General features: G+C 67.1%; 57 protein-coding genes, 1 tRNA gene and 1 riboswitch (1 of these 59 running past the window's edge). Of the genes, 19 read left to right on the forward strand and 39 right to left on the reverse strand.

Annotation, left to right across the window (positions count from 1 at the left end):
• The 4 genes from BLS66_RS18465 to BLS66_RS18480 all read right to left on the reverse strand — a co-directional run.
• On the reverse strand, window positions 1–110 hold the beginning of the coding sequence (locus tag BLS66_RS18465; RefSeq protein WP_053461932.1) for a M28 family metallopeptidase. 1,543 nt of this gene lie to the left of the window's left edge; only the first 110 of its 1,653 coding nucleotides appear in the window; its start codon is at window positions 108–110; its stop codon lies beyond the left edge, outside the window.
• 105 nt (window positions 111–215) lie between these two features.
• Complete coding sequence (locus BLS66_RS18470; RefSeq protein WP_074726498.1) at window positions 216–1,148, reverse strand: MBL fold metallo-hydrolase; 933 nt, start codon at window positions 1,146–1,148, stop codon at window positions 216–218.
• Window positions 1,149–1,297: 149 nt separating this feature from the next.
• Window positions 1,298–1,594, reverse strand: coding sequence for a hypothetical protein (locus BLS66_RS18475; protein ID WP_074726499.1), 297 nt, complete (start codon window positions 1,592–1,594; stop codon window positions 1,298–1,300).
• 166 nt (window positions 1,595–1,760) lie between these two features.
• Entirely contained in the window at window positions 1,761–3,053 is a 1,293-nt protein-coding gene (locus BLS66_RS18480; RefSeq protein ID WP_074726500.1) for a tryptophan--tRNA ligase, read from the reverse strand.
• A 108-nt stretch (window positions 3,054–3,161) separates the two neighbouring features.
• On the opposite strand from BLS66_RS18480, the gene BLS66_RS18485 reads away from it, so the two are divergent.
• Window positions 3,162–3,959, forward strand: coding sequence for a hypothetical protein (locus tag BLS66_RS18485; RefSeq protein WP_074726501.1), 798 nt, complete (start codon window positions 3,162–3,164; stop codon window positions 3,957–3,959).
• 75 nt (window positions 3,960–4,034) lie between these two features.
• Here BLS66_RS18485 and BLS66_RS18490 read toward each other — a convergent pair whose 3' ends face one another.
• The 3 genes from BLS66_RS18490 to rocF form a co-directional block, all read right to left on the reverse strand.
• A complete protein-coding gene (locus BLS66_RS18490) occupies window positions 4,035–4,256 on the reverse strand; it encodes a CsbD family protein (RefSeq protein WP_004153772.1) in 222 nt (73 codons plus the stop codon).
• Window positions 4,257–4,459: 203 nt separating this feature from the next.
• Window positions 4,460–4,597, reverse strand: coding sequence for an entericidin A/B family lipoprotein (locus tag BLS66_RS18495; RefSeq protein WP_014035659.1), 138 nt, complete (start codon window positions 4,595–4,597; stop codon window positions 4,460–4,462).
• Between the two features lie 160 nt (window positions 4,598–4,757).
• Window positions 4,758–5,678, reverse strand: a complete 921-nt coding sequence (gene rocF, locus BLS66_RS18500) for an arginase (protein ID WP_053461927.1) — start codon at window positions 5,676–5,678, stop codon at window positions 4,758–4,760.
• A 275-nt stretch (window positions 5,679–5,953) separates the two neighbouring features.
• Between rocF and BLS66_RS18505 the strand changes: the two genes are divergently transcribed.
• Complete coding sequence (locus BLS66_RS18505; protein WP_057494455.1) at window positions 5,954–6,403, forward strand: hypothetical protein; 450 nt, start codon at window positions 5,954–5,956, stop codon at window positions 6,401–6,403.
• 71 nt (window positions 6,404–6,474) lie between these two features.
• Here BLS66_RS18505 and BLS66_RS18510 read toward each other — a convergent pair whose 3' ends face one another.
• Window positions 6,475–7,245 (reverse strand): DUF3011 domain-containing protein, encoded by a 771-nt coding sequence (locus BLS66_RS18510; RefSeq protein WP_074726502.1) that lies wholly within the window; start codon window positions 7,243–7,245, stop codon window positions 6,475–6,477.
• A 597-nt stretch (window positions 7,246–7,842) separates the two neighbouring features.
• On the opposite strand from BLS66_RS18510, the gene BLS66_RS18515 reads away from it, so the two are divergent.
• Both BLS66_RS18515 and BLS66_RS18520 read left to right on the forward strand, forming a co-directional pair.
• The gene (locus BLS66_RS18515; protein ID WP_074726503.1) at window positions 7,843–8,250 is read left to right on the forward strand and encodes a hypothetical protein; all 408 of its coding nucleotides are present in this window, start codon (window positions 7,843–7,845) and stop codon (window positions 8,248–8,250) included.
• A gap of 80 nt (window positions 8,251–8,330) precedes the next feature.
• Window positions 8,331–8,654, forward strand: a complete 324-nt coding sequence (locus BLS66_RS18520; RefSeq protein ID WP_074726504.1) for a hypothetical protein — start codon at window positions 8,331–8,333, stop codon at window positions 8,652–8,654.
• 57 nt (window positions 8,655–8,711) lie between these two features.
• On the opposite strand, the gene BLS66_RS18525 is transcribed toward BLS66_RS18520, so the two are convergent.
• Both BLS66_RS18525 and BLS66_RS18530 read right to left on the reverse strand, forming a co-directional pair.
• Window positions 8,712–9,014, reverse strand: a complete 303-nt coding sequence (locus BLS66_RS18525) for an addiction module antidote protein (RefSeq protein ID WP_064237476.1) — start codon at window positions 9,012–9,014, stop codon at window positions 8,712–8,714.
• Window positions 9,015–9,072: 58 nt separating this feature from the next.
• Complete coding sequence (locus BLS66_RS18530) at window positions 9,073–9,360, reverse strand: type II toxin-antitoxin system RelE/ParE family toxin (RefSeq protein WP_012478870.1); 288 nt, start codon at window positions 9,358–9,360, stop codon at window positions 9,073–9,075.
• Window positions 9,361–9,591: 231 nt separating this feature from the next.
• Between BLS66_RS18530 and BLS66_RS20665 the strand changes: the two genes are divergently transcribed.
• Both BLS66_RS20665 and BLS66_RS18540 read left to right on the forward strand, forming a co-directional pair.
• Window positions 9,592–10,191 carry a hypothetical protein gene (locus tag BLS66_RS20665; protein WP_143025194.1) on the forward strand — a complete coding sequence of 200 codons (600 nt, stop codon included), beginning with the start codon at window positions 9,592–9,594 and terminating at the stop codon, window positions 10,189–10,191.
• Between the two features lie 104 nt (window positions 10,192–10,295).
• On the forward strand, window positions 10,296–11,339 hold the full coding sequence (locus BLS66_RS18540) for an XVIPCD domain-containing protein (RefSeq protein WP_244153014.1): 1,044 nt from the start codon (window positions 10,296–10,298) through the stop codon (window positions 11,337–11,339).
• Between the two features lie 84 nt (window positions 11,340–11,423).
• Here the strand turns inward: BLS66_RS18540 and BLS66_RS18545 are convergent.
• From BLS66_RS18545 to birA, 4 genes are all read right to left on the reverse strand, one after another.
• Window positions 11,424–11,499: transfer RNA gene (locus tag BLS66_RS18545), tRNA-Thr, on the reverse strand.
• Between the two features lie 40 nt (window positions 11,500–11,539).
• Window positions 11,540–12,394 carry an SPOR domain-containing protein gene (locus tag BLS66_RS18550; RefSeq protein WP_074726506.1) on the reverse strand — a complete coding sequence of 285 codons (855 nt, stop codon included), beginning with the start codon at window positions 12,392–12,394 and terminating at the stop codon, window positions 11,540–11,542.
• Between the two features lie 9 nt (window positions 12,395–12,403).
• Window positions 12,404–13,135, reverse strand: a complete 732-nt coding sequence (locus tag BLS66_RS18555; protein ID WP_074726507.1) for a type III pantothenate kinase — start codon at window positions 13,133–13,135, stop codon at window positions 12,404–12,406.
• Window positions 13,132–14,097 carry a bifunctional biotin--[acetyl-CoA-carboxylase] ligase/biotin operon repressor BirA gene (birA, locus tag BLS66_RS18560; protein WP_074726508.1) on the reverse strand — a complete coding sequence of 322 codons (966 nt, stop codon included), beginning with the start codon at window positions 14,095–14,097 and terminating at the stop codon, window positions 13,132–13,134. Before birA ends, BLS66_RS18555 begins: the two co-directional genes overlap by 4 nt.
• A 144-nt stretch (window positions 14,098–14,241) precedes the next feature.
• On the opposite strand from birA, the gene BLS66_RS18565 reads away from it, so the two are divergent.
• Complete coding sequence (locus BLS66_RS18565) at window positions 14,242–14,526, forward strand: hypothetical protein (RefSeq protein WP_014645622.1); 285 nt, start codon at window positions 14,242–14,244, stop codon at window positions 14,524–14,526.
• Window positions 14,493–15,284 (forward strand): M90 family metallopeptidase, encoded by a 792-nt coding sequence (locus BLS66_RS18570; RefSeq protein ID WP_167357717.1) that lies wholly within the window; start codon window positions 14,493–14,495, stop codon window positions 15,282–15,284. The genes BLS66_RS18565 and BLS66_RS18570 overlap by 34 nt, the downstream gene beginning before the upstream one ends.
• Window positions 15,285–15,369: 85 nt before the next feature.
• Here the strand turns inward: BLS66_RS18570 and BLS66_RS18575 are convergent, their stop codons facing one another.
• The 6 genes from BLS66_RS18575 to BLS66_RS20975 form a co-directional block, all read right to left on the reverse strand.
• Window positions 15,370–16,794: an ATP-binding protein gene (locus BLS66_RS18575; RefSeq protein WP_049466224.1), complete on the reverse strand. Its 1,425-nt coding sequence runs from the start codon at window positions 16,792–16,794 to the stop codon at window positions 15,370–15,372.
• 25 nt (window positions 16,795–16,819) lie between these two features.
• Entirely contained in the window at window positions 16,820–17,503 is a 684-nt protein-coding gene (locus BLS66_RS18580) for a response regulator transcription factor (protein WP_004136763.1), read from the reverse strand.
• A gap of 73 nt (window positions 17,504–17,576) precedes the next feature.
• On the reverse strand, window positions 17,577–17,951 hold the full coding sequence (locus BLS66_RS18585) for a hypothetical protein (protein WP_053504938.1): 375 nt from the start codon (window positions 17,949–17,951) through the stop codon (window positions 17,577–17,579).
• A gap of 213 nt (window positions 17,952–18,164) precedes the next feature.
• Window positions 18,165–19,196, reverse strand: a complete 1,032-nt coding sequence (dusA, locus tag BLS66_RS18590) for a tRNA dihydrouridine(20/20a) synthase DusA (RefSeq protein ID WP_074726510.1) — start codon at window positions 19,194–19,196, stop codon at window positions 18,165–18,167.
• Window positions 19,197–19,285: 89 nt separating this feature from the next.
• Entirely contained in the window at window positions 19,286–21,682 is a 2,397-nt protein-coding gene (locus tag BLS66_RS18595) for a peptidoglycan-binding domain-containing protein (RefSeq protein WP_074726511.1), read from the reverse strand.
• A gap of 25 nt (window positions 21,683–21,707) precedes the next feature.
• The gene (locus BLS66_RS20975; protein ID WP_244153015.1) at window positions 21,708–22,064 is read right to left on the reverse strand and encodes a lysozyme inhibitor LprI family protein; all 357 of its coding nucleotides are present in this window, start codon (window positions 22,062–22,064) and stop codon (window positions 21,708–21,710) included.
• 425 nt (window positions 22,065–22,489) lie between these two features.
• On the opposite strand from BLS66_RS20975, the gene BLS66_RS18605 reads away from it, so the two are divergent.
• Both BLS66_RS18605 and BLS66_RS18610 read left to right on the forward strand, forming a co-directional pair.
• On the forward strand, window positions 22,490–23,446 hold the full coding sequence (locus BLS66_RS18605) for a cation diffusion facilitator family transporter (RefSeq protein ID WP_074726513.1): 957 nt from the start codon (window positions 22,490–22,492) through the stop codon (window positions 23,444–23,446).
• Between the two features lie 111 nt (window positions 23,447–23,557).
• Window positions 23,558–23,983, forward strand: a complete 426-nt coding sequence (locus BLS66_RS18610) for an organic hydroperoxide resistance protein (RefSeq protein WP_004153735.1) — start codon at window positions 23,558–23,560, stop codon at window positions 23,981–23,983.
• A gap of 166 nt (window positions 23,984–24,149) precedes the next feature.
• On the opposite strand, the gene mmsB is transcribed toward BLS66_RS18610, so the two are convergent.
• Genes mmsB through BLS66_RS18635 form a run of 5 tightly spaced genes read right to left on the reverse strand, consistent with a single transcriptional unit; the run spans window position 24,150 to window position 29,689 of the window.
• Window positions 24,150–25,040 (reverse strand): 3-hydroxyisobutyrate dehydrogenase, encoded by an 891-nt coding sequence (mmsB, locus tag BLS66_RS18615; RefSeq protein WP_049449384.1) that lies wholly within the window; start codon window positions 25,038–25,040, stop codon window positions 24,150–24,152.
• On the reverse strand, window positions 25,037–26,212 hold the full coding sequence (locus BLS66_RS18620) for an enoyl-CoA hydratase/isomerase family protein (RefSeq protein WP_074726514.1): 1,176 nt from the start codon (window positions 26,210–26,212) through the stop codon (window positions 25,037–25,039). Before BLS66_RS18620 ends, mmsB begins: the two co-directional genes overlap by 4 nt.
• Entirely contained in the window at window positions 26,209–27,006 is a 798-nt protein-coding gene (locus BLS66_RS18625) for an enoyl-CoA hydratase (RefSeq protein ID WP_049466243.1), read from the reverse strand. The genes BLS66_RS18620 and BLS66_RS18625 overlap by 4 nt, the downstream gene beginning before the upstream one ends.
• Entirely contained in the window at window positions 27,003–28,169 is a 1,167-nt protein-coding gene (locus tag BLS66_RS18630; protein ID WP_074726515.1) for an acyl-CoA dehydrogenase family protein, read from the reverse strand. The genes BLS66_RS18625 and BLS66_RS18630 overlap by 4 nt, the downstream gene beginning before the upstream one ends.
• Before the next feature lie 14 nt (window positions 28,170–28,183).
• Window positions 28,184–29,689: a CoA-acylating methylmalonate-semialdehyde dehydrogenase gene (locus tag BLS66_RS18635; RefSeq protein ID WP_053461878.1), complete on the reverse strand. Its 1,506-nt coding sequence runs from the start codon at window positions 29,687–29,689 to the stop codon at window positions 28,184–28,186.
• An 88-nt stretch (window positions 29,690–29,777) separates the two neighbouring features.
• Between BLS66_RS18635 and BLS66_RS18640 the strand changes: the two genes are divergently transcribed.
• Complete coding sequence (locus tag BLS66_RS18640) at window positions 29,778–31,172, forward strand: helix-turn-helix domain-containing protein (protein WP_208596530.1); 1,395 nt, start codon at window positions 29,778–29,780, stop codon at window positions 31,170–31,172.
• Between the two features lie 158 nt (window positions 31,173–31,330).
• On the opposite strand, the gene BLS66_RS20850 is transcribed toward BLS66_RS18640, so the two are convergent.
• From BLS66_RS20850 to BLS66_RS18650, 3 genes are read right to left on the reverse strand one after another with little or no spacing between them, the layout of a single operon-like run.
• Entirely contained in the window at window positions 31,331–31,480 is a 150-nt protein-coding gene (locus BLS66_RS20850; protein WP_208596531.1) for a hypothetical protein, read from the reverse strand.
• Complete coding sequence (locus BLS66_RS18645) at window positions 31,474–31,767, reverse strand: hypothetical protein (RefSeq protein WP_208596532.1); 294 nt, start codon at window positions 31,765–31,767, stop codon at window positions 31,474–31,476. Before BLS66_RS18645 ends, BLS66_RS20850 begins: the two co-directional genes overlap by 7 nt.
• A gap of 43 nt (window positions 31,768–31,810) precedes the next feature.
• A complete protein-coding gene (locus BLS66_RS18650) occupies window positions 31,811–33,703 on the reverse strand; it encodes a patatin-like phospholipase family protein (RefSeq protein WP_074726516.1) in 1,893 nt (630 codons plus the stop codon).
• Between the two features lie 193 nt (window positions 33,704–33,896).
• Between BLS66_RS18650 and BLS66_RS18655 the strand changes: the two genes are divergently transcribed.
• The 5 genes from BLS66_RS18655 to BLS66_RS18675 all read left to right on the forward strand — a co-directional run bounded on the left by BLS66_RS18655 (window position 33,897) and on the right by BLS66_RS18675 (window position 39,111).
• A complete protein-coding gene (locus BLS66_RS18655) occupies window positions 33,897–34,946 on the forward strand; it encodes a bifunctional nicotinamide-nucleotide adenylyltransferase/Nudix hydroxylase (RefSeq protein WP_049465432.1) in 1,050 nt (349 codons plus the stop codon).
• Window positions 34,947–35,010: 64 nt separating this feature from the next.
• Window positions 35,011–36,420 (forward strand): nicotinate phosphoribosyltransferase, encoded by a 1,410-nt coding sequence (locus BLS66_RS18660; RefSeq protein WP_074726517.1) that lies wholly within the window; start codon window positions 35,011–35,013, stop codon window positions 36,418–36,420.
• Window positions 36,421–36,498: 78 nt separating this feature from the next.
• Window positions 36,499–36,726: riboswitch (cobalamin riboswitch) on the forward strand.
• A 139-nt stretch (window positions 36,727–36,865) separates the two neighbouring features.
• Complete coding sequence (locus BLS66_RS18665; RefSeq protein ID WP_074726518.1) at window positions 36,866–37,537, forward strand: epoxyqueuosine reductase QueH; 672 nt, start codon at window positions 36,866–36,868, stop codon at window positions 37,535–37,537.
• A 55-nt stretch (window positions 37,538–37,592) separates the two neighbouring features.
• Entirely contained in the window at window positions 37,593–38,219 is a 627-nt protein-coding gene (gene pncA, locus BLS66_RS18670; RefSeq protein ID WP_057494536.1) for a bifunctional nicotinamidase/pyrazinamidase, read from the forward strand.
• 160 nt (window positions 38,220–38,379) lie between these two features.
• Window positions 38,380–39,111, forward strand: a complete 732-nt coding sequence (locus BLS66_RS18675) for an NYN domain-containing protein (protein WP_210241094.1) — start codon at window positions 38,380–38,382, stop codon at window positions 39,109–39,111.
• Here the strand turns inward: BLS66_RS18675 and purU are convergent.
• Window positions 39,108–39,959: a formyltetrahydrofolate deformylase gene (gene purU, locus BLS66_RS18680; RefSeq protein WP_026347242.1), complete on the reverse strand. Its 852-nt coding sequence runs from the start codon at window positions 39,957–39,959 to the stop codon at window positions 39,108–39,110. The genes BLS66_RS18675 and purU overlap by 4 nt on opposite strands.
• 114 nt (window positions 39,960–40,073) lie before the next feature.
• Between purU and BLS66_RS18685 the strand changes: the two genes are divergently transcribed.
• Window positions 40,074–40,985 (forward strand): LysR family transcriptional regulator, encoded by a 912-nt coding sequence (locus tag BLS66_RS18685; protein ID WP_053462614.1) that lies wholly within the window; start codon window positions 40,074–40,076, stop codon window positions 40,983–40,985.
• Window positions 40,986–40,988: 3 nt separating this feature from the next.
• Here BLS66_RS18685 and BLS66_RS18690 read toward each other — a convergent pair whose 3' ends face one another.
• The 3 genes from BLS66_RS18690 to BLS66_RS18700 form a co-directional block, all read right to left on the reverse strand.
• Window positions 40,989–42,089, reverse strand: coding sequence for an NADH:flavin oxidoreductase/NADH oxidase (locus tag BLS66_RS18690; protein WP_074726519.1), 1,101 nt, complete (start codon window positions 42,087–42,089; stop codon window positions 40,989–40,991).
• 121 nt (window positions 42,090–42,210) lie between these two features.
• Window positions 42,211–43,026: an NAD-dependent protein deacetylase gene (locus BLS66_RS18695; protein WP_074726520.1), complete on the reverse strand. Its 816-nt coding sequence runs from the start codon at window positions 43,024–43,026 to the stop codon at window positions 42,211–42,213.
• Between the two features lie 56 nt (window positions 43,027–43,082).
• On the reverse strand, window positions 43,083–43,484 hold the full coding sequence (locus tag BLS66_RS18700; protein WP_004153688.1) for an acyl-CoA thioesterase: 402 nt from the start codon (window positions 43,482–43,484) through the stop codon (window positions 43,083–43,085).
• 90 nt (window positions 43,485–43,574) lie between these two features.
• Between BLS66_RS18700 and BLS66_RS18705 the strand changes: the two genes are divergently transcribed.
• Window positions 43,575–44,210: a LysE family translocator gene (locus BLS66_RS18705; protein ID WP_049465444.1), complete on the forward strand. Its 636-nt coding sequence runs from the start codon at window positions 43,575–43,577 to the stop codon at window positions 44,208–44,210.
• A gap of 132 nt (window positions 44,211–44,342) precedes the next feature.
• On the opposite strand, the gene BLS66_RS18710 is transcribed toward BLS66_RS18705, so the two are convergent.
• The 4 genes from BLS66_RS18710 to BLS66_RS18725 form a co-directional block, all read right to left on the reverse strand.
• Window positions 44,343–45,362 carry a ribonucleotide-diphosphate reductase subunit beta gene (locus BLS66_RS18710; protein WP_014035600.1) on the reverse strand — a complete coding sequence of 340 codons (1,020 nt, stop codon included), beginning with the start codon at window positions 45,360–45,362 and terminating at the stop codon, window positions 44,343–44,345.
• Window positions 45,363–45,480: 118 nt separating this feature from the next.
• The gene (locus tag BLS66_RS18715) at window positions 45,481–47,883 is read right to left on the reverse strand and encodes a ribonucleoside-diphosphate reductase subunit alpha (RefSeq protein WP_057494534.1); all 2,403 of its coding nucleotides are present in this window, start codon (window positions 47,881–47,883) and stop codon (window positions 45,481–45,483) included.
• Window positions 47,884–48,517: 634 nt separating this feature from the next.
• Window positions 48,518–49,618 (reverse strand): cell division protein ZapE, encoded by a 1,101-nt coding sequence (zapE, locus tag BLS66_RS18720; protein ID WP_053504951.1) that lies wholly within the window; start codon window positions 49,616–49,618, stop codon window positions 48,518–48,520.
• The gene (locus BLS66_RS18725) at window positions 49,615–50,286 is read right to left on the reverse strand and encodes an alpha/beta hydrolase (protein ID WP_057494533.1); all 672 of its coding nucleotides are present in this window, start codon (window positions 50,284–50,286) and stop codon (window positions 49,615–49,617) included. Before BLS66_RS18725 ends, zapE begins: the two co-directional genes overlap by 4 nt.
• A 43-nt stretch (window positions 50,287–50,329) precedes the next feature.
• Between BLS66_RS18725 and BLS66_RS18730 the strand changes: the two genes are divergently transcribed.
• Window positions 50,330–51,187: an EamA family transporter gene (locus tag BLS66_RS18730; RefSeq protein WP_057494532.1), complete on the forward strand. Its 858-nt coding sequence runs from the start codon at window positions 50,330–50,332 to the stop codon at window positions 51,185–51,187.
• 301 nt (window positions 51,188–51,488) lie between these two features.
• On the opposite strand, the gene BLS66_RS18735 is transcribed toward BLS66_RS18730, so the two are convergent.
• The 3 genes from BLS66_RS18735 to BLS66_RS18745 form a co-directional block, all read right to left on the reverse strand.
• The gene (locus tag BLS66_RS18735; RefSeq protein ID WP_057494531.1) at window positions 51,489–52,934 is read right to left on the reverse strand and encodes an ExeM/NucH family extracellular endonuclease; all 1,446 of its coding nucleotides are present in this window, start codon (window positions 52,932–52,934) and stop codon (window positions 51,489–51,491) included.
• Window positions 52,935–53,280: 346 nt separating this feature from the next.
• A complete protein-coding gene (locus BLS66_RS18740; protein ID WP_049467966.1) occupies window positions 53,281–53,799 on the reverse strand; it encodes a c-type cytochrome in 519 nt (172 codons plus the stop codon).
• A gap of 196 nt (window positions 53,800–53,995) precedes the next feature.
• The gene (locus BLS66_RS18745) at window positions 53,996–54,613 is read right to left on the reverse strand and encodes a TetR/AcrR family transcriptional regulator (RefSeq protein WP_049467968.1); all 618 of its coding nucleotides are present in this window, start codon (window positions 54,611–54,613) and stop codon (window positions 53,996–53,998) included.
• Between the last annotated feature and the right edge of the window lie 76 nt (window positions 54,614–54,689).

Below are 54,689 nucleotides of genomic sequence, written 5' to 3' on the forward strand. Positions count from 1 at the left end.
TGCACATGGCGAGACAGCGCCTGCGGATCGATGCCGCCACCTGGCAGGTCATTGGCCGCATGGGCCAGGCCACCGACAAACAGGCAGGACGACAGCAGCAACACGCGCATCGGATTCACGGCAATACCACGGCTAGCTTGGAAGTCACCAGAGTGTAACGTGGACGTGACATCACGGCGCAGCGTTGGTCCCCCTCATCCACGCATGGCGGGGCTTTACGGGCGGATGCGGTCCAGCCAGCAGGCCAGGCCCTGCGCGTTGAGTTCGATGTCCATCGCCAGCACCGCAGTCACCGCCGCATCGTCCAGCGCACAGCCATGCAGCTGTGCACGTTCCAGGTACAGTGCCTGCAACGCCGCCAGCAGGCAGCGGTGGCGGTCAGGCCGGCCGTCGCACTGGCGGCCGATGGCCGCCATCGCATCGATCTGTTCAAACAGGTCGTCGGCCAGTTTCTCCACCTGTCCCACGCGCCCATAGTGGGTCAGGTACATCGCCTGCGGCGCGTAGCCCAACATGCGCCGGATCGAGACCTTCATCGCCTCCGGGTCGAACTGCACCGGCGAGGAGGTGGGGAAGATGAAAGCGCCCTGCGCGCTGTCCAGCTCGCGGTAGGAGATGCCGAACGTATCGCCGGTGAACCAGCTGCGGCTGCGCGCATCCCACACGCAATAGTGGTGCAGCGCATGGCCCGGCGTGTGCAGCAGCACCAGCTCGCGACCGGCCAGGTCGATGCGGTGGCCATCTTCAGCCACCACGACGCGCTGCGCGGGAATCGGTTCGATGCGGCCATAGCTGCGCGCGATTTCCTCGGCGCCGTACACCGCCGTGGCACCGGCAATCAGCCGGGTCGGGTCGATCATGTGCGGTGCACCGCGCGGGTGCAGCACCGCTTTCGCGTTCGGCAGCTGCTGCATCAGCAGGCCCGCACCGCCGGCGTGGTCCAGGTGCACGTGCGTGAGCAGCAGCCAGTCCACCGCATCCACGCCCAGGCCGGCGTCGGCCAGCGCCTGCAGCATGGCCGGCACTGACAGCCCGGTGCCGCAGTCAACGAACGCGGCGCGGCCGTTTTCAACGATCAGGTAGGCCGCGTCGAAGTCGGGGCGCTGGAAGCCGGTATCGATGGTGTGGATGCTGGGGTCGGCGGTCATCGGCACGCACCTGGCAGGATCGGGAACAGACACCCATGGTAGGCGCGCGGGCGGCCCGGGTTCGATGCGGCTTTGGTCGGGTAGTGCCGGCCGCTGGCCGGCAACCTCGGGGCAGCCCGTTGAATGCCGTTGCCGGCCAGCGGCCGGCACTACCGGTGCAGCCAGCGTGGCCACAGCAGCAGGGCCAGCACCAGCACCGCCAGGAATGCGCCGTAGGCGTACAGCACCGCCAGCACCTGCGGCCAGATCGGGCCGGCACCGGGTTGCACCACGCCGATACGGTAGCCCCACAGCATCGACACGATGCTCAGCGCGAAAGCCAGTACCAAGGTAGTACCGTCGAACAGGCGCCGCCGCACGCTGCGCGGCTGGCGCGGGAACAGCCAGTACAGGCCGCCCAGCAGCAGGAACCAAGGCAGGAACAGCAGCAGCGACAACCAGGCCATCGCAGACTCCATGTCATCGCGCCGGCGGCGCGCGGACATCATGCCATGACCTTCGTTGGCGGGTCGTGCCGGCCGCTGGCCGGCGTTCCCTATGCAAATACCGTGGTAGTGCCGGCCGCTGGCCGGCGTTTCCCATGCAAATGCCGGCCAGCGGCCGGCACGACCTTTAGTCTTCGCGCAGCAAGGCCAGCGCGGCCAGCACCGCGTCCACCTCGGCGTCCAGCTTGAACAGCTCGCTCTGCAGCTGGTCGCCCTGCTCGGCCTGCTTGATCACGGCAATCAGCTGGCCGGCATCACGCGGCGAATCGAAGCCTTCGCTCTGGATCAGCAGCGTGCCGTCACCGGCGGTCAGCTTGAAGTAGAACCGGCCGTCCTTCTCACGGTACTGCTTGAACTGCGGCGGCGCCACGCGGGCCACGCCGGCATCTTCGCTGGCGATGTCGCCTGCCGTGGACAGGTCGCGCAGGCCCACGGCGTGGCGCAGTTCTTCCAGCAGCGGCGCCGCCAGCTGCTCGCGCAGCTGCTGGCCACGGCGCTTGAGCAGCGCTTCGATCTTCTCCGGCTCGGCCATAAGCGCGTTGTAGCGCTCGCGCAGCGGCGACAGTTCGCTGTCGATGCGCTCGAACAGCTGCTGCTTGGCGTCGCCCCAGCTGATGCCGGCGGCGAACGCCTTGGCGAACGCTGCGGTCTGTTCCGGCGTGGCGAACGCCTGGTACATCTGGAACAGCGCCGAGCCTTCGGTGTCCTTCGGCTCACCCGGCGCGCGCGAGTCGGTCAGGATCGAGAACACCAGCTTCTTCAGCTCCTCGCGCGGCACGAACAGCGGAATAGTGTTGTGGTAGCTCTTGCTCATCTTGCGGCCATCCAGGCCGGCCAGCGTCGCCACCTGCTCGTCGATCACCACGTCCGGCAGCGGGAAGTACTCCTTGCCATACACGTGGTTGAAGCGCTGGGCGAAATCGCGCGCCATCTCGATGTGCTGGATCTGGTCACGGCCCACCGGTACCTGGTTGGCCTTGAAGATCAGGATGTCGGCGGCCATCAGCACCGGGTACATGAACAAGCCGGCGCTGACGCCTGCGTCCTCGTCCAGGCCTTCCTCGCGGTTCTTGTCCACCGCTGCCTTGTAGGCATGCGCGCGGTTGAGGATGCCCTTGCTGGCGATGGCGGTCAGGAACCACATCAGCTCGGTGGTCTCGCGGATGTCGCTCTGGCGGTAGAACCACACGTGTTCCGGGTCCAGGCCACAGGCCAGCCAGCTGGCTGCGATCTCCAGGGTCGCGCGCTGGGTGCGCTGCGGGTCCTGCGACTTGATCAGGCTGTGCAGGTCGGCCAGGAAGAAGAAGCTCTCGATCCCCGGCGCGCGGCTGGCCGCGATGGCCGGACGGATGGCGCCAACGTAGTTGCCCAGGTGGGGCGTGCCGGAGGGGGTGATGCCGGTAAGGACTCGGGTCGTCATGACTGCGTGGGGAAACCTTCGATGAACGGGGCCAGTTTACCGTGCCGGCGGCCAACCCCGTCAGGGCCGGCGGCGCGTTCATTCACCCAACCCCGCTGGAGACGCCCGATGAAACGCCTGCTGCCCCTGCTGCTGATCCTGCCCCTGGCCGGCTTCCGCCCGGCACCGCCGCCGCCGGCCTACGAGGGCGGCCCGGTGCGCATGACCCTGGTCGACCGCGACCGCGGCACCGAACTGCGCAGCTACCCCGCCGACGGCCAGCGCTGGGTAGCCGGCGAGCGCGGCCACCGCTACGCCGTGCGGCTGTACAACGACAGCCCGCGCCGGGTGCTGGTGGTGCTGTCGGTGGACGGCATCAACGCCATCTCCGGCGAGGATGCCGATCCCTCGCAGACCGGCTACGTGCTCAATCCCGGCCAGCGCGCCGACATCACCGGCTGGCGCAAGAGCCAGGACGAAGTTGCGCAGTTCGTGTTCAGCAGCCCCAGCGGCAGCTATGCCAGCCGCACCGGCCGCCCGGACAACATCGGCGTGGTCGGCGTGGCGGTGTTCGAAGAGGCCCGTCGCTGGCGCCCCGAGCCCATCCTGCGCCGTGGCCTGCCATTGCCGGCGCCGGCCGCTCAGGCCGAAGCGGCCGCCGATGCCAGTGCCAGCCGCATCGACGGCCATGCCAGCAGATCGCAGGCCCCGGCGCTGGGTACCGGCCACGGTGCGCGCGAACAGTCCTCGGTGCGCGACACCGACTTCGAGCGCGCCAGCCGCAGCCCGGCCCAGGTGCTGCAGCTGCGCTACGACAGCGCCCGCAACCTGCGTGCGCGCGGCATCCTGGTGGACTCGCCCTCGCGCCTGCCGCGCGAACCGCAGGCCTTCCCCAACCGCTATGTCCCGGACCCGCCGGCGCGCTGATCGCCCGGCCCAGACAGCACAACGCCCGCAACCTGATGGTGCGGGCGTCGTGCTGTGGGGGTAAGCGGTCAGCGCTTACTTGTAGTCCGGATAGTCCTTGCTCACTGCGTCCTGGAACTCACGGACTTCCTTCTCAGCGCGGTCCTTGGCCCAGCCATAACGTTCCTGCAGGCGGCCGGCCAGATACTCGGCATTGCCTTCGGCCACGTCGAAGTCGTCGTTGGTCAGATCGCCCCACTTGGCCTGCGCCTTGCCCTTCAGCTGCGACCACTTGCCGGAAATGATGTCTTTGTTCATTGCTGGGAGTCCTTGGTTGCAACGGCGTTCTTACCGTGGTTGCAGCTTCCCGCAGCGGCTGTTGAGCAGCGGTCAACCCGCAATGAAATGCATGCTCACCTGCTTGAATGGTTCACTCCGCTTCGACACCCATGCAGTGGACGTCGCGCAGAAAAAAGGCCGGGGAGATCCCCGGCCTTTTCGTTTTCCAACCCGCGCCGGGCTCACTTGCCCTTGGCGGCGTCCTCAACCTTTTCACCGGCCTTCTGCACGTCCTTGCCGGCACCGGCAACGGTATTGCAACCGGCCAGCAGGGCCACCGAGAACATCGACAACAGCATCAGGGCAACTACGCGCTTCATGGGCTTCTCCTTGGGTTCGCCGCTACACCGCTTCATTCGCGGATGGGGTTCTGTCGCTCGGCGGGAGGGCGCACTGCCACCACCGCCGCGTGACGTGCAATCTGGCGGCAGCGGCGTGGAGCGGGTGTGAACGGATCAGCGATCCGTTCAGGCCAGGCCCTCAGTCGCGCATCAGGGTGGACTTGCCGAACAGGCTTTCGACCAGGTCCACGGCCAGTTCGGCGGTGGCATTCTGCTTGTCCAGCAAGGGGTTGAGCTCGACGATGTCCAGCGATCCCATCCGCCCGGTGTCGGCGATCATCTCCATCACCAGCTGCGCCTCGCGGTAGTTCACCCCGCCCGGCACCGTGGTGCCCACGCCCGGTGCGATGCTGGGGTCGAGGAAGTCGACGTCGAAGCTGACATGCAGGTGGGTGTTCTCATCGATGCCGGCCAGCGCCGCTTCCACCGCGCGCTTCATGCCGTTTTCGTCGATGTAGCGCATGTCGTACACATCGACCTTGTGGGTCTTGATCAGGCGCTTTTCCTCCGGGTCCACCGAGCGGATGCCGATCTGGTGCATCTGCGCCGGGGTGATCGCCGGGGCGCTGCCGCCCAGGTGGGTCAGCGCCTCCGGGCCGAGCCCGCACAGGCAGGCCACCGGCATGCCGTGGATGTTGCCCGACGGGGTGACATCGCTGGTATTGAAGTCCGAATGCGCATCCAGCCACAGCACGCGCAGATTCTTCCCCTGCTCGCGGCACCACCGCGCGACGGCGGTGATCGAACCGATGCCCAGGCAGTGGTCGCCGCCGAGCATGATGGGCATGCGGCCGGCCTGCAGTTCGGCGTAGCTGGCTTCCATCAATGCGTGGTTCCAGGCCACCACCTCATCAAGGTGGCGGTAGCCTTGCACCGGCGCAGTCCACGGGTTGCGCGGGCCATCCAGGTTGCCCACGTCACGAACGTCCACACCGCGCGCTTCCAGTGCCTCCGGCAGGCCCGCCACGCGCAGCGCCTCCGGCCCCAGCCGTGCACCGCGATGGCCCGCACCGACATCGGTGGGAACGCCAATCAGGGATACGGAAATGGGATGGGCCATGGGTGCCTCCTGCGGTGCGGAAAAAGAAGCACAGTCTAGCCAGAGCTGTGTGACACCACTCGCGGCGGTGCAGCAGGGCATGGGCCAGATCGCCGCAGCCTGGCAGCCGTATCCGGTCAGGCATTCCAGCGCTGGGTCGTCAGGAATTGGACCTTCCGCGATCCACCTCACATCCCGGTCGGATTCGCCTCTTACGCTAGGCTGCCGTTGTCTCCACCCTGCGCAGGCACCCTGAAGGTGCCGCCTCACTTCCTCGATCATGGAGCACCACGCGCATGAAGCATGCACTCAATGGACTTGCGGTACTGGCAATTGCCCTGGGCGGACTGATTCCGGCAGCGGCCAGTGCCTCCTCGCAACGCATCACGCATACGGTGACCACCGACGCGTATCCCATGCAGACGGCGAGCGCACGCCAGGTGCTCGACTGGGTGGCGCAACGGGTAAAGCCGTCGTTCGCCCCGCAGGGCTACGGCAACGTGCAGGTGGAACGGCGTGCATTCTCGGTGGGGCGCGCGTCTGCACGCGCGGATGAATCGATTCCGGGAAAGCTGCCGGAGCAGGGCATTCCCGGTGAGATCTACCGGGTGGAGAACCTGCTTCCCGATGGCTCCATCCAGACGTGGGAATTCACCTGGGTGGAACCCTCATCCGGCCATGGCGGCGGCTGGGATGTCACCGGGTACTCCTACAAGAAGGGCAATGACCCGGTGAATCAGCAATAGCGGGACAGGGGCAATGCGTGCTGCGTTGCCCCGTTCCGGACATACGCCAAGGCCGAATGTGCCGCTGCGCTTCAACCACCGCGGCGGCGAACCGGCGTCAGGCTCTGCACCTGGCCGCTGTTGCGCATCATGCACAGGAAACGGCCATCGGGATAATCGATGATCAGTTCCTGGTAATCGCTGCCCACCGGCATCTGGGTGACCAGTGCGCCCTGAGCGCCCTTGCGCATGTTGCACGCGCCCAACGCGGTATCGCCCGCCGGCGCCGGGGTGGTCACCGAAGACACGTTGCGGAACACCGCGCGGCATCCACCATTGACCCACACCGAGTGCCGCGACAGGCCCCAGTTCTTGCCTTCCTCGCAGCGGGTGCGGCTGAGCTGGCGCACGATTTCCACATTGCCGCGGGTATTCAGATCGCACGACACCTGCTGCTCGTCAGTGGATTCGCAGGTAACTTCGCGCGGTAGCGCGGCATCGCCACCGGCGGCGGCGTGAGATTGCGCGCCACTTGCGGCGGGCGCGGGTGTGCCGCGAGCACTGACCTGGCAGATGCCATTGGCGCCGCCACGGCCGGTATAGCTGATCTGCGGCGTGCCGTCATCGCTGCGGCTGATCGACAGGGTGATGCCGCTGTTGGCATCGCGTGCTTCGAAATAGAGGTCGTTGAAGCGCTTGAGCGCCGCCTCGCGGCCCTGCACGTAGACCGGGCCGCCTTCGTCGGCGTGCACGTCGATGCCGCCCGGGCAGCTGGCGTTGAAGAACGGCACGGCAGCCATGGCCGGGGCCACGAAAGCGGTGGACAACAGTAAGGCGGCGAGCGGCAGGGCGTGGCGACGCATGATCGGATCCCTAAGGGGCCCGGGGTGGGCCTGTGGCGGCAGTATGCGATGGGCAGTGGCGGACTTTCCGTGAGGGATAGCAAGAACCGGTGGCGCGCGTGGGGATTCAGGTCTGCTAGGGTGTCCTTGGAGGCCTGCCGGGGCGGTTAAGCCAGCTTTACGTCGTGAGCCGCGATGGGCGGTGCGACAGCGATGGCACAGCCGGATGTATCGTGGGCTGCGGCACCGCACGAACTGTCGTTTCTGGCTTTGCACTGCTCGAAACAGGCCAAACGCGATAATTCATTTTTCCTTTCAGATCGCCCGATGCCATCGAAACAAACGACTGGCAGGCGGGGATTTCGCCTGCGCATGATGAATCGCCGCCTTCAGCGAGGTGGCCGGGATTTCCAACCCGAAGACTGAAAGCTGTATACGCTTGCCAGCCGGCGTCGTCCTTCCCAGGTGCGACGCCGGCTGGCAATCCGTTCGCCGATCGACGGCGGGCGGTGCGTGGGGGCCTCGTGCCCACCGGCTCATTCAGTCCCGGGATTGGAAACCACGTATCGCCCGCCACCCTATCATGGCGGCACCTCTGTTCCTGACGAGGATGCCCGCATGTCCAGAACCAACCACCCCTACCTGACCGCCACCCTCGGCGAGGCGGCTCTGCGCCTGCCACCTGAACTGGCGCAGCCATTGGAAGCCGCTTTCGCCGCTGCGAACGAAGCGCCTGCGTCCATCAACCTGCCCAGCTGCCTGCAGCGCATCCGCGCCGGTGATGCCGCCGATGGACAGCCGTGGACGGGGCCCGCCAGCACACCCGGCCAGGCCGTGGCCGCCGCACGCCGGGACCGCGCTGCGGTGGGTTTGGTGTCGCTGTTGGAGCTGTACCACGCCGCCGAGCGCGTGCGCGTGGACGGGGAAGAGAAAGACGACATCGGCGACGGCACGCGCGAAGGACTGATGCTGGCCTGCCGGGGGCTGGCGGAGTATGTGGCGTTGCAGGTGGGCGGGGCTCAATAATGCGCAACGTTGGCATCCCCAACGCACAGGTTCAACACGTCGCAACCCCGGCCAACGAATCAGGCAGACCCGCTGCTGGGATGAGCACACCCTACCCAAACCTGAAACCTGTCCTCGTTGAACTGCGGCTGGACGAAGTGGATTCGCGCGGCGGCGCTGTTGCCGAGATGATCGCCTCCACCGCACGCCCCATGGCGCTCTCGATAAGCCCTGAACTCATGTGGTACAGCTTCGCCTTGAATGACAGAGCCATCACCCGCATCACGCCTGGAACGAGGGCACACTGCACGATCTCCTTCATCAACCATGACGGTGCGAAAGAGGCATTTCCTTGTGGCACGGTGGCTGCCTTCGGAGACGGATCGTCAACAAGAGGGTTGATCCGCATCATTCGGATTGATTGAGGCTGATCGCACCGGACTTCTTGGAGCGACGGAAGTGGAGCTCAGCGCCTTGATGCCTCACACAGCACTGGCATGCAGGCGCACACCCAAGGCACGGGTCACCTTCAGGATGGTGGCGAAATCGGGGCTGCGTTCGCCGGACAGTGCGCGGTAAAGACTCTCGCGCGACAGGCCCGCCGCGCGCGCAACCTTGCTCATACCCTGAGCGCGCGCGATGTCGCCGAGCGCCTTGGCGATGAACGCGGAATCGCCGTCGCTTTCGTCGATGCAGGCGTCGAGATAGGCGGCCATTTCTTCGGGTGTCCGAAGATGTTCGGCCACATCAAATGCTTTGAGTTCGACTTTTTTCTTAGTGGCCATGATGGAACAGCTCCAGTACTTCGGTATTGATTCGTTTCGACTACAGCCGGTTCGACGCTCACAGGGCACGCGCAATCTCCCTGGCCTTTTCGATATCGCGTTGCTGTGAGCTTTTGTCACCTCCGACCAAAAGAATCAGCAACTGCCTGCCGCGCTGGGTGTAGTACAGGCGGTAGCCCGGCCCTGCATCGATACGCAGTTCGGAAATACCGTCCCCCAGATAGCGGTGATCACCCGGATGGCCTTCGGCGAGCCGACCGATGCGGGCCAGGATGCGAGCGCGTGCAGTTACGTCCTTGAGAGCGTCAATCCATGTCGCGAACTGACGGGTACGCTGGATCTTCATGGAGGACTGTAGCCTAAAGGCTACAGTCTTTCAACTATCGGATTGCCCGCATGGAGGTGTGCTCGGCCTTCCGTCTGATGTTCCCTCCCTCGCAGCTGACGCCCCGTTTTTTAAACTGGAAAGTGGAACCGGGTGCGTCTTCAGTAGCTCATTTTTCACGGGAACCCGATCCGTACTCACAGAACGCTGTGCTAGATTCAAGAGCGTGACATTGGCGCGAGAGATGCTTTCATGGATGCGTGGGTCGAGGAATGCGATTCTTCATCAAAACGCGGACGTCGGCGCCGCCTCTGGATCGCAGCGCGTCGTCGCCTCGCGATCGTTATTCCGGCGCTTGTGCTGACAGCATGTTCGAGCGCCGCGACGTCGCCCCCATCAGATCATGTGAATCAAAGACAGGCCATCAAATCAGGGAGTGAAGCTGGTATGGAGCGATTCAAGAACAGCATCGAGCGATTGTCCAATGTGCGTTTTGGCGATATCGATGCATTGAACGAACAGCTTCACACGCATCTTGGAAAACCGGCTCGGCAGGGCCTGAGAGACGAGCGAACCGCAGAACGTGGAATGTTGGGCGGCCTTGAAGTTCGGAACATCACACTGAGAAGTGCTGTCGATAATCCTGCGCAGGCGAAGCTGACCTTCGATGTCGCGCCACCGAGCGTCGCGCTCAAAGAAGTCATCTGGGAGGGAACGGCACAGTATCCACCTCGGCCTGATGCCCCTGACTCCCTCCCTTACTGGACCGCGCCAGTCAACGGTGCTGAGGTTGTACTCACTCTGGCCGCTGACAATGCGACATTGACCCACGTATTGATCAGTCAGCGTTGACCCCCCTGGGCAGGAGCTCGAACATGGAACGTACTGAAGACTCTGAACTGCCGCAGCCGCAGGACGGGCCTCGCCCAGGACCCGTACGTCGGCCGGAGTCCCCGTTGGCTGACCCTTCGTTGGCGCCGCTTCTGGCGAAATCCCCAACACTTCGAGCGGGTCTCGCACAGGCCGAGCGCGACGATCTGGATGTTGTCTGGGGACAAGCCGGTAGGGGCACCTATCTTGTTCCCGGTGAGAAGATCGTTATTGACGAGAACGCGGTTGGGCAAGGCCCCAGAATCGCGCGCTCTCTTTCCCATGAAGTGGGGCACCATCTCTTCACTGAACGTCCCGATCCGACGTCCAAGCAATCCTATGTAAACACCCTGCTACGCGGAGAAGCAGCTGCGACGCTCAGTAATGTCCAGGTCCAGCGTGAACTCATTGCAGCTGGTGGGCCGGACATTGGTGTGTCCGGCACGGGTAATCGTCCACAACAGTATGGAGCTATTGCCGTTGAACTCCAGGCCGGGCGGATCAATCGAAACCAAGCGCTTGGGCAGATCGCTGAAGTGTTCAAAACAGAGGCTCCTTCTGTTGGTCCTCATGCGACATACGAGCTTTACTATGGCGCGCACTATGATCAGCACATAGCACCCACGCAGCGTCGACGTAGGCCCGAACCAGAACTTGACGCCGAGCGCACTTCGGCTGCGGAAAGAGTCGCCGTGGTCGCCGACGATTCACTTTCGCTGCAACGAGCCACTTTCTCAGTAGCTGAACTCTGCGATGCTGACCGTTCTCTCTATAAGCAGATAAGAGCGGGTGTGGAACGCCTGGACGCCGAGAGCGGGAAGCAGTGGGATGAGTCGAGCCAACGCATGTCCGCGAGTTTGCTGGTGCTCGCGAAGGAGCAAGGGCTTTCAAGAGTTGACCACGTTGTAGTGAACAACCCGACAGAGTCCCTTGCACGTGGCGAGAGAGTATTCATCGTCGAGGGGGCGATGGACGATCCTGCCCAACGCCGTGGAACCATGAATACGATGGACGCGCTTCGCGCGCCTGAAGCAGAGTCACTTCATCGCGCTGATTCATTGGCAGCAAATCTTGAACAGCAGTCAGCGCAGCAGGTCCATGCGCAGGACGGACCATCATTCTCAAGGTAAGACTGCCGAGGCACCGGGTGTACCGCCTTTCGAACCACTGGGCGAGTACCTGGAGCAGCGCAAAGAGGCGCTGACTCATGGGGATGGTGCCGCTTATCCGAATCGAACGGATGACCTACTGTTTACAAGACAGTTGCTCTACCAACTGAGCTAAAGCGGCATGGGTGGTGCACCGGCGGCAGCGCCGCGGTCCGGGGATTCTAGCGCAACCGCGTGCATTCCAGCGACCGGCTCTGTGCCGCTCCGCTGCGCTGCTGGGCCTGGGCCGGCTGCGTGCCCGCCGCCAGTTGCCCTTCCAGCCACCACTGACCGGCGTCGCCGCTGGCGACCAGGCGCGGCTGGAAGCCGGCGGCCTGCACCGCTGCCATGCGGCGCTCGGCGCCCTCGCGGTTACGGTACTGGCCCAGCGCCACGGCGTTGGCGTCCTCGCCCTGGCTGATGATGTAGTAGTCGCTCAGGCCGGCGGCGACGATGCGCTTCACGGTGGCCTGCGCTTCGTCGCGGTTGGCGGCGGCCGGCAGCATCACCCGGTAACGGGCACTGCCGCTGGCAGCGGGCTGTTCGCGCAGGCGCACCTGGCTGAGCAGCGTGCCGGCCTTGCCCTGCGCGCTGCTCGCGGCGGCGCGGTCGGCGAACGGGCCCAACGCGATGCAGCGCGGCGGCTCAGCGGCCGCGGGCGGGGTTGCGGGCGTTTCCGGGGCCGGTACGGGTGCAGGCGGTGGTGCCGGCTTGGCAGCGGCAGCAACCGGCGCAGCCTCAGCCACCTGCGGCTTGGAAACTTCCGGCTGGGCCGGCACGGCCGGCGCGGGCGCAGGCGTCGCAGCCACCGCGGTCTTCGCAGCCGGTTCGCGCTCCATCAGCGGTGCTGTCGGAGCGGCGGCGGTGGCCTCGGCTGCGGCAGTGGCATCCACGCCACCGGGCACCCAGCGCAGCTCGGCCACGCCAGCGGGTTGCGGTGGCGGCGCAGGCTTCTGTGGTGCATCGCGCAGCAGCCACCAGCAGGCGACGCCAAGGTTGAGGATGGCCAGTACGACGATCAGGGCACGGGTCAGCATGCGCGGATACTAGCCTGCGGGCTGGTGCACCGCCCAGCGGGCGAGGCCATCCAGCACCAGCGAGGGGTGGTAGTCGGCACCGGGCAGCAACGGCATCAGCGCCGGTGCGCCGCCACCGTGCACCAGCAGCGACAGTGCCACACCCAGCAGCGTGTGCGCCTGCTGTGCGCTGCGTTCAATCAGCGCCACCGCGGCGCCATCGCAGCCGGAGGCCAACGCATCGGCGGTGTCGTTGGCGAACTCGCTGTAGTCGCCGCCAGTGGCCGGCAGCTGCACCGCACGCGCGTGCAATGCCTCGCGCATGGTGGTGGGCGATGCGGAGATGCGGCCACCGTGGTGCTGGCCGTCGGCGTCGAGCAGGTCAATCGTCAGTGCGGTGCCCACGCCGACCACCAGCACCGGGCGCTGCGCCTTGGCTGCGGCCAGCAGGGCCAGGAAGCGGTCGACGCCGAACTTTTCCGGCTTGGCATAGGCAATGCGCACGCCGGCGCATTCGGCGCTGGTTCGCACCACCTGCACATGCTCGAAGCGGCGCTGCAGCTGGTCCAGCATGGCGCTGGTCAGCGACGGTGCGGCCACGCTGGCCACGAACGCGGTGCGGCCGCTGGGCAGGCTATGCGGTGGCTGCCCGGCCATGCCTTCGGCACCATGCGCCCAGGCCTGCACGTCACCGGCACGGTCACCCTGCAACGGCGCGAACTTGAAGCGCGAGTTGCCGAGGTCGAACAACCAATCGCTCATGCCGCCCTCACGCTGACTTCGCCGGCGTGCAGCAGACGCTCACGGCCATCGATGCGCACGCGCAGCGCGCCGTCATCGGCCAGGCCGAGTGCGGTGCCATGCTGCCACTGCCCATCCAGTTCCACCCGCACCTCGCGGCCGGCCAGCATGTCGAAGGCGGCGTAGCGCGGCAGGAACGGAGCAAGACCTTCACGATCGAATTCCTCCAGCGCCGGCAGCAGGCGCGCCAGCACGGCGGCAACGACCACGTTTCGATCCACTGGCTTGCCAGCCAGCGTGTCCAGGTCCACCCACGGCTGGCTGATCTGCTCGGCGAACGAGGGCGGCATGTGCGTGTTGATGCCGATGCCGATCACCGCGCGCGCCGGGCCGGCGTACTCACCGCCGCCTTCTGCGAGCAGGCCAACCAGCTTGCGGCCATCGACCAGCAGATCGTTCGGCCACTTCAGCTGCGCCTCGGTGTAGCCCAGATCGTGCAGCGCTTCGGCCACGGCGATGCCGGCCACCAGGCTCAGGCCGGCCAGGCGGCCGAGGCCTCCGGAGAACAGCCGCAGCACCGACAGGTAGACATGGGCGGCCAGCGGCGAGGCCCAGGTACGGCCACGACGGCCGCGGCCACCGGTCTGGCGTTCGGCCAGCAGCACGCTGACCCCGCGCTGGGGCGCGCTGCACCGCAGCAATTCGGCATTGGTCGAGTCCACCGTCCAGGCCACTTGCAGGTCGTGCAGCAGCGCCTGGGCGTCGGCGGGCAGGCCAGCGCGGATCGCCGCCGGGTCCAGCAGGTCAACCGGGCGGGTCAGGCCATAGCCCTCGCCGGCACGGCCCTCGACATCCACACCGGCGGCCCTAAGCCCTTGAATACGCTTCCAAATAGCCGCCCGGGTCTGGCCCAGCTCACGGGCCAGGGCGTCGCCGGACAGGCGACCGGCAGCGAGTTTGGCCAGCAATTGGCGATCGTCCACGGCAGCTTCCACGAAGTCAGGCAGGAATTATGCGGGAAAGCCGCCAGCGACGCCCGCCACGCTGGGTTCTGCGGGGGCTTCCAACGGGGCGCCGGGTTCGGGCTAGAATCGGGAACTCACCCTCCCTTAACGTGGATGTCGTCAATGCGCCGTTATGCCCATTGCCTGATCCTGCTGATGATGCCCTTCGCGGCGTCTGCGACGGCAGCGCTGGACGACAGCCGCGGCGCTTGCGTGTCCTCCAACGGTGATGCCGCCTCGCAGCGCGCGCCGACCGCGACCGCCTCGGCTGCGACCACCAAGCCGGCACCGGTACGCCCTGCGGCCAGCAGTGCCACCAGCACCGGGGGCGGCGGCAGCGACGACGACGTGCTGCAGCGCATCCGTGCGCCGAAGTGGCACAGCTACCTGCCGGGAATGTTCCGCTGATCAAGTCGTTGCTGCAGTGGCTGCGGCCTGCGCCGCGGCCGATCGACGATGCACTGTGGGAACACGCCTGCCGCCGTGCGGCCTGGCTGCACGGACTGGACGACGAACGCCGTGCGCGCTTGCGCGTGTTGGTCACGCGCTTCCTGCATGAGAAGACCATTACCCCGATCGGTGAGCTGCAGTTGCAGGCCGACGACGGCGTGCTGCTGGCCGCGCTGTGCTGCCTGCCGCTGCTGGAGTTCGGCGCGGTGGGGCTGGAGGGCTGGTCGCAGCTGATCGTCTACCCCGACGCGTTCCGCGTGCACCGCAGCCACATGGATGCGGCCGGCGTGCTGCACGAGTGGGATGACGAGCTGATCGGCGAGTCGTGGGACAGCGGTCCGTTGATCCTGTCCTGGGCCGATGTGCAGGCCGACCTGGCGGCGCCGCACGAGGGCTACTGCGTGGCGGTGCACGAGATGGTGCACAAGCTGGATGCGCTTGATGGGGCGATGGATGGCACGCCGCCGCTGCCGCGTGCGTGGCAGCGCGAGTGGGCGGCCACGTTCCAGCGCGCCTACGATGCCTTCTGCGCGCAGGTGGACGCTGGCCAAGAGACCCTGATCGATCCGTATGCGGCCGAGGCGCCGGAGGAGTTCTTCGCGGTGGCCAGCGAGTACCACTTCTCGGCACCGGATCTGCTGCAGCAGGCGTTGCCGGAGGTGGCCGCGCAGCTGCGGCGGTTCTACGGCGAGCCGCCCAGGATCACAGTACGGTAGTTCCGGCCGCTGGCCGGCACCCTCATGCTCTTCGATGGCATGGCTTGATTGCCGGCCCGCGGCCGGCACTACCGATCAACGCGGTTTACGGCCCTGTGGGCAAGCGCACTTCGAAGCGGGCGCCGCCCAGTTCGGCCGAACGGCCCACGGCCAGTTCGCCGCGGTAATCCTTGATCAGGTCCTGCACGATCGACAGCCCGATGCCGTGGCCCTGCACGCGCTCGTCGCCACGCACGCCGCGCTGCAGTACCTTGCCGATGTCATCCGGGGCGATGCCCGGGCCATCATCGTCCACCGCCAGCAGCAGGCCGGCGCGGCGCGCGTTCGGTGCCGGCAGTGGCTGCGCGGTCAGCAGCACACGGCGGTTGGCCCACTTGAAGGCGTTCTCCAGCAGGTTGCCGAGCAGTTCCTGCAGGTCGCCCGGTTCGCCGTGGAAGCGTGCGGCCGGATCGATATCGAATTCGCACAGCACACCCTTGGAGGCATAGACCTTCTCCAGGCCACGCACGATTTCCTCGGCGTTGGACTCGATCGGCAGCGGCGCGGAGAACAGCTTGTGGCCCGACGAGGCCGCGCGCGCCAGCTGGTACGAAACCAGGTTGTTCATGCGCTGCAACTGCACGTCCAGTTCTTCGCGCAGCGCGCCGTCGCCGGCACCGCTGTCCATCTGCGTGCGCAACACCGCAATCGGCGTTTTCAGGCTGTGCGCCAGGTCGGCCAGGGTGTTGCGCTGGCGCTCGAGGTTCTCGCGCTCGCTTTCGATGAAAGCGTTGATGCTGTCGGTCAGCGGTTCCAGCTCGCGCGGGTGGCGCTCGCTCATGCGCTCGGTCTCACCGCGCTGCACCTTGGTCAGCTCGGTGATCACCCGGCGCAACGGGCGCAGGCTCCACTGCAGGATGACGGTCTGCAGCAGCAGCAGGATCAGGCCGATGCCGCCCAGGTAGAACCAGACGCGGCCACGGAACACGCGCAGCTGGGCCCCCAGCGCGCGCGAGTCTTCCATCACATAGATGGTGTACGGGAATTCGGTGGCAGGATCGGCGTCGGCGCCCCACACCAGGCCCAGGCCGTAGCGGTACACCGAGCCCTGGCTGCCATCGATCTGGATCATCGGCAGCGGCCCTTCGAACACCTCCTGGCGCGGTGCAAGCAGGCCGCCGCCGACGGTGGGCAGCATCGGGCCTTCGGCGGACATCGAATTGCCCTTGCCGTGCGGCATCACTACCTGCAGGTACAGGCCACTGCCGGGCACGTCGAAGCGGGAATCCGGCGGCTGCTCGCGGATGTACAGCGAGCGGTCGCGGGTGAAGTCGATGCCGGCCGCGTAGGAGGTGGCGTAGTTCTTCAGGCGCTCACGCAGGTTCGCCTTCGCCGTGTCGGCGAAGGCGGCGTCGAGCGCGTAACCGGCCAGGGCCAGGAACGCCACCAGGCCCACGGACGCGGCGAGCATCTGGCGCGCCTGCAGTGAGCGCGGCCGCCAGCGTCGGAAGAACCACAGACGGCCGGACATCGTGTAAGCGCCAGGGCGAGCCGGCTCAGCCCTCGTTGCGCGGAATCGCGAAACGGTAGCCGCGACCGCGCACGGTCTCGATCGGCTTCAGTTCGCCATCCGGGTCCAGCTTCTTGCGCAGGCGGCCGATGAACACTTCCAGCACGTTCGAGTCGCGGTCGAAGTCCTGCTGGTAGATGTGCTCGGTGAGGTCGGCCTTGGAGACCAGTTCACCGGCATGCATCATCAGGTACTCCAGCACCTTGTACTCGTAGCTGGTCAGGTCGACATTGCTGCCGGCCACGCTGACGGTCTGGGCGGCGAGGTCCAGGGCGACCGGGCCGCATTCCAGGGTCGGCTTGCTCCAGCCAGCGGCGCGGCGCAGCAGCGCGTTGACGCGGGCCAGCAGCTCTTCGACGTGGAACGGCTTGACCAGGTAATCGTCGGCGCCCTGCTTCAGGCCCTCGACCTTGTCCTGCCAGCTCGAACGCGCGGTCAGGATCAGCACCGGGAACTTCTTGCCTTCGTCACGCAGGGCCTTGATCAGCTCCATGCCCGACATCTTGGGCAGGCCGAGGTCGATGATGCCGACATCGAACGGAACTTCGCGCCCCATGTAGAGGCCTTCCTCGCCGTCCTGCGCAGCATCGACGGCAAAGCCTTCGCGCTTGAGCCGGGCTGCCAGGGTCTCACGCAGCGGGGCTTCGTCTTCGACCAGAAGGATACGCATGAACTCTCCCTAGTGTCCTGGGTGTGGCCCGGAGGCCAGTGGGGTACGGGTTGATAGCGACGACTATCCCTGTTCAGGGGTTATCGCCGCGTAGTGATGACATATCCGACCGCGGCGTGCGCGGCTGTGAACGCGACGGGGCGGGGTCGTCCATGTAGCGGACCCGGCCCCGGTCGTCCATGTATTTCACCCGGTTGATGTCACGACCATCGAACGGCACGCGCTCGGCACCGAGGATGTGGCCACCGGTGGTGCGCTGCACGCGGCGCACGGCATCGGACAGCGAACGTTCGTCGCCACGGTTGCCGCGCTCGCCCCGCTCCATCATCTCTGCACGCCCCTGCTCGCCACGCGTCGGCTGCTGCGCCAGCGCCGACGACAGCGGCGCGGCCGCCAGCACCACGCACGTGGCCAGGGCAATGCGGCAATGAAGGGGAGCGGAAGACATCGATGCGATCCTAGCCGAGCACGGCGATTCGTTCAAAAGTCGTGAATCCGGATGCCGGGTTCGGGACCCGGCCTTTTACAAATCCTTTGCAAATTCTTGGTTTGAGGCAGTGAATCCGGTCTGAACTTTTCCGGTCCCGACCTCATGATGTTCAGCTAGGTGAACATTCGGGACCAATTGCCGCGCGGTGTCAAGTCAGGAATGTGACTGCGGTCACGCTGCGGCACGATCCGCGTCACGCTCCGTGACCGCCAGCGCCTGCTCGACCAGGCCCCAGTCGGCACCCGGACGGTGCGCGCCTTCGCTCAGCACCTGGCGGAATGCGCGGCCACCGGGCTGGCCGTGGAACAGGCCGAGCAGATGGCGGGTGATGTGCTTCAGCGCCAGGCCTTCGTCCAGGCGCGCTTCCACGTAGGGACGCAGCGCGCGCAGCAGATCGCCGCGAGGCTGCAGCGGAGCGCCGGTCTGCAGCGCCTCCAGCTGATGCAGCAGGTAGGGGTCGTGGTAGGCCGCGCGGCCCAGCATCACGCCATCGACGTGCGCAGCCTGCGCCTGTACCGCCTCGATGCTGGCCAGGCCCCCATTGAGGACCACCGGCAGCGCCGGGCGCTCCTGCTTCAGGCGGTAGGCCCAGTCGTACTTCAGCGGCGGAACCTCGCGGTTCTCCTTCGGCGACAGGCCCTTCAGCCACGCGTTGCGCGCGTGCACCACCACCATCGCCGCGCCGGCGGCGACCTGGCGGTCGACGAAGGCGGCGAACACGTCGTAATCGTTGTCCTCGTCCACGCCCAGGCGGCACTTTACCGTCACCGGGATCTGAACGGCATCGACCATTGCCGCCACGCACTCGGCCACCAGCACCGGTTCGCGCATCAGGCAGGCGCCGAAGCGGCCGGCCTGCACGCGGTCGGACGGGCAGCCGCAGTTGAGATTGATCTCGTCGTAGCCCCACTCCGCCGCGATGCGCGCAGCCTGCGCCAGCAGCGCCGGGTCGCTGCCGCCCAGCTGCAGCGCCAGCGGCAGTTCGCTGCGGTCGAAGCCGAGCAGGCGTTCGCGATCACCGTGGATGACTGCGTTGGCGTGCACCATCTCCGTGTACAGGCGCACGCCGGGCGCCAACACGCGGTGGAATACGCGGCAATGGCGGTCCGTCCAGTCCATCATCGGGGCAACGGACAGGCGCAGGGAATCGGCGTAACGGGCGGCGGCGGACGTCATCGGGCTAGTGATCGCAGAGACTGGCATTGCCAGTGAGATCAATAGTTTACACCGACCTACTGAATGGCGGCGGGTGGCCGTGGGACCGGTCGACCGGCCCCAGGGACGCGCAGGGCTTACAGCCCGCGGTTGCGCACCTGTTCCTGCTGCTGTTCCTGCGCACGCGGGTTGAACTGGCTGTCCAACGCCTCGCTCTGCCGGCTGCTGGCCTCGACCGAGTGCGATACCGCCTGCTGGCGGTCGACGAAGGTCCGCTGCGCGGCCGGATCGCCCAGCTCGCCCTGCACGGCGAACAGGCCGGTGCCATCGGGGCGGGCCACGACGTGGTCGATCTGGCGCATGCCGGACACCTTGCTCTCGTAGGCCAACTGGCCGGCCGCACGCTCGGCCTCCTGCGGGTTGGCGAACAGCGGCTTCAATCCGGCCTGGGCGCGCTGCTGCTCCAGCGCCTGCAGCTTGTCCAGGGCCTGGCCGAAGCGCGCGTGGTCGGCATGCCCGGGGTCGCGCATGCTGGCCGGCGCCGCCGGTTCGGCCCGACCCGGTGCTGCCGGCTGGGTGCTGGCCTTGACCGCGTTGGGGGCATCGACCTGCGCCAGGGTCTTCCGGCCGGCCTTGCCATCGTCGTCGAGGCCGTTGTTGGCCTGGAACTGCTTCACCGCTGCGACCGTGTCCTTGCCATACACGCCATCGGCATGCAGCGGCTTGCCGTCGGCCCCCGCGTAGCCCAGCGCCGCCAGCTTGCCCTGCAGGGCCTTGACCTCATCACCACGTTCGCCCTGCTTGAGCACGCCATCGGCCATCGGTGCCTGTTGCGTGCTGCGCGCGGCCTGCGCCGCTTCGGGGCCCTGCGCGTGGACCTTGCCGCCCAGGGTGATGCGGTCGTTGAGCATGTCGCCCAGGAACCTGCGGTACTGATCGGGCTCGAGCTCGATATGTGCATGCACGGCACCCGGGGTACCGGCATCGGACTGGCGGATCAACGGCGCACCGTACTCGACGAAATCACCGGTCTTGTAGGGCGTGGTGCCACGCGCACCGTGCAGCACCTGCCCGACCAGTTCGCGCTGCGGATGCCCGGCCGGATGGCTCCAGATGCTGATCGAATTCCACTTGTCATTGTTGACCTGGACATACCCGGCGACCGGATTGGGAATCATCACCTCCCGGTCGCCGCGCGCATTGCTCAGGATCAGATCCTTGTGCACCAGCGGGATGCCGTTGCGATCACCGCGGGTCCGCACGGTTTCCAGTTCGCCCTCGACCATGGCCGACGGCCGGTCAGCCTTGGCGGCATTGCCGGTGCGCACGGCCTCGGCATTGGTGTTGGGGTGATGAATCTTCAACTCGCGATAAGCGTCCTCGCCACTGGTGCCATGACGCAGTGTGCGGTTGCTGCTGCCGTTGCCAAAGGGTTCGACCACGACGATGCGCTGGCCACCGGGCGCAGGGGCGGTATCGGGCTCACGCGCGGTTGCGGGTGCAGGCGTCGCAGTGCCTGCCGGGGCGGTCGGCGCTGCGGGCTGCACCGGCGTGTGCCCGCGTACTGCGGTATCCAGGGCCTGCAGGGTCTCCCGGCCGGCCTTGCCGTCGACGGTCAGCCCGTGGGCCTGCTGGAACGCGCGCACCGCATGCTCGGTATTGGCACCGTAGTGGCTATCGGCCGCCAGCGGTTGCCCGTCGTGGCCGGTATGGCCCGCCTGGATCAGCTTGGCCTGCAGGGCCTGGACCTCGGCCCCACGCTCGCCTGGGGTCAGCACGCCGTCGGCCATCGCCGCTACCGCCGCACGCTGGCCACGCTGTCCGGGTTCGGGCTCACCGAACGCCTGCTGGTAATCCTTGCCCTGGTAGGCCTCGGGATTGCGGTTGACCTGGTCGTAGCGCGCCAACCCGACCAGCGCGGTCTTCTCGGTGAGCGCGCGGTCACGCAGCGAATCCCACAGGGTCGGCGAGCTCTGGAAGTGCGACTGCACGTTGGCGTGCTTGTAGTCCTGCACCGCGCGGACAATCTGCTCGTCACTCAGCTCAGCCAGCTTGAAGTCTTCGCCGTAGGCGTGCTGGAGACCCTTCTGGAACACCGAGCGGGTCATGCCGCGGTACTGCACCGAGGTACTCCACAGCGCATCCTGCACGGCCGCACCGCGGCCGGAAAGATCGATGCCCACATCCTTCAGGCGCCCCATCTGCACGTCATAGTATTTGTGCTGGATGAAGTCGTGCTGGTCCCTGGCAAAGCCTGCCGGGTCGGCAGCCGCCACCTCCTTCCAGCGTTCGGTGAAAGCCGGGGTCCCCGCCTGCAGGCCATGGAAGCGGTTGCCGTAACGCGATGCAGCGATGTACTCGTCCACGCCACCCACATTGGTCGCGTACTGGTAACTGCCATACGACACGCCACCGTGGTCGCCCCTGCCGGTGGACACGTGGCCGGGGCCGCGACCGCCGGTTTCGAAATGCGCCGACGTCTGGCCGCGATGCCAGCGGTCCATCGCCTGCTTTGCCTGGGTCACAACATCCATCGTCCTGCACTCCTTGGCGGGGGAATTACTTCGAGGTCAGTGCCTGCAGCACATCGGCACGGTTGGCCGTGCGATTGATCCGGCAGGACTGCGCGTCCAGCATCTGTCCCTGCCCGTCTTCGGCAGGGTTCCAGCTGCAGTAGCGATTGGTATCGGACATGTAGGCCGCCTGCTCGTCCATCAGCCTGTCCTTGTCCTTGCCATCGGGGCCGTCGACGATCTTCATGAAGGCCTGCTCGAGCCGCTGCTCCTGCCAGGCAAGCTCCTCATCGCCACACGCCTGCAGTGCGGGGGTCTCGCCGCCACCGGAGTTCACGCACGTGGCGTACTGCGGCCGCAACGTGGCCTTGTTGTAGGAATCATCCGGGCGCCGGGGTGGCATGTCTTCGTCATCGGCGTCCGTCGCTGTCGTGGCAGGTGCAGCACGTGCAGGCTCTGCAGTGGCCGGCGCCGATGCAGTGGCAGGCGCGGCCGCAGCAGGCGCATGCGTCGTATCCGCCTGCGGGTTCTTGGCCTGGCATGCTGCCAGGCTGAGGCTCAGTGCCAACGCAAACGCGATGGCTGCGGCCTTACCGAACGTTTCGCGGGGGGCCGCTGAAAGGTGATTCGTTCCCTGCATTGCTTGCATCTCCTTGGCATCCAGGCACGTGGCCCGTCAACGCGAAGCCGTCCATCGGCCCCATCGGGAACTGCATGCTACGTCAGCGCGGATTTCAGATGCCTGACTGGATTCAGAATGTGTGCACCCGATCGTAGCCGCTTTGGCCCGGTCCCGCGCGGGGCGCGGCGGCGCTCTACAATCGCTCCATGGCCGCCGATCGTCCGCAGTTCTTCGACTCCACCACCGAACAGGGCGTACTGCGCCTGTCCATCGCCGCCTCATTGCTGCTGGCTGCCGCTGCGGTGGTATTCGGTCTTCTGGCCAATTCCTCGCTGATCATCTTCGATGGCATCTACGGCCTGATCGATGTGGTGATGACCTGGCTGTCGCTGCTGGTCGCGCGTCTGATCGCGCTTTCAACCAGCACCGACGCGCTGCAGTCGCGGCTCAACCAGCGCTTCACCATGGGCTTCTGGCACCTGGAGCCGATCGTGCTGGGGGTGAGCGGCACGCTGATGATCGGTGCGGCGCTGTATGCGCTGGTCAACGCGGTGGATGCGCTGATGTCCGGCGGCCGCCACATCGCGCTCGGCCCGGCCATCGCCTTCGCCGGCTTGTCGATCGTTGGCGAAGGTGCGCTGGCCGGGTTCATCCTGCGCGCCAACCGCCGCATCGGTTCGGAGTTCATCGCGCTGGACGCGAAGAACTGGGTGATCGCCGCCAGCATGTCGGCCTGCTATCTGCTGGCCTTCCTCGGCGGCGTGCTGGTGCGCGGCACCTCGCTGGCCTGGGTCGGGCCGTACATCGACCCGGCCATCCTTGCCTGCGTCTGCGTGCTGGTGATGATCGCCCCGCTCGGTACCGTGCGCCGGGCGCTGGCCGGCATCCTGCTGGTCACTCCGCCGGAACTGCAGGCGCACGTGGACGCGGTGGCACGCGCGATCGTGGCCAAGCATGGCTTCGTCGAGCACCGCAGCTACGTGGCCCAGGTGGGGCGTGGCGAACAGATCGAACTGTTCTTCGTGGTGCGCGAGGACGACCCGCCGCGGCCGCTGGTGGAATGGGACCGGCTGCGCGACGAGATCGGCGATGCGCTGGGCGAAGCCTCGCCCGACCGCTGGCTGACCATCATGTTCACCACCGACCGCGAATGGACGATCTAGGCCAACAGGACGATCGATCAAGTTTTTCGTACGCGTTGCAACCCAACGTACGCGGAAAGCGGGCAAAGTAGGCTCCAACGCAACACCCACCCACTGACCAGGAGCATCCCGATGTCCATCGAAAAGGTTCTGTACACCGCCCAGGCCACCTCCACCGGCGGCCGCGAAGGCCGTTCCGTCTCCTCCGACAACGTGCTGGACATCCAGCTGTCGACCCCGCGCGAGCTGGGCGGCGCCGGTGGCCCGGGCACCAACCCGGAACAGCTGTTCGCCGCTGGCTACTCGGCCTGCTTCCTGGGTGCGCTGAAGTTCGTGGCCGGCCAGGCCAAGGTCGCGCTGCCGGCCGACACCACGGTCACCGGCAAGGTCGGCATCGGCCAGATCCCGACCGGCTTCGGCATCGAGGCCGAGCTGACCATCAACGTGCCGGGCGTGCCGCGCGAGCAGGTGGAAGAACTGGTGCAGAAGGCGCACATCGTGTGCCCGTACTCCAACGCCACCCGCGGCAACATCGACGTGACGCTGATCGTGGCTTGATGCGAAGGGGTCAGAGCCCTTTCGCGTTGCGAGAGGGATCCGATCCCCGGGGAACCGACCCCAAAAAAAATGGGCGGATGCCGGTCGAAACCGAACATCCGCCCATCCCACCTTCGTTGTCCCACAGGGGGCATGAGGTTGCCGGCCAGCGGCCGGCACTACCAGGTCACTTTTCGCTGGTGATGAGCTGCACGACGCTGGAGAAATCCAGCTTGCCGCGGCCGGCCTGGTGGTTCATCGAGTACAGGTTGCGCGCCACTTCGCCCAGCGGGATCGAGGCGCCGACGCTCATCGCCGCTTCCACCGCCAGGCCCATGTCCTTCAGCATCAGATCGCTGCCGAAGCCACCGCTGTAGCCACGCGAGGCCGGCGCATTCTCCAGCACGCCCGGCCACGGGTTGCACACCTCGGTGGCCCAGCTGCGGCCGGTGCTGACCGCCATCATCTGCGACAGCACCTTCGGGTCCAGGCCGTGCGCCACGCCCAGCGCGATGGCTTCACCGGTCACCGCCATGATCACGCCCAGCGCCATGTTGTTGCACAGCTTGGCGACCTGGCCGGCACCACTGGCGCCAACGTGGAAGATGTTCTTGCCCATCGCCTGCAGCACCGGGCGGGCGCGCTCCAGCGCGTCCTCCTCGCCACCGACGATGAAGGTCAGCGTGCCCGCCTGTGCCCCTGCGGTACCACCGGACACCGGTGCGTCGATCATCTGCAGGCCACGCGCGGCGGCGGCTTCCGAGACCTTGCGGGCGCTGGCCGGCGCGATCGTGCTGCAGTCGATGACCAGTGCACCGGCGGGGATCGCGGCAAGAATGCCGTCGTCGCCCAGGTACACGCCTTCGACATGACGGCTGGCCGGCAGCATCGAGATCACCACTTCGGCATCGGCCAGAGTGTCGCGCGCCGACGCGGCGGCGCTGGCACCGGCATCGACGGCGGCCTGCACCGCGGCCGGGACCAGATCGAACACGCGCACGCTGTGGCCGTTCTTGACCAGATTGGCGGCCATCGGGCCACCCATGTTGCCCAACCCGATGAATGCAATGCGGCTCATGCAAGGCTCCTTTCAACAAGGGGAGTGCCCAGGTCGGCCAGCGGATGCGCAGCGTCGGCCCAGGGGGAAGCGAAGAAGGTGTCGGCCCACGCGCCGGTGGCCTCGGCCAGGGTGGCCGGGTTCCACTGCGGATTGCGGTCCTTGTCGACCAGCAGCGCGCGGATGCCTTCGGCGAAATCACCGTGGGCGGCGCAATGCAGGGCGACGATGTACTCCAGGCGATAGATCGCGGCAAGGTCCTGGCCGGCACTGCGGCGCTGAAGTTCGTACGCCAAACGTGCCGAACCCGGTGCACCGGCCGCAAGGGTCTTCTGAGCCGCCTGCAACCAGGCGTCGTCGGTCTGCAGGCTGGCAATGCGCGCAACGACGGCTTCAAGGTCATCGCCTTCGCACAACGCATCGACCTGCGCCGCGTGGGCCAGCAGTGGACCGGTGGCGGCATCGCTGGCATGCGACTGCAACAGATGGGTCAGGCGTTCGTGGTTGTGCACGGTGTCATTGGACCAGGCCACCTGCAGCAGCGCATCGAACACTGCACTGCGGCGTTCTTCGGCCACGTGCACGTCGGCCAGGCCGGCGTAGATGGCATCGCCCGGGTTGAGCAGCGCGCCGGTCAACGCCAGGAACAGGCCGCCCTTGCCCGGTACGCGCGGCAGCAGCCAGCTGCCACCGACATCGGGGAACAGACCGACGGTGATTTCCGGGAAGGCCAGCTTGGAGCGCTCGCTGACCACGCGGTGGCTGGCGCCGGACATCAGGCCGATGCCACCGCCCATCACGATGCCATGGCCCCAGCACAGGATCGGCTTGGCATAGGTGTGGATGAGGTAATCGACGCGGTATTCGACGTCGAAGAACTCGGCGGCGTAGTCGTTCCCGCGGATGTCGCTGCGGCCGGCCTCGCGGAAGGCGACCATGCTCTTGTACAGGCTGTGCAGGTCGCCGCCGGCGCAGAACGCCTTTTCACCGGCGCCCTGCAGCACCACCATGGCGATGCCTTCATCGTCGGCCCAGGCGTTCAACTGCTTCAGCAGCAGATGCGCCATCGGCAGCGAGAAGCCGTTGAGCGTGCGCGGCGCGTTGAGCGTGGCGATGCCGATGCGCGTGCCATTGCCGGCCACGCGCTCTTCGAACAGCACCGGTGCGTCGTCGGCAGCGGTGTCGGTGCTCATGCGTTCTTCCACTGCGCGGCGCGCTTTTCCAGGAAGGCCGTCACGCCCTCGACCTGGTCGGCAGTGTCGAACAGGTCGACGAAGGCTTCGCGCTCGGCCACCAGCGCCGAGGCGTGGGTGCCGGTGCGGGTGGCCTGCACCAGCGTCTTGCAGGCGGCGATGCTGGTCGGGCTCTGCTTGCCGGCCTTCTTCGCCCATTCCAGCGCCAGTGCCTTGGCTTCGCCCTTGCCGACCTTTTCTTCGGCCAGGCCAATGCGCAGCGCGGTCTCGGCATTGATGCGCTCGCCCAGCAGGATCATGCGCTTGGCCCAGCCCTCGCCGACCAGGCGCGGCAGGTTCTGGGTGCCGCCAGCACACGGCAGCAGGCCGACGGTGGCCTCCGGCAGCGCGACCTGGGCGTGGTCTTCGATGATGCGCAGGTCGCAGGCCAGCGCGCATTCCAGGCCACCGCCCATGGCGTAGCCGTTGATCGCGGCGATCGACACGCCACGGAAACCGGACAGCGCCTCGAAGGCTTCACCGAAGCGGCGCGCGGCCTCACGTGCGGCGGCCTTGTCGCCAGAGGCGAACTGGTTGAGATCGGCACCGGCGGAGAAGAACTTCTCGCCCTCGCCAGTGATCACCAGCGCGTAGATGCCGCGGTCTGCGTTGAGCGCGCCGACCAGGTCGCGCAGCGCCGACAGGCTGTGCACGGTCCAGGTATGCGCCGGCGGGTTGTTCAGGGTGACCACGGCGGTGTGGCCATCGACCTCGACCTTCAGGCCCACGTGCTCCTGGGTACGCCAATCCTTCATCGCAGTTCCTCTTCGGTGTTGAGCAGGTGACGGGCAACGATCACCCGCATGATCTCGTTGGTGCCTTCCAGGATCTGGTGCACGCGGCAGTCACGCAGCAGGCGCTCGATCGGGTACTCGCGGATGTAGCCGTAGCCACCATGGATCTGCAGCGCTTCGTTGCAGACGTTGAAACCCGCATCGGTAGCAAAACGCTTGGCCATCGCGCACCACACGTTGGCATCGCTGGCACGGGCATCGAGCTTGCGCGCGGCGGTGTGCACCATCTGCCGCGCGGCCACCAGCTGGGTGACCATGTCGGCCAGCTTGAACTGCAGCGCCTGGAACTCGGCCAGCGCCTTGCCGAACTGGCGGCGCTCGCCCATGTAGCGGCGCGCGGCATCCAGCGCACCCTGCGCGGCGCCCAGCGAACAGGCGGCGATGTTGATGCGGCCGCCATCGAGCCCCTTCATCGCCAGCTTGAAGCCGCCGCCTTCCTCTCCCAGAAGGTGGCTGACCGGCACGCGGACGTTTTCGAAGGTGATGCCGCGGGTGGGCTGGCTGTTCCAGCCCATCTTCTCTTCCTTGCGGCCGAAGCTGATGCCTGGCAGGTCCGACGGCACCGCGATCGCGCTGACACCGCCGGCACCGGCACCGCCGGTACGCGCCATCACCACCAGCAGTTCGGTGGCCCCGGCGCCGGAAATGAAGGCCTTCGAGCCGTTCAGCACGAAATGGTCGCCCTCACGCACGGCGGTGGTCTTCAGCGAGGCCGCATCGGAACCGGCGCCCGGCTCGGTCAGGCAGTACGAGGCCAGCTTGTTGCCCGAAGACAGGTCGCTGCCCCAGGCGTCGCGCAGGGCCGGCTGGCCCCACGTGGACACCATCCACGATGCCATGTTGTGGATGCTGATGTAGGCCGCAGTCGACGGATCGACGTTGGCGAGCTCCTCGATGACGACGGCGGCGTCCAGTCGGCTCAGGCCGCTGCCGCCCACTTCCGGGTCCATGTACAGACCGCAGAAGCCCAGTTCCCCGGCCTTGGCGATCGCCTCGCGCGGAAAGATGCCCTCCGCATCCCATCGCGCGGCGTGCGGCGCCAGTTCGGCCAGTGCGAAGTCGCGCGCAGCCTCGCGGTACGCCTGCTGTGCTTCGTCCAGTTCCGTCGTCATCGAGTGGCTCATGGCTGCTCCTGCGCTTACTTCAGGCTGATCGTGGTGTTGACGCCGTGGCTCAGCGTCTCGTCGTCGAACCAGCGCGCGGTGACCGTCTTGGTCTGGGTGTAGAACAGCACCACCTGCTTGCCGTACGGGCCCAGGTCGCCCAGCTTGGACGCGCGCGAACCGGTGAAGGAGAACAGCGGCACCGGCACCGGGATCGGCACGTTGATGCCGACCTGTCCGACGTCGATGTCTTCCTGGAACTTGCGCGCGGCGGCGCCGGACTGGGTGAACAGTGCGGTGCCGTTGCCGTTCGGATTGCTGTTGACCATCGCGATGGCGTCTTCCAGCGTGTCCGCTTCGAGGATGACCAGCACCGGCCCGAAGATCTCTTCCTGGTAGATGCGCATGTCGGTGGTGACGCCGGCAAAGATGGTCGGGCCGACGAAGTTGCCCTTCTCGAAGCCATCCACCTGCGGCTTGCGGCCGTCGAGCACCAGCTTGGCGCCCTGCTCCACGCCCGAGGCGATCAGGCCTTCCACGCGCTCGCGGGCGCTGCAGGAAATGACCGGGCCGACGTCGGTGCCGGACACGGTGCCGGCGCTGACCTTCAGCGTCTTGGCCTTTTCGACCAGGTCCTGCACCCAGCTGCGCGCTTCGCCGACCAGCACCAGGGTGGACGCGGCCATGCAGCGCTGGCCGGCGGCGCCGAAGGCGGCACCGACCATCGCGTTGAGGGTCTGTTCCTTGTTGGCGTCCGGCAGCACCACGGCGTGGTTCTTGGCGCCCATCATGCACTGCACGCGCTTGCCGGCCAGCGAGGCGCGGTTGTAGACGTGGGTACCGACGCGGGTGGAACCGACGAACGACACGGCCTTGATGTCCGGGTGGTCGCAGATCGCGTTGACCACTTCTTCGCCACCGTGGACGACGTTCAGCACGCCCTTGGGAATGCCGGCTTCCAGCGCCAGTTCAACCAGGCGCATGGTGACCATCGGGTCCTGTTCGGACGGCTTGAGGATGAAGGTGTTGCCGGTGGCAATGGCCATCGGGAACATCCACAGCGGGATCATCGCCGGGAAGTTGAACGGGGTGATGCCAGCGCACACGCCCAGCGGCTGCATGATCGTGTAGGTGTCCACGCCATTGGCCACGTTGTTGGCCAGCTCGCCCAGCTGCAGGTTGCCGATGGCGGCGGCGTGCTCGACCACTTCCAGGCCGCGGAACACATCGCCTTCGGCGTCCGGCAGGGTCTTGCCCTGTTCGGCGGTGAGGATGTGGGCCAGCTCGCTCATGTTTTCGCGGATCAGCTGCTGATACTTCAGGAAGATGCGTGCACGGGTGCCGATCGGGGTCTTGCGCCAGGTCTTGAAGGCTTCCTTGGCGGCGGCGACGGCGGCGTCCACTTCGCTGGCGGTGGCGAACGGCACCTGGGCCAGCACGTCCTGGGTGGCCGGATTGATCACGTCCTGCCAGTGGGAGGTGGCCGATTCAACGAACTGGCCATCGATCAGCATGCGGATACGGGGCGCTGCAACAGTCATGACGACAATCCCACGGGGTGCGAAAGATGCTTGGCATTATTCACAGCACCCACCTCGATTTCCGGCCTGAATCCGCTTAATCTGGCCAATGCGCCCTACGATTCCTGTTAATTCTGTGAATTATTCAGCCCCCCAACGGCAACTTGGCCTGCGCCTGCTGCGGCTGCGCGAGCAGCGCGGCTACAGCCAGGCCGATCTGGCGCGCGCGCTGGGGCTGTCGGCCAGCTACCTGAACCAGATCGAGCGCAACAAGCGCCCATTGACACCGGCGGTGCAGAAGAAGCTGGGAGAGGTGTTGGGCGACGTTTCCTCGCTGTTCGATGACGATGAGCCCGCCGCCCTGCAGGAAGCGCTGGGCGAAACCCTGCGCGACCTGGGCCTGGCTGAGGTCAGCGCGACTGAGCTGCGCGCGCTGGCCGGCAACCTGCCGCAGGTCAGCCGCGCGCTGCTGGACCTGCACCGCCGCCACCTGGCGCTGCGCGAGCACGCCGCCGCACTGGAGTTCCAGCTGGGCGAGCCCGGCGCCGGCAGCACCCTGCCGGCCGGCGACCAGGTGCGCGAGTTCTTCAACCGCATGCACAACCACATTCCCGAACTGGACGAACTGGCCGAACGCCTGTTCGCCGAGTGGGGGCTGTCGCCCGGGCATGTGGCACCACGCCTGCGCCAGCTGCTGGCCGACCGCCACGGCGTGCTGGTGGAAGTGGCCGCGCTGCAGGCCGGGCGCGAGAAGCGCCAGTACGATGCGGGCACGCGACGGCTGTGGCTGCCGGACTACCTGGAGCCGGGCCAGCAGGCGTTCCAGATGGCCGCCGAACTGGCCCTGCACGGCTACCTGCCGCAGATCGATGCGGTGGTGGCGCGTGCCGGCTTTACCGATGAGGCACGCATCGCGCAGGCGCGGATTGGCTTGTCGAATTACTTCGCCGGTGCGCTGGTGATGCCGTACATGCGTTTCCTGCGTGCGGCCGAAGCCAGCAGCTACGACATCGAGCTGCTGGCGCACCAGTTCGGCGTCGGGTTCGAGGCGGTCTGCCACCGGCTGAGCACGCTGGCACGGCGCAGCGCACCTGGCCTGCCGTTCTTCTTCATCCGCGTGGACCGTGCGGGCAATGTGTCCAAGCGCCATTCGGCCACCGACTTCCACTTCTCGCAGGTGGGTGGATCGTGCCCCCTGTGGATCGTCTACGAGGCGTTCAACCAGCCCGGCCGCATCCTCACCCAGACCGCGCGCATGCCCGATGGCCGCCGCCATTTCTGGCTGGCGCGGCAGGTCAGCAGTGGCCCGGTGGGCCATGGCCAGCCCCGCAAGACCTTCGCGGTGGCGCTGGGCTGCGATCTGCAGCATGCCGAACGCCTGGTGTATTCGCTGGGGCTGGATGTGCAGAGCCCGGGCAACTCGGTGTCGATCGGGCCGGGTTGCCGGGTGTGCCCGCGCGAGGACTGCATGCAGCGCGCGTTCGCGCAATTGCCGGGGCGATAGGGGGTTTTGCAGGGCTGCGCCCTGCACCTGCGGTAGTGCCGGCCGCTGGCCGGCAACCTCAAAAGCAAAAGCGGGCATATCGCCATTTGCTGGGGTGCCCACCTTGGTGGGCACATTCTGGCGGTGCGCGAAATGCATCCACGCGTGGCGTGGATCTACTAGTCCCAGAACACGGTCAGCACGCGGTGGCCTTCCGAGGGTATGGGGGCGTCGACGTGCTCGCCGTACGGCCAGCCTTCGCCCACACCGTCGCATTCCAGACCCTGCAGCCAGCCTTCCACGGTCTCGACGTCAGCACTGGTCAGCACATGCACGTTCTCCGCAGCAGGCCATTCGCTGTCGTCTTCCAATGCGCTGCCCAGTCCTGGTGCAGGCCGACGTAGACACCTTCCACTTCAGGCTTTTCGGCGATCGCGGCCAGGCGTGCGTACAGCTCGGCAATCGGCGGGCGACCGAAACCCCATTGGTTGGGCGCGATGCACTCTTCGAAATCATTGCCTTCGAAGTACGCAGCCAGTGGCACCACCGGCAGGTGCTCCGGGTCGCGGGTATCGAGGCGTTCAAGCAGATCCAGCAGTTCCTGGCGGGCAGACATCCACAGCTCCTTGCAACATGAAGCACGATTGTATCGATCGCGCTCAGTAGATCGGGGTCACCTTCATCTGCGGCAGCGGTCGCGGCGCCCCATCGGTAAGGTCAGGGCCGAGGTCGTCCCAGCTGCGTCCCTGCTCGACCATCAACCCCCACAGCTGCTGCGAGGCCAGCCGCTTGTCTTCCGAGCCCAGCTTGTACGAGGGCGGTGACGGTTCACCGCGGGCGACCATCGAATACGCCGCGCGGTAAGCCAGCACCTGCTGCGCCGGATCATCGGTGCGCGCCACCTCCAGCGTGTAGCGCTGGTAGGCCGAGGCCAGGTTGCGCCAGCGGATCCAGTAGTGGTTCTCGAACGAGAACGAACAGAAACGCGCACCGGCCAGGCTGCCCTTGTCTGCGATGCGGGAGAGTACCTCCTGTGGCATGTCCAGGTTCATGCCACCCTCGTCGCCCTGCAGGCTGACGTGCACGATGCGGTCGCGATAACCCGGTGCGCGCGCCTGCAGCAGGTCGCGCCAGTTCTGCATGGTCGCCACGACGGCGAACAGGAAGCGCCCCAGTTCGGCTGCGGCCAGCGGCGTGGCAATGGACTGGTAATGCCGTTGCCAGCCGTGGCGGTTTTCGGTGGGCAGGAACACCGCATGCTCCAGCGCCTGCCGGCTGCCGCTGCCCTGGCTCACTGCTTCGGCGTGCTGCGGATAGACCAGGTTGATGGCGAAGGTCGGCCAACGCGGCAGGGCGGCGTCGAACAGATGGATCGGGAAGTTGCTGCTGATGCCGCCATCGGAGAACCAGCAGATGCGGAAGGCGGTGATCACCGGGCCGCAGGCCTGCCCGGCACTGGTCAGCCCCTCCATGCTGTCGGCCACGTTGTGCTCCGGGTCGGCCGCAGGGGCGGTCGGTTCGCAGCGTCGTTCGCGGCGTGAGGGTTCATGCAGCGGCACCGCGCTGATCAGCAGCGGGAAGCTCAGGCTCATGCGCGTGGCCACCAGCACCGGCAGCTTCGGGCCCTGCGGCAGGTGGTAATACTGCCGCCCGTCCACCTCCAGCGGCGGGCCGGCCTGGCTCACCAGCCACTGCACGACGCTGGCGGGGAACAGCTGTTCGAACTCCTCGCGCAGGAACCAGAACTGCGCGCCGCCCAGTGGCAGCGTGCGCGGCTCGTTGTGCGAGATGCAGGTGGTGATCATCTGCAGGCTGATCGCATGCGGGCTGTCCGGCTCACCGGCATAGCGCGGCGCATCGTGCAGGTCGGCGAAGGTCAACGGTGCATCCAGCGGCTTGCCGGACAACTGCTGCAGGCACGCATGCAGCCACTCGGTCAATGCCGGCTTGCGTGCATCGCGACCGAGACCACTGCACAGGCCCAGCAGGTTGCGCCGCGCCACCCGTGCCACCCGCAGCACCGCGCCAGCGACGCCAGCCCCGTACGCGCACAGCAGTGACGGCAGCAGCGTCGCGGCCACCCCGCTCCAGCCACCGCCCCACCCGCCCAGCCCGAGCAGCAGCGCCAACGACACCAGCACTTCCAGCGGCGCGATCTCGAATACGGCGACGGCCAGGCACAGCAGCTTGTGCGGCAGGCTGGCATTGCCGGTCAGCACCACCAGCAGGCGATAGGCCGCGCGCGCGCCGCGCGCCGGCTGGAACAGGCTGTAGATGAAGCCGCGCCGCGACAGCTGTGCCGACACCGCCGACAGCCCGCCATAGCCGGCGTCGCCCGCCAGCTGCTCGCCAGCCTGCATGCGGCGATCACCGCAGGCCGCCGCAGCCGCCACCGCTGCCGCAATGGCGCCGGCCGAAGTGCCGCCGATGCTCTTGAACCGATACTCGCGGGCCAGCGCCAGTACCGCATTGGGGTACACGATGCCGCTGGTGATGCCGCCTTTCATGACCAGATCGCAGTACTTGTCCGCCACTGTCTTGCCCCCGAGCATGCCGTCCGCCGCGTGGGTTGCAGTATGGCGCAGAGGCTTCTCAGGGCCTGAGAACAACGGCGCAGTCCGCGCACGCAATGCGCCGTTCAGCAGAAAGCGTGGCTGCAGGCTTGACCAGCCCGTCCATCGGCGTAGCATCTGCAGCAAGCCAAGGGACAGACCCGCGGCTGCCACAACGACATGAGGGATTCTCATGGAATTCGACTATCTCGTCTTCATCGGGCGATTCGAGCCCTTCCACAACGGCCACGCCGCCGTTGCCCGCCTGGCCCTGAGCCGGGCCCGCAAGCTGATCTTCCTGGTCGGCTCTGCCGATACCCCCCGCAGCCTCCGCAATCCCTGGACCGTGGCCGAACGTGCCGTGATGATCCAGGCGGCCCTCGACGGCCACGGCGACCGCCTGCTGATCCGCCCGCTGCGTGACCACCTGTACAACGAAGCACAGTGGATCGCCAACGTGCAGCGCCAGGTGGCTGACGCCCTGCGCAACGACGGCGCCGCCGCCGATGCCAGAGTCGGCCTGATCGGCATGGACAAGGATGCGTCCAGCTACTACCTGCGCGAGTTCCCGCAGTGGCCGCTGGTGGACGTGCAGCACACCGCCACGCTGTCGGCCACCGAACTGCGGCGTTACCTGTTCGAGGCCGGCGACGTGGACTTCCACGGTGCATTGCTGATGCTGCGTGGCAATGTGCCGGCGCCGGTGTTCGACATGCTCGAAGCGTTCCGCAAGAGCGCGCCGGCCTATGCCCAGCTGGTGGCCGAGTACCGCTTCATCGAACAGTACAAGGCCGCCTGGAAGGATGCGCCCTACGCGCCGACCTTCGTCACCACCGATGCAGTGGTGGTGCATTCGGGCCACGTGCTGCTGGTGCGCCGCCGCTCGGAACCCGGCAAGGGGCTGTGGGCATTGCCCGGCGGTTTCGTCGGCCAGGAACAGAGCCTGCTCGACAGCTGCCTGCGCGAACTGCGCGAGGAAACCCGGCTGAAGATCCCGCTGCCGGTGCTGAAGGGGTCACTGAAGGGCCAGCAGGTGTTCGACCACCCCGACCGCAGCCAGCGCGGCCGCACCATCACCCACGGTTTCCACTTCGAATTCCCCGCCGGCGAACTGCCGCCGGTGCGCGGCGGCGATGACGCCGACAAGGCGCGCTGGATACCGGTGAGTGAAGCCCTGGACATGGGCCCGCAGCTGTTCGAAGACCACCTGCACATCCTGGAGTATTTCCTCGGCCGCGGCTGACAGGCCCGGCCTCCCCACCGGCGGATAGACCGCTGGTGCCACCCGACGCGAAGGAGCTTCCGTCATGCACTACCTCGATAATCTTCTCCTCAACACCGACAGCTACAAGGCCAGCCATTGGCTGCAGTACCCCCCGGGTACCGATGCCACGTTCTTCTACGTCGAATCGCGTGGCGGCCTGCACGATCGCACGGTGTTCTTCGGCCTGCAGGCGATCCTCAAGGACGCGCTGGCACGGCCGGTCACCCACGACGACATCGACGACGCTGCTGCGGTGTTCGCCGCGCATGGCGAACCGTTCAACGAGACCGGCTGGCGCGATATCGTCGACCGGCTTGGCGGCCACCTGCCGGTACGCATCCGTGCCGTGCCCGAGGGCTGCGTGGTGCCCACCCACCAGGCACTGATGACGATCGAGTCGACCGATCCGACCGCGTTCTGGGTGCCGTCGTACCTGGAAACGCTGCTGCTGCGCGTGTGGTATCCGGTCACCGTGGCCACCATCAGCTGGCACGCACGGCAGACGATTGCCGCGTTCCTGCAGAAGACCAGCGACGATCCGCAGGGGCAGCTGCCGTTCAAGCTGCACGACTTCGGCGCGCGCGGTGTATCGAGCCTGGAATCGGCCGCGCTGGGCGGTGCCGCGCACCTGGTCAACTTCCTCGGCACCGATACCGTATCGGCCCTGTGCCTGGCCCGCGCGCACTATCACGCGCCGATGGCCGGCTATTCGATTCCCGCCGCCGAGCACAGCACCATCACCAGCTGGGGCCGCGAGCGTGAAGTGGACGCCTACCGCAACATGCTGCGCCAGTTCGGCAAGCCCGGTGCGATCGTAGCGGTCGTGTCGGACAGCTATGACATCTACCGCGCGATCAGCGAGCACTGGGGTACCACCCTGCGCGATGCAGTGATCGCCTCGGGCGCCACCCTGGTCATCCGGCCCGACTCGGGCGACCCGGTGGAGGTGGTGGCCGAAAGCCTGCGGCGGCTGGATGAAGCGTTCGGCCACGTGATCAACGGCAAGGGCTATCGCGTGCTCAACCACGTGCGGGTGATCCAGGGCGATGGCATCAACCCCGACACGATCCGCGCCATCCTGCAGCGCATCACGGGCGACGGTTACGCGGCCGACAACGTGGCCTTCGGCATGGGCGGCGCCCTGCTGCAGCGACTGGACCGCGACACGCAGAAGTTCGCGCTGAAGTGCTCGGCGGCACGGGTCGACGGTGAGTGGGTCGATGTATACAAGGATCCGGTCACCGATGCCGGCAAGACCAGCAAGCGTGGCCGCATGCGCCTGCTGCGCCGCCTGGATGACGGCAGCCTGCATACGGTGCCACTGCCGGCCAACGGCGACGACACCCTGCCGGTCGGCTTCGAGGACGCGATGGTGACCGTGTGGGAGAACGGGCGCCTGCTGTACGACCAGCGGCTGGACGACATCCGGGCCCGGGCGGCGGCGGGACGCTGAAGGCGTTTGCGGGAGTCAGGGCCCGGTGCGGGTCAACGGGGATCCGACCCCGGGCTTGACCCCTGCGGCCAACAGGTCCACCTTGCACACGCCGAAGGTATCCCTGCCGTGTCTGGATGGTGGCAGGGATTTAAACGGGAATCCGGTGAAGGCGCCTGGCGCGCCCATTCCGGAGCTGCCCCGCAGCGGTGAATGGAAACGAATCCTGCCAACAGCACTGGGCTCACGCCTGGGAAGCGGCAGGGAGTAGGTGGGCTGCGGCCCGTGTCCATCAGCCCGAATACCGGCCCCGGCCGGGGGACACGACCGTCCCCTGATTCGACCTGGACTCTCCGCGGGGAGGGTGCCGGGGCCGTCGTCGTCCTGCGCGCGCAGGCGGTGTGGCCGCGCGCGTCCTGTTCACGGTATCCGGCCAGCCCGCTTCCACGCCCTGACGCACCCGACGATGACCGAGTTCCAACGCCCCACCCTGACCCTGCCCGCCGACGGCAAGCGCCTGCTGCTGCATTCATGCTGCGCGCCCTGTTCCGGCGAAGTGATGGAAGCGATCACCGCCTCCGGGATCGACTACGCGATCTTCTTCTACAACCCGAACATCCACCCGGTGAAGGAGTACGAGCTGCGCAAGCAGGAGAACATCCGCTTCGCCGAGCAGCACGGCATTCCGTTCATCGATTGCGACTACGACACCGACAACTGGTTCAGCCGCGCACGCGGCATGGAGAACGAACCCGAGCGCGGCGTCCGCTGCACGATGTGCTTCGACATGCGTTTCGAACGTACCGCGCTGTACGCGCACGAACACGGCTACGACACCATCAGTTCGTCGCTGGGCATCTCGCGCTGGAAGAACATGGCGCAGATCAACGACTGCGGCATCCGTGCCGCCTCGCGCTATGAAGGCCTGCAGTACTGGGACTACAACTGGCGCAAGGGCGGCGGTGCCAGCCGCATGATCGAGATCAGCAAGCGCGAGCAGTTCTACCAGCAGGAGTACTGCGGCTGCGTGTACTCGCTGCGCGATGCCAACCGCCACCGACGCGAGAACGGCCGCGAGCGCATCAGGATCGGCCTGCTGTACTACGGACAGGACGCTGGGACGCCGCAGGGCGATTGACGTGTGCGCATGGGGCGGCCACGCTGGTCGCCCCTTCTGTTGTACCGGAACTGCCATGACCGCCCTGCCCGCCGATGTCGCCCTGCTGGTGATCGACCTGCAGCCGGACTTCATGCCCGGGGGCGCCCTGGCCTGCGACCAGGGCGATGCGCTGGTGGCCCCCATTGCCGGACTGTTGGCGCAGCGCCGCTACCGCACGGTGGTGGCGACCCAGGACTGGCACCCGGCCGACCATGCCTCGTTCGCCAGCCAGCACCCGGGCCAGCGTCCGTTCGAGACCATCCTGCTGCACGCGCAGCCGCAGACCCTGTGGCCCGACCACTGCGTGCAGGGCAGCGCCGGTGCCGCCCTGCATCCGGGCGTGGACTGGACTGCGGCCGACCTGATCCTGCGCAAGGGCACGCGCCAACAGGTGGATTCGTACAGCGCCTTCCGCGAGAACCACGGCCCCGAGGGCGAGCGCCCGGCCACCGGCCTGGCCGGCTGGCTGCATGAGCGGCGCATCCGCGAAGTGCACGTGTGCGGCCTGGCCCGCGATTACTGCGTGCTGTGGAGCGCGCAGGACGCAGTGAAGTCCGGCTTCCGGGTGAAGTTCCTGTGGGACCTGACCCGGCCGGTGACCGAAGCCAATGACGCGATGGTGCGCGAGGCGCTGGGCAAGGCGGGGATCGCGATCGCCTGACCCAGAGCGGTAGCGCCGGCCGCTGGCCGACTACCTGCGGATGTCGCCTCTGCCGCTTGCAGGGGCCCGGCCAAGGGCAACACAATGAGCCATCCAGCCCTCCAATTACGCCCCCCTACAGATCGCGGGACGGCCGAACCGGGGGCTTTTCATTGGATGAATGCAGGAAGGCAAGGGTATGCCAACGGCGATTCTCATCGATGGTGGTTACTTCGTTAAGCGGTTCCGCCGTATCGAACCTCACAACGCCAACAACGCCGAACGTGCCGCGGAAGTAGCCCATCGGTGGGCACTCGCGCACCTGACCTCCTCAGGTTGTCAGCGACGGGAACTCTATCGGATCTTCTTCTACGACTGTCCGCCCCTGCAGAAGCGAATGCACAACCCGATCTCGGGCACCTGCATCAACTATGCGCGCTCACCCGAGGCGCTCTTCAGAATCGATCTGCACGAAACCCTGAAACAGAAACGCAAAGTGGCACTGCGCCTTGGTCACCTCGCGGATTCCAGTTCGTGGACAACCGATTCCCGAACGCTCGATGCACTTCTGAAAGGCAAGCGCTCATTCTCCACGCTCCTGCCCGAGGATCTGCACCCGGAAGTCAGACAGAAGGGCGTGGATATGCGCATCGGCCTGGACATCTCCTCGCTTTCCCTCAAACGACAAGTCCGTCAGATTGTTCTGGTCGCTGGTGATGCCGACTTCATCCCCGCTGCCAAGCTCGCGCGACGCGAAGGCGTGGACTTTGTCCTGGACCCGATGTGGTCTCCAATACCCCAAGGCCTTCTGGAGCATATCGACGGTGTTCGCTCCACCTGCCCCAGGCCTGCGAACAGGAAGGAAGGGAAGGCAGTGATCGAACACGCGATGGTGGGCGCAACCCGACCCTAGCGGAACACCACCGTGCGGTGCCCGTTGAGCAGGATGCGGTGCTCCACATGGCGGCGCACGGCACGCGCCAGCACCAGCGATTCGGTATCACTACCCAGCCTTACCAGTTCGCGCGGCGCCATCGCGTGGTCCACCCGGGCCACGTCCTGTTCGATGATCGGGCCTTCGTCCAGATCCTCGGTCACGTAGTGCGCGGTGGCACCGATAATCTTGACCCCGCGCGCGTGTGCCTGGTGGTAGGGCTGCGCGCCCTTGAAGCTGGGCAGGAAGCTGTGGTGGATGTTGATCGCACGGCCGGCCAGCGCGCGGCACAGCGTGGGTGACAGGATCTGCATGTAGCGCGCCAGCACCACCAGATCGATGCGCTCGCGCTCGACCAGATCGATGATCTGCTGCTCCTGCACCGCGCGCGTATCGGCGGTCACCGGCAGGTGGTGGAACGGCACCTGGTAGGACGCCGCCAGCGGCGCAAAGTCGGCGTGGTTGGACGCCACTGCTGCGATGTCGACCTTCAGCTGGCCGCTGTGGGCGCGGAACAGCAGGTCGTTGAGGCAATGCCCCTGTTTGCTGACCAGCACCAGCAGGCGTGCGCGGCGGCGGCCATCGTGCAGCTGCCAGTCCATGCCGAAGTCCTGGGCGAGCGTGGCCATCGCGGCGTGCACGGTCTCCAGCGGCAGGCCGGCATCGCGATCGAAATGCACGCGCAGGAAGAAGCGGCCGCTTTCCTCGTCGCCGAACTGCTGGGCGTCGAGGATGTTGCAGCCGTGGTCGAACAGCAGGCCGGACACGCGATAGACGATGCCGGTACGGTCGGGGCAGGACAGGGTGAGGATGGAATCGGGGCGCATCGCCACAGTGTAGGGCAGCATCCTGCCCAGCGGCGGGATGATCGCCGATGCAGCCGAACCGATGGGTTCAGTCCCAAGCGATACTTGGCCTCCATCGTGGCAAGCTGGTTGGTCATGAACCTGTTGCAACTGATCCGCAGCTTCACCCGCACCGCAGAGACCGGCAGCATTGCCGCCGCGGCCCGCATCCTTGGCATCAGTGCCACCGCAGTCGGGCAGAACATCAACCGGCTGGAGGCGCACCTGGGCGTACGGCTGCTGAACCGCAGCACGCGCCAGCTGGCGCTCAGCGAGGCCGGGGCGCTGTACCTGGCGCAGGTGCGCCACATCGAGGCCGACCTGGCGCGTGCGCAGGCGATGGTCACCTCCGGCGACATCGAACCGGCCGGGCCGCTGCGCATCGCCAGCAGCAGTGCGTTCGGCCGCCATGTGCTGGCGCCGTTGCTGCCTTCGCTGCAGCAGCGCTACCCGCAACTGCAGCTGGAGCTGCGCCTGACCGACCGCGCCGTGCAGCATGGCCCGGAAGCGGTGGATGCCAGCATCCGCATCGGGGCCCAGCTGGAGGACGGGGTGGTCGCGCGGCAGCTGGCGCGTGTTCCGTTCGTATTCTGCGCCTCGCCGGCCTACCTGAAGGCCCATGGCACGCCGCAGGAACCCGCTGAACTGGGTCGCCATCGCGGGCTGCTGCACCGCTTTCCCACCGATGGCCGGCCATTGCGCTGGGGCCTGCTGAAGGACGGCCAGCGTGTGGACGCTGCGCTGCCGCCCAGCATGGTCTGCGATGACATCGATGCGCTGGCGTCGCTGGCGGTGGCCGGTGCCGGCATCACCCGGCTGGCCGCGTTCGTGGCCGAGCCGTACCTGCGCGATGGCCGCCTGCAGGCAGTGTTCGGCGCCGACAGCGCGTGGCGGCCGGAACCGATGGACGTCTATTTCTGCGTCAGCGACCGCCGCGACTTCACCGCCAAGATCCGCGCGCTGTTCGAACACCTGCGGGCCGGCATGGCGCCGGCCTGGCGGGTGTGAGCCTCAGCGCGCCTTGAACAGGCCGCGTGCCTCGCGCGGCTCGCAGCGCATGTACTGCGGCGCCGCGTCCACGCTGTCACGCAGGGCAGCGGCGGCATGCCACGGCCAGCGCGGGTCGTAGAGAATGCCGCGCGCCAGCGCCACGGCATCGGCGTGGCGATGGCGCAGGATCGATTCAGCCTGCTCGGGCTCGGTGATCATGCCCACCGCGATGACCGGCATGCGCACCTTTGCCTTGATCGCCGCCGCGAACGGCACCTGGTAACCGGGGCCGACGGTGATCTTCTGGCGCTCGTCCAGGCCGCCGCTGGAGACATGCAGGACGTTGCAGCCGCGCGCGTCCAGCACCTGGGCCAGTGCTTCGCTCTGCACCAGGTCCCAGCCACCCTCGACCCAGTCGCTGGCGGAAATGCGCACGCCCACCGCGACCTTGTCCGACACCGCCGCGCGTACCGCGTCGAACACTTCCACCAGCAGGCGCAGGCGGTTCGGCAGCGAGCCGCCATAACCGTCGGTACGGTGGTTGCTCAACGGCGACAGGAACTGGTGCAGCAGGTAACCGTGCGCGGCATGCAGCTCGATCAGCTCGAAGCCCAGGCGCTCGGCACGCACCGCACTGGCGGCGAAGGCGGCGATCACTTCGGCAATGCCCGCCTCGTCCAGTGCCTGCGGCGCCGCATCGGCGGCGTGGAACGGCAGCGGCGACGGCGCCACGGTGGCCCAGCCACGCGCATCATCGGCCGCCAGCTGGCCACCGCCGTCCCAGGGGCGGGCGGTGGATGCCTTGCGGCCGGCATGGCCCAGCTGGATGCCCAGCGGCATCGGCGACCAGCGGCGGACGCTGGCCAGTACCTGCGCCAACGCGGCCTCGGTGCCGTCGTCCCACAGCCCCAGGTCGGCCCAGCTGATGCGGCCGCGCGGTTCGACCGCGGTGGCTTCCAGGATCAGCAGGCCGGCGCCGGACTGCGCCAGGTTGCCCAGGTGCATGGCGTGCCAGTCAGTGGCGCGGCCGTCTTCGGCGGAGTACTGGCACATCGGCGCGATGACGATGCGGTTGGACAGGGTCAGGGGGCCGAACGAGATCGGCGAGAACAGCTGGCTCAAGACAGGAATGCACGACGTAGGGGATGCGTATTGCACCGCTGCGCGGCTCCCGGATCAACCATCTGGATGGATCGCTGTTTCGCGGGGACGGGTTGCCGGTAGAGTCGACTGACAGTCGACTCTACCCAGCCGGTGGCTCGATAACCGACGCCAGCGCCTCGGCGCAGTCCCGCTCGTCCTTGAACTGCAGCAGGTCGTCGGCACGGGTGCGGCCACGATTCACGGCGGCCACCGGCAGTCCGGCCCTGGCGGCCGCCTGCACGAAGCGGAACCCGGAATAGACCATCAGCGACGAGCCCACCACCAGCACGGCGTCGGCCTGCTGCAGGTGATCGTGCACTGCCGCCACGCGGTCGCGTGGCACGTTCTCGCCGAAGAACACCACATCCGGCTTCAGCAGGCCGCCGCAGTACGCGCAATCGGGTACAACGAAGCCGGAGAAATCAGCCTCCAGGTCGGCATCGCCGTCCGGGGCGATGCTGGCCTCCAGTGTGTCCCAACCGGGGTTGGCGTCCAGCAGGCGCTGCTGGAACGCCCCGCGATCGCTGCGCCGCTCGCAGCCCATGCAGCGCACCTGATCCAGGCGGCCATGCAGGTCGATCACCGTGCGGCTGCCGGCACGCTGGTGCAGGCCATCCACGTTCTGGGTGAGCAGCAGCTGCAGTTTGCCGCGGCGCTCCAGCGCGGCCAGGGCGTGGTGGGTGCCGTTGGGCCGGGCCAGGCCGAAGCGCGGCCAGCCCAGCAGGCTGCGCGCCCAGTAGCGCTGGCGGGTGGCCACCTCGCCCATGAAGGCCTGGTAGGTCACCGGCGGGGTGCGCTTCCACTGGCCGTCGGTGTCGCGGTAATCGGGGATGCCCGAGGCGGTGCTGCAACCGGCGCCGGTCAGCACGAACAGGCGCTGGGCGCGGTCGATGAAGTCGGTCAGCGGCGAGGTCATGGCTGCCAGATGGGGGCGCCGCGGCGCCCCTGCAAGCGCCGGTTCAGCCGGCGTGCTCAGGCGGCCGGCAGCGGCGGTACCGCGATCGGGTGGCCTTCCTCGTCCAGTGCGATCATCACGAAGTGGCCGCGGGTGCACAGCTTGCGCTCGCCGCTGTGCAGGTCTTCGGCGACCAGTTCCACCTCCACCTTCATCGAGCTGCGGCCGACCTCGACGATGCGGCCGATGGTTTCCACCATCTGGCCGATGCGGATCGGCAGCTTGAAGTCGACCTGGTCGCTGCGCGCGGTCACCACGGTACGGCGCGAATAGCGGGCGGCGGCCAGGAACGCGGCCTTGTCCATCCATGCCAATGCCTGGCCACCGAACAGGGTGCCGAGATGGTTGGTGTGGTTGGGGAAGACGATTTCAGCCATGCGCACTTCGGTGGGCGGCACAGTCTCGGGGATCGGGGTCATGGGGGTGCTTCGGTGTGGGGTGCGGCAATTTTAAGCCAGGCCCCGTGCAGGCAGCGCTACACTGCGCCACGCCCACCGCCAGGACCGCCCATGCCCGCCACTTCCGACCTGCTGGCCTTCGCGCTGGTTTCCCTGGCCATGGTGCTCACGCCCGGGCCGAACATGATCTACGTCATCTCGCGCTCGATCTGCCAGGGGCCGATGGCTGGCCTGATCTCGCTGGGCGGGGTGGCGCTGGGCTTCGTGTTCTACATGCTGTGCGCGGCACTGGGCATCACTGCCCTGCTGATGACCGTGCCGTTTGCCTACGACGCGCTGCGCATCGGTGGCGCGCTGTACCTGCTGTACCTGGCGTGGCAGGCGCTCAGGCCCGGCGGCCGTTCGCCGTTCGCGGTGCGCGAGCTGCCGCAGGACAGCCCGCGCAGACTGTTCACGATGGGCTTCCTGACCAATCTGCTGAACCCGAAAGTGGCGGTGATGTACCTGTCGCTGCTGCCGCAGTTCCTGCATCCGGACAGCGAGGGCAGCGTGCTGCTGCAGTCGATCGTGCTGGGCTCCACCCAGATCGCGGTGAGTGTGACCGTGAACGGCATCATCGCGCTGACCGCTGGCAGCATCGCCGGTTTCCTGGCCGCGCGCCCCACCTGGCAGAGGGTGCAGCGCTGGCTGATGGGCACGGTGCTGGCCGGGCTGGCGGTACGCATGGCGGTGGAAGGGCGGCGCTAGCCGCGCCTTGTAGCGTCGAGCCATGCTCGACTGCTGTTTGCGAAGACCAGTCGAGCATGGCTCGACGCCACAGAAACGAAAAACCCCGGCATTGGCCGGGGTTTCTCGTTGCGACAGGCCTGACCGGTCCGATCAGAAGTTCATGTCGAAGGCGACTTCGCCCTGCACGCCGACCTGGTAGGCCGAGACGCGGCGTTCGAAGAAGTTGGTCAGTTCCTGCACGTCCTGCAGTTCCATGAACGGCAGCGGGTTGCGCACGTTGTACTTCTTTTCCATGCCCAGCTTGGCGAAGTGCTGGTCGGCGCAGTGCTGCAGGTACTGGCGCATGTCGCGGGTCGAGATGCCGGCCACGCCGCCGGACAGCACGTCCTCGGCGAACTGCACCTCGCACTCGATGGCTTCGGCCAGCATGTCGTAGACCTGCTGCTTCATCTCGTCATCGAACAGGTCCGGCTCTTCCTCACGCACCACGCGCACCGACTCGAACGCGAACTCCATGTGCGCGCTCTCGTCGCGGAACACCCAGTTGGTGCCCGAAGCCAGGCCCGGCAGCAGGCCGCGCGAACGGAAGTAGTACACGTAGGCGAAGGCAGCGAAGAAGAACAGGCCTTCGATGCAGGCGGCGAAGCAGATCTGGTTGAGCAGGAACTGGCGACGCTGCGCGCGGGTCTCGATGCGGGTCAGGTCCTGGATCGAGTCGATCCACTTGAAGCAGAAATCGGCCTTCTTCTTGATCGAGTCGATGTTCTCCACCGCCGAGAATGCCTTGGCGCGCTCTTCCGGATCCGGCAGGTAGTTGTCGAGCAGGGTCAGGTAGAACTGCACGTGCAGTGCTTCTTCATACAGCTGGCGCGACAGGTACATGCGCGCTTCGGGCGCATTCAAGTGCTGGTACAGGTTCAGCACCAGGTTGTTGGACACGATCGAATCGCCGGTGGCGAAGAACGCGACCAGGCGGTGGATCAGGTGGCGCTCACCCGGCGACATCTTGCTGTGCAGGTCGGTGATGTCGATCTGGAAGTTGATCTCTTCCACCGTCCAGGTGTTCTTGATCGCGTTCCGGTACATGTCATAGAACTGCGGGTAGCGCATCGGGCGCAGGGTCAGTTCAAAACCGGGATCGAGCAGCATCTGCTTGGGCTTGTCGGCCATGGGTGTTTCCTTGAATTCCTGGGTGAGCCACCGGGCATGGCCCGGTGCTACCGTGGGTGATGATCGTTGGCCGGGGTTGCCGGCCAGCGGCCGGCACTACCGCGCGGCGGTGCCGCTGTTACTGGCAGGCCTCGCAGGCTTCCGGGTTTTCCAGCGAGCAGGCGATGGCTTCGTCCGGGCTGAACACCTTGGCCGGGGCCGCCGCGCTCACCGTGGTCTTGGCGATCTTGGTGGCCGGACGCGAACGCAGGTAGTAGGTGGTCTTGATGCCCTGCTTCCAGGCGTACATGTACATGGAGGACATCGCGCCGATGTTCGGGCTTTCCATGAACAGGTTGAGCGAGGCCGACTGGTCGATGAAGGCGCCACGCTCGGCGGCCATGTCGATCAGCGAACGCATCGGCAGTTCCCACGCGGTGCGATAGACCTCGCGCAGCGCTTCCGGGATCTGCGGCAGACCGGCGATGGAACCCTCGGCCAGCTTGATGGCATCGCGCATTTCCGGCGTCCACAGGCCCAGCTTCTTCAGCTCGTTGACCAGGTAACGGTTGACCTGCAGGAAGTCACCGGACAGGGTCTCGCGCTTGAACAGGTTGGACACCTGCGGCTCGACGCACTCGTAGCAGCCGGCGATCGAGGCGATGGTCGCGGTCGGCGCGATCGCGATCATCAGCGAGTTGCGCAGGCCGTGTTCCTTGATGCGCTCACGCAGGGCATCCCAGCGCGCGGTGTCTTCCGGCACCACGTTCCAGGCGTCGAACTGCAGTTCGCCGCTGGCGGCACGGGTGTCGTTGAACGACGGGTGCTTGCCGCGTTCCTGGGCCAGCTCGCAGGAGGTTTCCAGCGCATGGAAGTAGATCGCTTCGGCAATCTTCTTCGACAGGGCGCGGGCCTCGGCGCTGTCGAACGGCAGGCGCTTGCGGAAGAACACGTCCTGCAGGCCCATGCAACCCAGGCCGACCGGACGCCAGCGCAGGTTGGCGCGGCGGGCGGTCTCGATCGGGTAGAAGTTCAGGTCGATGACACGGTCGAGCTGGCGCACGGCCAGGCGCACGGTCTCGGCCAGCTTCTCGAAGTCGAACTCGTTGTGCTCGTCGAAGTGGTTGCCCAGGTTGATCGAACCCAGGTTGCACACTGCGGTTTCATCGTTGGAGGTGACCTCCAGGATTTCCGTGCACAGGTTGGACAGGTGGATCACGTTGCCCGGACGCAGGGTCTGGTTGCTGGCGCGGTTGCACTTGTCCTTGAAGGTCATCCAGCCGTTGCCGGTCTCGGCCAGGGTACGCATCATGCGGGCATACAGCTTGCGCGCGGAGATGGTGCGGTTGGCCTTGCCCTGCGCTTCGGCCTGCAGGTAGGCCTGCTCGAAGGCTTCACCGAACAGGTCGGTGAACTCCGGCACGACGCGCGGATCGAACAGCGACCATTCCTGGTCGGCCTCGACGCGCTTCATGAACAGGTCCGGCACCCAGTTGGCCAGGTTCAGGTTGTGCGCACGGCGGGCTTCGTCACCGGTGTTGTCACGCAGTTCGAGGAAGTCCTCGATGTCGGCGTGCCAGGTTTCCAGGTACACGCAGGCCGCGCCCTTGCGCTTGCCGCCCTGGTTCACCGCGGCCACCGACGAATCCATGGTCTTCAGCCACGGCACGATGCCGTTGGAGTGGCCGTTGGTCGACTTGATCAGCGAGCCACGCGAACGCACGCGGGTGTAGCTGACGCCGATGCCGCCGGAGAACTTCGACAGCTGGGCGATGTCGCCGTACTTGGCATAGATCGACTCCAGCGAGTCCTGCGGCGAGTCCAGCAGGAAGCACGAGGACAGCTGCTCGTGGGTGGTGCCGGAGTTGAACAGGGTCGGGCTGGACGGCAGGTAGTCCAGGTTGCCCATGCGCTTGTACAGCGCCAGGGTCTCGGACACGTCCTCGCTCAGCGCACTGGCGATGCGCAGGAAGAACTGCTGCGGGGTCTCGATCACCTTGCGGGTGTGCGGGTGGCGCAGCAGGTAACGGTCGTACAGGGTACGCAGGCCGAAGTAATCGAAGTTCAGGTCCAGCGCGCCGTCGATGGCGTCGTTGAGCTTGCGTGCATTGGTCTGCACGAAGTTCAGCAGGCGGTCGTTGATCAGGCCGACTTCATGGCCACGGCTGACCGACTGCGAGAAGGCGTAGATTTCCTGGCCCGAGACTTCCTTGGCGATGTAGTTGGCCAGCAGCCGCGCGGCAAGGCGGCCGTACTCGGGCTCTTCACCGATCAGCAGGGCGGCGGTGCGGATGGACAGCTCGTCCAGCTCGCGGGTGGTGGCGCCGTTGTACAGGCCGGAAATGGTGCGGGTGGCCACGCGCATCGGATCGACGGCGTGCAGACCTTCAGAGGAACGCTGCACCGCACGCACGATCTTGTTCAGGTCCACCAGTTCAGTGGTCCCATTGCGCTTGGTCACACTCATCGCGTTGGCCGTCGGCGGCGACGTCAACAGGAATTCGCTTTCCTTCTCGATGGTGGCGCTGGATTCGGTGCTCACGGCGTGTGTCCTCTTGGCGTGATTGGGGGTGCTCGATGCATCGGGTGACGCGGCCCGGGACATGACAGCCCAGGGTGACAGGACGGCGTCGCAGGGAATGAGACCTGCGCCGGCCACTGCCGTTGACGATCGCGGAGGGGTACTGGGGCCACCCCCTGGAATTGGGGTTGCTGCGACCGACGGCCACAAGATAGTGGGGGTAATGGGGTCCGTCAACGCCAAATGTAGTGAAATTCGGCAATCCCTTGCGCCGCAAGGATCGTGCCATCGACGCCTGGATCGGACGCTTCAGACCTGCCGGAACGGGCTGCGCAGTCAAGCCCGAAAGGCGTCATTGCGGTGGCACAACGCACCGCGAAAACGGAACAATGACAGCTTCACATGACAGTGATGAAACTGGCTAGGGACAACCCTGTGGATAGATCGTGGGCAGCCGGTGGGAATCCGGTGGATGCCGGGATCACCCTCCGGGCAGCGACGCGAGGCCGTATGTGGCGGCCGGGCCGGAAGAGCGGCCGCAGGGAAACGCCGTTGCGCCCTATCCCCCGATCATTGCCGGCCAGCGGCCGGCACTACCGGAATCCCAGGGGGGTCGTGCCGGCCGCTGGCCGGCAATGCACGCCCGCAGAGTCGCTCACGCCCGGTGCGGGGTGCCCAGGTACTCAGCGCTCTGCATCTCGATCAGGCGCGAGGCGGTGCGCTCGAAGGCGCCCTGCAGGCGCTGGCCGGTGTACAGCTCGATCGGCGAAGTGCTGGCGGTACAGACCAGGTTGACGTGGCGGTCGTACAGCTCGTCGATCAGGTTGACGAAGCGGCGCGCGGCATCTTCGTTCAAGCGGTCGAAGGCGGGAATGCCACCCAGCAGCACCGTGTTGAACTCGTGCGCGATCTCGATGTAATCCGATGGGCCACGCGGGCCTTCGCACAGCGCGGCGAAATCGAACCAGGCGATGCTCTTGCCGCGGCCCCGGACCGGGATCTTGCGGCCCTCGATCTCGATGTTGCCGGGCTTGGCCGGCTGGCCGCCGCTCAGTTCGCTCCAGCGCGTGGCCAACCAGTCGTCGCTGTCGGCCGCCAGCGGTGCGCGGTACACCGGCGAGCGGGTCAGCGCGCGCATCCGGTAGTCCTCGGTGCCTTCGGCATACAGCTCGACGCAGAAGCGCTGCAGCAGGCCGATGGCCGGCAGGAAGCTCTCGCGCTGCAGGCCGTTGAGGTAGAGGTTCTCCACCGCGGTGTTGGAGGTGGTGACCAGGGTCACGCCCTCGGCGAACAGGCGCTCCAGCAGCCGCGCCAGCAGCATCGCGTCACCGATGTCGGTGACGAAGAACTCGTCCAGCACCAGCACGCGCAGGTTGCTGCGCCATTCCTGGGCGATCTTCGCCAGCGGGTCGCTCTGGCCCTGGTGCTCGCGCAGGCGCTCGTGGACGCTGCGCATGAAGCGGTGGAAGTGGGTGCGGTACTTCTGCCTGATCGGCAGGCCGTCGTAGAACAGGTCGACCAGGAAGGTCTTGCCGCGGCCGACGCCACCCCAGAAGTACAGGCCCTTGACCGGCTCGGGCTTTTTCCAGAACGAGGACAGGCGATCCAGCCAGCCGTCCTCGGCACTGTCCAGCAGGGCCAGGTGGATGCGGTCCAGCTCGGCCAGCGCCGCATGCTGGGCCGGATCGTCCTGCCAGTCACCGCGGGCGACCCCTTCCGCGTACCGCTGCGACGGGGTCAGCTCGGTTGCACTCATGCCGCCGCGCCCAGCCAGTGCTTCACGCCGTGGGTCAGCGCGCCACGCAGGTCGATCAGCTTGCGGTGGAAGAAGTGGCTGGTCTCGGGCATGCGTACCAGCTCATGCGGGGCGTCCAGCGTGTCCAGCCACTGGTAGACGGCCTGCGGGTCGACGATCTCGTCCTGCTCGCCCTGGATCACCAGCCAGCGCGCCGGCGGCGCGATGCCGTCGAAATCCCAGCGACCGGCCGGCGGCGCGATCGAGATCAGCGCTTCCGGCTGCAGCGTGGCGGCGGCCTTCAGCGACACGAACGCGCCGAAGCTGAAACCGGCCAGCCACAGGCGGTCGTGCGGGCGCTGGCTGCGCACCCAGGCGGCGACCGCCTTCAGGTCGTCCTGCTCGCCCACGCCGCCATCGAAGGTACCGGCCGAAGCGCCGACGCTGCGGAAGTTGAAGCGCACCGTGGCGATGCCCAGCTCGCGCAGGGTCGTGGCGGTCATGGTGACCACCTTGTTGTGCAGGGTGCCGCCCTCGGTGGACAGCGGATGGCAGACGATGGCCACGATCGGCTGTGCCGGCACGTCGGCCTTGGGCAGGTCGACGACCACTTCCAGCGGGCCGGCCAGGCCGTCCAGTTCGAGGCAGGCGGTTTCGCCGGGGGCGACGGGGAACGAAGGCTTGTGCATGGCACCATGATACCGTCCCCCGCCCCTGCCCTGTGCCCGTCCCATGCTCTTCCTGTCTTTAGCCGTGATCTGCAGCGTGCTGGTTTCGGTGTTGTTGAAGATGGCCGGACGCCGCCAACTGGATGTTGCGCAGATGGTCACCTGGAACTATCTGGTGGCGGCAACGCTCACCGCCGTGGTGCTGCAGCCGCCGCTGGATGCGCTGCGCGCGCCACATGCCCCGTGGCTGTCCTTGCTGGCGCTGGCGGTGGTGCTGCCCTCGATCTTCCTGGTGCTGGGCCGCGCCGTGGCGGTGGCCGGCATCGTCCGCAGTGACGTGGCGCAGCGCTTGTCGCTGCTGCTGTCACTGGCCGCCGCGTTCCTGTTCTTCGGCCAGACCGCCACGCCGTGGAAGCTGGCCGGGCTCGGCCTGGGCCTGCTGGCGATGGTGGCGATCAGCCTGCGCCCACGCGGGCCGGTGGTCGCGTCCGCGCCCGGCGGCTGGGGCTGGCTGCTGGGGGTATGGGCCGGGTTTGCGGTGGTGGACGTGCTGCTCAAGCAGGTGGCGCTGTCCGGCACGCCGTCGATGGCGGCGGTGCTGGCCAGCTTCAGCGTGGCCTTCGTGCTGATGCTGGCGTTGCAGCTGTGGCGGCACTTCAGCGGTCGCAGCCGGCTGGCCTGGCGCAACCTGGGCGCGGGCGCGCTGCTGGGCCTGCTCAATGGCGGCAACATCCTCTTCTATGTGCACGCGCACCAGGCGATGCCGGACAGCCCGGCCACCGTGTTCGCCGGCATGAACATCGGCGTGGTGGTGCTGGGCGCGCTGGTGGGCGTGTTCGCCTTCGGCGAGGCCACCACGAAGTGGAACCGCGCGGGGCTGGCGCTGGCGGTGCTGGCGATCGGGTTCATCGCCTGGGGGTGAGCGTTGGTTGCGGCGGGCCATTTCCGCGCCCGCGGTGGGATGTCACTTTTCTTTTCGCGCGAAAAGAAAAGTAACCAAAAGAAACGCGCCGCCAGCCGCGAGCCGGTGCTGTGCACCGGTACCCTGCGCTTCTCGGTGAACCAGGGGACGGCGCCGAACTCGCTGCGCTCAGACATCGGCGCCTCTTCGCCCCTGATTCACCTGCGATGCTCGGCTCGCTTGAAGGCGGACTGGTAGATCAAAAGCAACGGCAGGATCCGTGCCGATCAAGGTCCCTCCCAGAGCAGATCCCCGGCGAACCCTATCTGTCGAAGCCCAGCAGCAGCGGGTCGTGGTCGGAGCTGCGCCACGGGCCCTGCACGTTGCGGCCCTGGTAACCGCTGGCGTCCTGCTCGTCGGCGTTGCTGTGCCATTCGGCGGCACCGCGCAGGCGCTTGGCCATGCCCGGGTTCAGCAGGGCGTGGTCGAGACGGCCGGTGTAACCGTTGTAGACGTAGCTGTAGGGATGCTCGACCTTGGCCACCTTGAACGCGTCCTGCCAGCCCAGGTCACGCAGGGTGCGGATCGGGTCCTCCATCGCGTAGGCGTTGAAATCGCCAAGCAGCACCGCGTCCCTGGCACCGGTACCGGTCGGGTCGGTCTGCAGCCAGGCGTGCAGCTGCTGCGCCGAGGTCACGCGGGTGGCGTTCCAGCAGCCCTGGTTGTCGTTGTGGTCGGCGTCGGCACTGCTCGCATCGCGGCAGCCCTTCGACTTGAAGTGGTTGGCGACCACCACGAACGGCGCACCGTGCTTGCCCTGGAAGGCCTGCGCCAGCGGCACGCGGCTGTGCTCGACGAACGGGCCGCCGGTCAGTGTGGCCGGCTTGCCCAGCGGTTGCAGGCGGTTGCTGCGATAGATGATGCCGACCCGGATCGGGTTGTCGCCGGGGCCGTTGCCGGCGTCGACGAAGCGCCAGTCGCCCTGCGCGCCGCGGTCGCGGTTGAGCGCATCGACCAGTTCGGCGATGGCCGACTGCGGGCCGTAGCCGTCGTTCTCCAGTTCCATCAGCGCAGCGACATCGGCGCCCAGCGCGTTGACCGTGGTGACCAGCTTGGCGAGCTGCGCCTTGTGCTCGTCCAGCGTGCGCGCGCCGCGCAACGTCGGGAAGCCACCGCCCTGGCCGTCACCATTGAAGAAGTTCTCCAGGTTGAAGGCGGCCACGTGCAGGCTGCCCGGCACCGTGGGTACTGCCGGGCGCTTCAGTTCCGGCAGCTTCAGCGCGCCTTCGACCTGCAGGCGCGGATGGCCCTGCGCGTCCACGCGCACGATGCCCTCCACGTTGCGCAGCTGCATGCCGGTGCGCAGCACCGGATTGCCCGGCAGGTAGGGCACGCTGGCGGGGTCGCGGGCAGTACGGCCATCTTCCAGCACCAGGCGGCGGCGCTGGTTGTCGGCCATCACCTGCTCATAGCCGGCAGAGCCCGGCGCGGCCACTTCGGTCGGCTGCCAGAGGCGGCCATCGAAGGCCACGGTGAGCTGGCCGAAGCGCTCCAGGCCGTCGGTACCGGCCAGGGTGAGCGGCGCAGCGATGCGCACGCGCTGCCCATCCAGCGCGCGCCAGTCGGCCGGCGCGGCGGTCAGCACCACCGGGGCGCTGCTGCGCGCGGCAGGGGGCGTCGCGATCGGCGTGGCCTGCGGCTGGGCCTGGGCGAACGCGCCGGCCGGCAGCAGCAGGGACAGGGCAAGGGCGAAGGAGCGGCGGTGCATCGACGGGCGATTCCTGGGAAGAGGGCGCACAGACTAACCCTGAAATGCGAAGCCCCGCCTGCAGGCGGGGTTTTGAGCTTGGTGGGCAAAGCCGCCGGCGGCGGAAGGAGAACGACCGGGGCGATGGGGCGACCGGCGGGTAAAGTCGACTGTCAGTCGACTATCGCGCGCAGCGCGGGCTTTTTCGGTGGCGTTGGGAAGAGCAGTCGACTGACAGTCGACTCTACCCCCGTTCCGCGGTTCCGCCATCCGGTTCGGCCGTTCCCCGTTCCGCGGTTCCGCCATCCGGTTCGGCCGTTCCCTGTTTCGACGTTTCCGCCGTTCTGCGGTTTGGCCGTTCCGGCGGTTACTTCAGGTTGGCCAGCATCCAGTCCACGGTGGCGTGGATCTGTTCTTCGGTCAGCGCCGGGTTGCCGCCCTTGGGCGGCATGATGCCGCCGTCGGGGCCGGTATAGCCCTCGATGGCGTGCTTGTAGAGGGTGTCCTTGCCCTGCGCGATGCGCTTGTCCCAATGCGAATGGTCCAGCGTTGGTGCCATGCCCACACCGTTGGTGTGGCAGGCGGTGCACAGGTTGTCGAAGATCACCTTGCCATCCTTGGTGCCGCCGTAGGCCACCTGCGACGCCGCCTTGGCCAGCGCGGCGGCCTTGGCCGCGGCCTGCGCGGCGGCGCCGGTGCTGCCGGCATAGACCGCGCCGGTGGGCGAAATGCGCTGTTCGGTGCGCTTGGCCGCAGTGGGCGACACCTCGGGCGGAATCCGGGTGTGCAGGTAGGCGGCAAGGAGGATGAGGCCGAGGGTGATGGTCGCCAGCAGCGCGATCACCATGGAGAAGCGTTTCAGGAACTCCAGATCGTAATTCCGCACTCTTCGTTACCCCTGGCTGATAGTCGTTGGACCACGGCTGAGCGACTGCGTGATGGACCGAGTATAGAACGCGCTTTGCGTGCGACAACAGGCGTCAACGCTGGTGCGGCGCAGCATGCCGGGGGCTGGGGTCAGATCCCTTTTGCGCCGCAAAAGGGATCTGACCCCAGCAACAGAAGCCGGCCAGCGGCCGGCGCTACCGGATTACCGGGGCGCCGATCGCGCGCAGGCAGAAGCTGCAGATCGCATCCACCAGCGCATCCTCGTCGCGGTGCGCTTCGCGGCTGGGTGCGGTGGGGCCGACCATCGCCTCGGTGAAGGCACCGACCAGGCAGGCGGCGGCCACATGCGCGTCCTGCGCCGGCAGTTCGCCGGCCGCCACGCCTTCTTCGACCAGCCGCAGGAACACGTCGCCAAACGCGCGGCGGCCGCGCATGCGCTCGGCTTCCACGTCCGGATCGACCGGTTCGACGATGAAAGCGTGCGCCAGCCCCGGCCCGGCCAGGGCGCGGCGGACGAAGGCGGTGATCGCCAGCCGCAGGCGCTCGCTGGCCGCCTCCGGGCCACTGGCGATGCGCTCCATGATCGCGACCTCGTGGGCCACGGCGGCGTTGAGGACCTCCACGAACAGCTCGGCCTTGGACGGGAAGTGGCGGTAGATCAGGCCGGTGGACACCCCCGCCTGGGTCGCCACGGCGGTCACCGGGGCGTTGCGCCAGCCGCCGGTCGCGACCAGTTCGCGGGTGGCCAGCAGGATCCGTTCACGGGCGCCCGCCAGGCGTTCTTCCATCAATGCAGAGCGTTTATAGGCCATGTTCTGATTCTAGTTTCAATTTTTGAATTCGTATTCACTTCTTATCCGAACCCCGCTACGCTGGGGCCATCGCCCG

It is taken from the genome of Stenotrophomonas pavanii, assembly GCF_900101175.1.
Lineage (GTDB): Bacteria > Pseudomonadota > Gammaproteobacteria > Xanthomonadales > Xanthomonadaceae > Stenotrophomonas > Stenotrophomonas pavanii.

Coding starts and splice junctions, on each gene's coding strand:
- rocF (WP_053461927.1), bottom strand. CDS start 5,678: ATGGCCCATCCCATTTCCGTATCCCTGATTGGCGTTCCCACCGATGTC.
- BLS66_RS18655 (WP_049465432.1), top strand. CDS start 33,897: ATGGAATTCGACTATCTCGTCTTCATCGGGCGATTCGAGCCCTTCCAC.
- BLS66_RS18610 (WP_004153735.1), top strand. CDS start 23,558: ATGTCCATCGAAAAGGTTCTGTACACCGCCCAGGCCACCTCCACCGGC.
- BLS66_RS18605 (WP_074726513.1), top strand. CDS start 22,490: ATGGCCGCCGATCGTCCGCAGTTCTTCGACTCCACCACCGAACAGGGC.
- BLS66_RS18730 (WP_057494532.1), top strand. CDS start 50,330: ATGCTCTTCCTGTCTTTAGCCGTGATCTGCAGCGTGCTGGTTTCGGTG.
- BLS66_RS18650 (WP_074726516.1), bottom strand. CDS start 33,703: ATGCTCGGGGGCAAGACAGTGGCGGACAAGTACTGCGATCTGGTCATG.
- BLS66_RS18700 (WP_004153688.1), bottom strand. CDS start 43,484: ATGACCCCGATCCCCGAGACTGTGCCGCCCACCGAAGTGCGCATGGCT.
- BLS66_RS18530 (WP_012478870.1), bottom strand. CDS start 9,360: ATGAAGATCCAGCGTACCCGTCAGTTCGCGACATGGATTGACGCTCTC.
- BLS66_RS18470 (WP_074726498.1), bottom strand. CDS start 1,148: ATGACCGCCGACCCCAGCATCCACACCATCGATACCGGCTTCCAGCGC.
- BLS66_RS18635 (WP_053461878.1), bottom strand. CDS start 29,689: ATGACTGTTGCAGCGCCCCGTATCCGCATGCTGATCGATGGCCAGTTC.
- purU (WP_026347242.1), bottom strand. CDS start 39,959: ATGCGCCCCGATTCCATCCTCACCCTGTCCTGCCCCGACCGTACCGGC.
- BLS66_RS18550 (WP_074726506.1), bottom strand. CDS start 12,394: ATGCTGACCCGTGCCCTGATCGTCGTACTGGCCATCCTCAACCTTGGC.
- BLS66_RS18515 (WP_074726503.1), top strand. CDS start 7,843: ATGTCCAGAACCAACCACCCCTACCTGACCGCCACCCTCGGCGAGGCG.
- BLS66_RS18525 (WP_064237476.1), bottom strand. CDS start 9,014: ATGGCCACTAAGAAAAAAGTCGAACTCAAAGCATTTGATGTGGCCGAA.
- BLS66_RS18695 (WP_074726520.1), bottom strand. CDS start 43,026: ATGACCTCGCCGCTGACCGACTTCATCGACCGCGCCCAGCGCCTGTTC.
- BLS66_RS20665 (WP_143025194.1), top strand. CDS start 9,592: ATGGATGCGTGGGTCGAGGAATGCGATTCTTCATCAAAACGCGGACGT.
- BLS66_RS18665 (WP_074726518.1), top strand. CDS start 36,866: ATGACCGAGTTCCAACGCCCCACCCTGACCCTGCCCGCCGACGGCAAG.
- BLS66_RS18745 (WP_049467968.1), bottom strand. CDS start 54,613: ATGGCCTATAAACGCTCTGCATTGATGGAAGAACGCCTGGCGGGCGCC.
- BLS66_RS18505 (WP_057494455.1), top strand. CDS start 5,954: ATGAAGCATGCACTCAATGGACTTGCGGTACTGGCAATTGCCCTGGGC.
- dusA (WP_074726510.1), bottom strand. CDS start 19,196: ATGCCAGTCTCTGCGATCACTAGCCCGATGACGTCCGCCGCCGCCCGT.
- BLS66_RS18520 (WP_074726504.1), top strand. CDS start 8,331: ATGAGCACACCCTACCCAAACCTGAAACCTGTCCTCGTTGAACTGCGG.
- BLS66_RS18725 (WP_057494533.1), bottom strand. CDS start 50,286: ATGCACAAGCCTTCGTTCCCCGTCGCCCCCGGCGAAACCGCCTGCCTC.
- BLS66_RS18685 (WP_053462614.1), top strand. CDS start 40,074: ATGAACCTGTTGCAACTGATCCGCAGCTTCACCCGCACCGCAGAGACC.
- BLS66_RS18710 (WP_014035600.1), bottom strand. CDS start 45,362: ATGGCCGACAAGCCCAAGCAGATGCTGCTCGATCCCGGTTTTGAACTG.
- zapE (WP_053504951.1), bottom strand. CDS start 49,618: ATGAGTGCAACCGAGCTGACCCCGTCGCAGCGGTACGCGGAAGGGGTC.
- BLS66_RS20975 (WP_244153015.1), bottom strand. CDS start 22,064: ATGCCACCCCGGCGCCCGGATGATTCCTACAACAAGGCCACGTTGCGG.
- BLS66_RS18660 (WP_074726517.1), top strand. CDS start 35,011: ATGCACTACCTCGATAATCTTCTCCTCAACACCGACAGCTACAAGGCC.
- BLS66_RS18620 (WP_074726514.1), bottom strand. CDS start 26,212: ATGAGCACCGACACCGCTGCCGACGACGCACCGGTGCTGTTCGAAGAG.
- BLS66_RS18735 (WP_057494531.1), bottom strand. CDS start 52,934: ATGCACCGCCGCTCCTTCGCCCTTGCCCTGTCCCTGCTGCTGCCGGCC.
- BLS66_RS18575 (WP_049466224.1), bottom strand. CDS start 16,794: ATGTCCGGCCGTCTGTGGTTCTTCCGACGCTGGCGGCCGCGCTCACTG.
- BLS66_RS18595 (WP_074726511.1), bottom strand. CDS start 21,682: ATGGATGTTGTGACCCAGGCAAAGCAGGCGATGGACCGCTGGCATCGC.
- BLS66_RS18565 (WP_014645622.1), top strand. CDS start 14,242: ATGCGCCGTTATGCCCATTGCCTGATCCTGCTGATGATGCCCTTCGCG.
- pncA (WP_057494536.1), top strand. CDS start 37,593: ATGACCGCCCTGCCCGCCGATGTCGCCCTGCTGGTGATCGACCTGCAG.
- mmsB (WP_049449384.1), bottom strand. CDS start 25,040: ATGAGCCGCATTGCATTCATCGGGTTGGGCAACATGGGTGGCCCGATG.
- BLS66_RS18510 (WP_074726502.1), bottom strand. CDS start 7,245: ATGCGTCGCCACGCCCTGCCGCTCGCCGCCTTACTGTTGTCCACCGCT.
- BLS66_RS18630 (WP_074726515.1), bottom strand. CDS start 28,169: ATGAGCCACTCGATGACGACGGAACTGGACGAAGCACAGCAGGCGTAC.
- BLS66_RS18640 (WP_208596530.1), top strand. CDS start 29,778: ATGCGCCCTACGATTCCTGTTAATTCTGTGAATTATTCAGCCCCCCAA.
- BLS66_RS18485 (WP_074726501.1), top strand. CDS start 3,162: ATGAAACGCCTGCTGCCCCTGCTGCTGATCCTGCCCCTGGCCGGCTTC.
- BLS66_RS18625 (WP_049466243.1), bottom strand. CDS start 27,006: ATGAAGGATTGGCGTACCCAGGAGCACGTGGGCCTGAAGGTCGAGGTC.
- BLS66_RS18490 (WP_004153772.1), bottom strand. CDS start 4,256: ATGAACAAAGACATCATTTCCGGCAAGTGGTCGCAGCTGAAGGGCAAG.
- BLS66_RS18475 (WP_074726499.1), bottom strand. CDS start 1,594: ATGGCCTGGTTGTCGCTGCTGCTGTTCCTGCCTTGGTTCCTGCTGCTG.
- BLS66_RS18495 (WP_014035659.1), bottom strand. CDS start 4,597: ATGAAGCGCGTAGTTGCCCTGATGCTGTTGTCGATGTTCTCGGTGGCC.
- BLS66_RS18480 (WP_074726500.1), bottom strand. CDS start 3,053: ATGACGACCCGAGTCCTTACCGGCATCACCCCCTCCGGCACGCCCCAC.
- BLS66_RS18705 (WP_049465444.1), top strand. CDS start 43,575: ATGCCCGCCACTTCCGACCTGCTGGCCTTCGCGCTGGTTTCCCTGGCC.
- BLS66_RS18580 (WP_004136763.1), bottom strand. CDS start 17,503: ATGCGTATCCTTCTGGTCGAAGACGAAGCCCCGCTGCGTGAGACCCTG.
- BLS66_RS18675 (WP_210241094.1), top strand. CDS start 38,380: ATGCAGGAAGGCAAGGGTATGCCAACGGCGATTCTCATCGATGGTGGT.
- BLS66_RS18555 (WP_074726507.1), bottom strand. CDS start 13,135: ATGAGCGATTGGTTGTTCGACCTCGGCAACTCGCGCTTCAAGTTCGCG.
- BLS66_RS18645 (WP_208596532.1), bottom strand. CDS start 31,767: ATGTCTGCCCGCCAGGAACTGCTGGATCTGCTTGAACGCCTCGATACC.
- BLS66_RS18585 (WP_053504938.1), bottom strand. CDS start 17,951: ATGTCTTCCGCTCCCCTTCATTGCCGCATTGCCCTGGCCACGTGCGTG.